Origin of the sequence: Kosakonia sp. YIM B13588, assembly GCF_042788165.1 — a bacterium.
In the GTDB taxonomy this organism is placed as follows: Bacteria; Pseudomonadota; Gammaproteobacteria; order Enterobacterales; family Enterobacteriaceae; genus Kosakonia; species Kosakonia sacchari.
In genome coordinates this window covers 1-49,830 of the sequence record NZ_JBHZPO010000020.1, presented here as the reverse complement: position 1 = coordinate 49,830, position 49,830 = coordinate 1, and the positions used below count along the sequence as shown (strand labels likewise).

The 49,830-nt window shown below is 53.8% G+C and carries 60 protein-coding genes, 1 other RNA gene and 1 other annotated feature; of the genes, 17 read left to right on the top strand and 44 right to left on the bottom strand.

Features of this window, described 5'->3' with window-relative positions:
* Nucleotides 1–562 precede the first annotated feature (562 nt).
* From ACFX4U_RS23150 to smpB, 5 genes are all read right to left on the bottom strand, one after another.
* Nucleotides 563–1,267: a DUF4145 domain-containing protein gene (locus ACFX4U_RS23150; protein ID WP_064600782.1), complete on the bottom strand. Its 705-nt coding sequence runs from the start codon at nucleotides 1,265–1,267 to the stop codon at nucleotides 563–565.
* 271 nt (nucleotides 1,268–1,538) lie between these two features.
* The gene (locus ACFX4U_RS23145; RefSeq protein ID WP_313509134.1) at nucleotides 1,539–2,300 is read right to left on the bottom strand and encodes a hypothetical protein; all 762 of its coding nucleotides are present in this window, start codon (nucleotides 2,298–2,300) and stop codon (nucleotides 1,539–1,541) included.
* A gap of 121 nt (nucleotides 2,301–2,421) precedes the next feature.
* Nucleotides 2,422–3,663: an integrase gene (locus ACFX4U_RS23140; protein ID WP_313509136.1), complete on the bottom strand. Its 1,242-nt coding sequence runs from the start codon at nucleotides 3,661–3,663 to the stop codon at nucleotides 2,422–2,424.
* Between the two features lie 204 nt (nucleotides 3,664–3,867).
* Nucleotides 3,868–4,231: a transfer-messenger RNA gene (gene ssrA / locus ACFX4U_RS23135) on the bottom strand.
* 417 nt (nucleotides 4,232–4,648) lie between these two features.
* A complete protein-coding gene (smpB, locus tag ACFX4U_RS23130) occupies nucleotides 4,649–5,131 on the bottom strand; it encodes an SsrA-binding protein SmpB (RefSeq protein ID WP_017459912.1) in 483 nt (160 codons plus the stop codon).
* Nucleotides 5,132–5,289: 158 nt separating this feature from the next.
* Between smpB and ACFX4U_RS23125 the strand changes: the two genes are divergently transcribed.
* Together ACFX4U_RS23125 and ACFX4U_RS23120 are read left to right on the top strand one after the other, a co-directional pair.
* Nucleotides 5,290–5,727, top strand: coding sequence for a type II toxin-antitoxin system RatA family toxin (locus ACFX4U_RS23125; RefSeq protein ID WP_025263873.1), 438 nt, complete (start codon nucleotides 5,290–5,292; stop codon nucleotides 5,725–5,727).
* Nucleotides 5,717–6,010 carry an RnfH family protein gene (locus tag ACFX4U_RS23120; RefSeq protein WP_305735256.1) on the top strand — a complete coding sequence of 98 codons (294 nt, stop codon included), beginning with the start codon at nucleotides 5,717–5,719 and terminating at the stop codon, nucleotides 6,008–6,010. The genes ACFX4U_RS23125 and ACFX4U_RS23120 overlap by 11 nt, the downstream gene beginning before the upstream one ends.
* A 130-nt stretch (nucleotides 6,011–6,140) precedes the next feature.
* Here the strand turns inward: ACFX4U_RS23120 and bamE are convergent, their stop codons facing one another.
* The 3 genes from bamE to nadK form a co-directional block, all read right to left on the bottom strand.
* Nucleotides 6,141–6,482, bottom strand: coding sequence for an outer membrane protein assembly factor BamE (gene bamE / locus ACFX4U_RS23115; protein ID WP_017459915.1), 342 nt, complete (start codon nucleotides 6,480–6,482; stop codon nucleotides 6,141–6,143).
* A 147-nt stretch (nucleotides 6,483–6,629) separates the two neighbouring features.
* A complete protein-coding gene (recN, locus tag ACFX4U_RS23110; protein WP_313508368.1) occupies nucleotides 6,630–8,291 on the bottom strand; it encodes a DNA repair protein RecN in 1,662 nt (553 codons plus the stop codon).
* Nucleotides 8,292–8,378: 87 nt separating this feature from the next.
* The gene (gene nadK, locus ACFX4U_RS23105) at nucleotides 8,379–9,257 is read right to left on the bottom strand and encodes an NAD(+) kinase (protein WP_017459917.1); all 879 of its coding nucleotides are present in this window, start codon (nucleotides 9,255–9,257) and stop codon (nucleotides 8,379–8,381) included.
* Between the two features lie 123 nt (nucleotides 9,258–9,380).
* Between nadK and grpE the strand changes: the two genes are divergently transcribed.
* Nucleotides 9,381–9,977: a nucleotide exchange factor GrpE gene (gene grpE / locus ACFX4U_RS23100; RefSeq protein WP_305735258.1), complete on the top strand. Its 597-nt coding sequence runs from the start codon at nucleotides 9,381–9,383 to the stop codon at nucleotides 9,975–9,977.
* Between the two features lie 46 nt (nucleotides 9,978–10,023).
* On the opposite strand, the gene ACFX4U_RS23095 is transcribed toward grpE, so the two are convergent.
* Both ACFX4U_RS23095 and ACFX4U_RS23090 read right to left on the bottom strand, forming a co-directional pair.
* Nucleotides 10,024–11,310: an HlyC/CorC family transporter gene (locus ACFX4U_RS23095; RefSeq protein WP_025263874.1), complete on the bottom strand. Its 1,287-nt coding sequence runs from the start codon at nucleotides 11,308–11,310 to the stop codon at nucleotides 10,024–10,026.
* Nucleotides 11,311–11,327: 17 nt separating this feature from the next.
* Nucleotides 11,328–12,116, bottom strand: coding sequence for an inner membrane protein YpjD (locus ACFX4U_RS23090; RefSeq protein ID WP_200553574.1), 789 nt, complete (start codon nucleotides 12,114–12,116; stop codon nucleotides 11,328–11,330).
* 166 nt (nucleotides 12,117–12,282) lie between these two features.
* Here ACFX4U_RS23090 and ffh point away from each other — a divergent pair, with 166 nt between their 5' ends.
* From ffh to rplS, 5 genes are all read left to right on the top strand, one after another.
* Entirely contained in the window at nucleotides 12,283–13,644 is a 1,362-nt protein-coding gene (ffh, locus tag ACFX4U_RS23085; protein ID WP_200553573.1) for a signal recognition particle protein, read from the top strand.
* 250 nt (nucleotides 13,645–13,894) lie between these two features.
* Nucleotides 13,895–14,143 (top strand): 30S ribosomal protein S16, encoded by a 249-nt coding sequence (gene rpsP / locus ACFX4U_RS23080; protein WP_007370708.1) that lies wholly within the window; start codon nucleotides 13,895–13,897, stop codon nucleotides 14,141–14,143.
* Between the two features lie 18 nt (nucleotides 14,144–14,161).
* On the top strand, nucleotides 14,162–14,710 hold the full coding sequence (gene rimM, locus ACFX4U_RS23075) for a ribosome maturation factor RimM (RefSeq protein WP_305735259.1): 549 nt from the start codon (nucleotides 14,162–14,164) through the stop codon (nucleotides 14,708–14,710).
* Between the two features lie 30 nt (nucleotides 14,711–14,740).
* Nucleotides 14,741–15,508: a tRNA (guanosine(37)-N1)-methyltransferase TrmD gene (gene trmD / locus ACFX4U_RS23070; RefSeq protein WP_017459925.1), complete on the top strand. Its 768-nt coding sequence runs from the start codon at nucleotides 14,741–14,743 to the stop codon at nucleotides 15,506–15,508.
* Between the two features lie 44 nt (nucleotides 15,509–15,552).
* The gene (rplS, locus tag ACFX4U_RS23065) at nucleotides 15,553–15,900 is read left to right on the top strand and encodes a 50S ribosomal protein L19 (RefSeq protein ID WP_004104634.1); all 348 of its coding nucleotides are present in this window, start codon (nucleotides 15,553–15,555) and stop codon (nucleotides 15,898–15,900) included.
* 431 nt (nucleotides 15,901–16,331) lie between these two features.
* Here rplS and ACFX4U_RS23060 read toward each other — a convergent pair whose 3' ends face one another.
* From ACFX4U_RS23060 to ACFX4U_RS22915, 30 genes are all read right to left on the bottom strand, one after another.
* On the bottom strand, nucleotides 16,332–16,526 hold the full coding sequence (locus ACFX4U_RS23060; protein ID WP_017459926.1) for an ogr/Delta-like zinc finger family protein: 195 nt from the start codon (nucleotides 16,524–16,526) through the stop codon (nucleotides 16,332–16,334).
* Between the two features lie 78 nt (nucleotides 16,527–16,604).
* Nucleotides 16,605–17,741, bottom strand: a complete 1,137-nt coding sequence (locus tag ACFX4U_RS23055) for a contractile injection system protein, VgrG/Pvc8 family (RefSeq protein ID WP_313508376.1) — start codon at nucleotides 17,739–17,741, stop codon at nucleotides 16,605–16,607.
* The gene (locus ACFX4U_RS23050; RefSeq protein ID WP_313508378.1) at nucleotides 17,741–18,199 is read right to left on the bottom strand and encodes a phage tail protein; all 459 of its coding nucleotides are present in this window, start codon (nucleotides 18,197–18,199) and stop codon (nucleotides 17,741–17,743) included. Before ACFX4U_RS23050 ends, ACFX4U_RS23055 begins: the two co-directional genes overlap by 1 nt.
* Nucleotides 18,200–18,213: 14 nt before the next feature.
* On the bottom strand, nucleotides 18,214–20,046 hold the full coding sequence (locus tag ACFX4U_RS23045; protein WP_313508379.1) for a phage tail tape measure protein: 1,833 nt from the start codon (nucleotides 20,044–20,046) through the stop codon (nucleotides 18,214–18,216).
* Nucleotides 20,039–20,158: a GpE family phage tail protein gene (locus ACFX4U_RS23040; protein ID WP_017459930.1), complete on the bottom strand. Its 120-nt coding sequence runs from the start codon at nucleotides 20,156–20,158 to the stop codon at nucleotides 20,039–20,041. The genes ACFX4U_RS23045 and ACFX4U_RS23040 overlap by 8 nt, the downstream gene beginning before the upstream one ends.
* Nucleotides 20,159–20,190: 32 nt before the next feature.
* Nucleotides 20,191–20,472, bottom strand: coding sequence for a phage tail assembly protein (locus tag ACFX4U_RS23035; RefSeq protein WP_020454794.1), 282 nt, complete (start codon nucleotides 20,470–20,472; stop codon nucleotides 20,191–20,193).
* A gap of 59 nt (nucleotides 20,473–20,531) precedes the next feature.
* Nucleotides 20,532–21,050, bottom strand: a complete 519-nt coding sequence (locus ACFX4U_RS23030; RefSeq protein WP_086873819.1) for a phage major tail tube protein — start codon at nucleotides 21,048–21,050, stop codon at nucleotides 20,532–20,534.
* Nucleotides 21,051–21,062: 12 nt separating this feature from the next.
* On the bottom strand, nucleotides 21,063–22,244 hold the full coding sequence (locus ACFX4U_RS23025; protein WP_313508383.1) for a phage tail sheath protein: 1,182 nt from the start codon (nucleotides 22,242–22,244) through the stop codon (nucleotides 21,063–21,065).
* A gap of 323 nt (nucleotides 22,245–22,567) precedes the next feature.
* A complete protein-coding gene (locus ACFX4U_RS23020; RefSeq protein ID WP_313508384.1) occupies nucleotides 22,568–23,008 on the bottom strand; it encodes a tail fiber assembly protein in 441 nt (146 codons plus the stop codon).
* Nucleotides 23,009–23,010: 2 nt separating this feature from the next.
* Nucleotides 23,011–24,039, bottom strand: a complete 1,029-nt coding sequence (locus ACFX4U_RS23015; protein WP_313508385.1) for a phage tail protein — start codon at nucleotides 24,037–24,039, stop codon at nucleotides 23,011–23,013.
* 129 nt (nucleotides 24,040–24,168) lie between these two features.
* Nucleotides 24,169–24,765: a tail fiber assembly protein gene (locus tag ACFX4U_RS23010; RefSeq protein WP_349350488.1), complete on the bottom strand. Its 597-nt coding sequence runs from the start codon at nucleotides 24,763–24,765 to the stop codon at nucleotides 24,169–24,171.
* Nucleotides 24,765–25,781, bottom strand: coding sequence for a phage tail protein (locus ACFX4U_RS23005; protein WP_313508389.1), 1,017 nt, complete (start codon nucleotides 25,779–25,781; stop codon nucleotides 24,765–24,767). The genes ACFX4U_RS23010 and ACFX4U_RS23005 overlap by 1 nt, the downstream gene beginning before the upstream one ends.
* 128 nt (nucleotides 25,782–25,909) lie before the next feature.
* Nucleotides 25,910–26,506, bottom strand: coding sequence for a tail fiber assembly protein (locus ACFX4U_RS23000; protein WP_349350489.1), 597 nt, complete (start codon nucleotides 26,504–26,506; stop codon nucleotides 25,910–25,912).
* Nucleotides 26,506–27,597, bottom strand: a complete 1,092-nt coding sequence (locus ACFX4U_RS22995) for a phage tail protein (protein ID WP_313508390.1) — start codon at nucleotides 27,595–27,597, stop codon at nucleotides 26,506–26,508. Before ACFX4U_RS22995 ends, ACFX4U_RS23000 begins: the two co-directional genes overlap by 1 nt.
* A 156-nt stretch (nucleotides 27,598–27,753) precedes the next feature.
* Nucleotides 27,754–28,362 carry a phage tail protein I gene (locus ACFX4U_RS22990; protein WP_313508391.1) on the bottom strand — a complete coding sequence of 203 codons (609 nt, stop codon included), beginning with the start codon at nucleotides 28,360–28,362 and terminating at the stop codon, nucleotides 27,754–27,756.
* Nucleotides 28,355–29,263, bottom strand: a complete 909-nt coding sequence (locus ACFX4U_RS22985; RefSeq protein WP_313508393.1) for a baseplate assembly protein — start codon at nucleotides 29,261–29,263, stop codon at nucleotides 28,355–28,357. Before ACFX4U_RS22985 ends, ACFX4U_RS22990 begins: the two co-directional genes overlap by 8 nt.
* 4 nt (nucleotides 29,264–29,267) lie before the next feature.
* Nucleotides 29,268–29,615 carry a GPW/gp25 family protein gene (locus ACFX4U_RS22980; protein WP_200553561.1) on the bottom strand — a complete coding sequence of 116 codons (348 nt, stop codon included), beginning with the start codon at nucleotides 29,613–29,615 and terminating at the stop codon, nucleotides 29,268–29,270.
* Entirely contained in the window at nucleotides 29,612–30,247 is a 636-nt protein-coding gene (locus tag ACFX4U_RS22975) for a phage baseplate assembly protein V (protein ID WP_313508396.1), read from the bottom strand. The genes ACFX4U_RS22980 and ACFX4U_RS22975 overlap by 4 nt, the downstream gene beginning before the upstream one ends.
* Before the next feature lie 77 nt (nucleotides 30,248–30,324).
* Complete coding sequence (locus ACFX4U_RS22970; protein WP_313508398.1) at nucleotides 30,325–30,792, bottom strand: phage tail protein; 468 nt, start codon at nucleotides 30,790–30,792, stop codon at nucleotides 30,325–30,327.
* Nucleotides 30,755–31,000 (bottom strand): Rz1-like lysis system protein LysC, encoded by a 246-nt coding sequence (gene lysC / locus ACFX4U_RS22965; protein ID WP_074460813.1) that lies wholly within the window; start codon nucleotides 30,998–31,000, stop codon nucleotides 30,755–30,757. Before lysC ends, ACFX4U_RS22970 begins: the two co-directional genes overlap by 38 nt.
* Nucleotides 30,900–31,313 (bottom strand): Rz-like lysis system protein LysB, encoded by a 414-nt coding sequence (lysB, locus tag ACFX4U_RS22960; RefSeq protein ID WP_313508401.1) that lies wholly within the window; start codon nucleotides 31,311–31,313, stop codon nucleotides 30,900–30,902. The genes lysC and lysB overlap by 101 nt, the downstream gene beginning before the upstream one ends.
* Nucleotides 31,310–31,819 (bottom strand): lysozyme, encoded by a 510-nt coding sequence (locus ACFX4U_RS22955; RefSeq protein WP_305735272.1) that lies wholly within the window; start codon nucleotides 31,817–31,819, stop codon nucleotides 31,310–31,312. The genes lysB and ACFX4U_RS22955 overlap by 4 nt, the downstream gene beginning before the upstream one ends.
* On the bottom strand, nucleotides 31,794–32,024 hold the full coding sequence (locus tag ACFX4U_RS22950) for an HP1 family phage holin (RefSeq protein WP_313508404.1): 231 nt from the start codon (nucleotides 32,022–32,024) through the stop codon (nucleotides 31,794–31,796). Before ACFX4U_RS22950 ends, ACFX4U_RS22955 begins: the two co-directional genes overlap by 26 nt.
* Nucleotides 32,015–32,218: a tail protein X gene (locus ACFX4U_RS22945; protein WP_020454780.1), complete on the bottom strand. Its 204-nt coding sequence runs from the start codon at nucleotides 32,216–32,218 to the stop codon at nucleotides 32,015–32,017. The genes ACFX4U_RS22950 and ACFX4U_RS22945 overlap by 10 nt, the downstream gene beginning before the upstream one ends.
* 209 nt (nucleotides 32,219–32,427) lie before the next feature.
* Nucleotides 32,428–32,613, bottom strand: a complete 186-nt coding sequence (locus ACFX4U_RS22940) for a hypothetical protein (protein WP_017459947.1) — start codon at nucleotides 32,611–32,613, stop codon at nucleotides 32,428–32,430.
* A gap of 74 nt (nucleotides 32,614–32,687) precedes the next feature.
* A complete protein-coding gene (locus tag ACFX4U_RS22935) occupies nucleotides 32,688–34,742 on the bottom strand; it encodes a replication endonuclease (protein ID WP_313508407.1) in 2,055 nt (684 codons plus the stop codon).
* Nucleotides 34,743–34,964 (bottom strand): TraR/DksA family transcriptional regulator, encoded by a 222-nt coding sequence (locus ACFX4U_RS22930; RefSeq protein WP_017459949.1) that lies wholly within the window; start codon nucleotides 34,962–34,964, stop codon nucleotides 34,743–34,745.
* The gene (locus tag ACFX4U_RS22925; RefSeq protein ID WP_313508409.1) at nucleotides 34,964–35,194 is read right to left on the bottom strand and encodes a DUF2732 family protein; all 231 of its coding nucleotides are present in this window, start codon (nucleotides 35,192–35,194) and stop codon (nucleotides 34,964–34,966) included. The genes ACFX4U_RS22930 and ACFX4U_RS22925 overlap by 1 nt, the downstream gene beginning before the upstream one ends.
* A gap of 64 nt (nucleotides 35,195–35,258) precedes the next feature.
* Entirely contained in the window at nucleotides 35,259–35,597 is a 339-nt protein-coding gene (locus tag ACFX4U_RS22920; protein WP_305735276.1) for a DUF5347 family protein, read from the bottom strand.
* Nucleotides 35,598–35,635: 38 nt separating this feature from the next.
* Nucleotides 35,636–35,818, bottom strand: a complete 183-nt coding sequence (locus ACFX4U_RS22915; protein WP_313508412.1) for a hypothetical protein — start codon at nucleotides 35,816–35,818, stop codon at nucleotides 35,636–35,638.
* 309 nt (nucleotides 35,819–36,127) lie between these two features.
* Between ACFX4U_RS22915 and ACFX4U_RS22910 the strand changes: the two genes are divergently transcribed.
* The 6 genes from ACFX4U_RS22910 (at nucleotide 36,128) to ACFX4U_RS22885 (ending at nucleotide 42,338) form a co-directional block, all read left to right on the top strand.
* Nucleotides 36,128–36,979: a phage repressor protein CI gene (locus tag ACFX4U_RS22910; RefSeq protein ID WP_313508414.1), complete on the top strand. Its 852-nt coding sequence runs from the start codon at nucleotides 36,128–36,130 to the stop codon at nucleotides 36,977–36,979.
* A gap of 90 nt (nucleotides 36,980–37,069) precedes the next feature.
* The gene (locus ACFX4U_RS22905) at nucleotides 37,070–37,588 is read left to right on the top strand and encodes a DUF2946 domain-containing protein (RefSeq protein WP_380218704.1); all 519 of its coding nucleotides are present in this window, start codon (nucleotides 37,070–37,072) and stop codon (nucleotides 37,586–37,588) included.
* A gap of 62 nt (nucleotides 37,589–37,650) precedes the next feature.
* Nucleotides 37,651–39,012: a PepSY-associated TM helix domain-containing protein gene (locus ACFX4U_RS22900; protein ID WP_313508418.1), complete on the top strand. Its 1,362-nt coding sequence runs from the start codon at nucleotides 37,651–37,653 to the stop codon at nucleotides 39,010–39,012.
* 183 nt (nucleotides 39,013–39,195) lie between these two features.
* Nucleotides 39,196–40,266: a 3-deoxy-7-phosphoheptulonate synthase AroF gene (aroF, locus tag ACFX4U_RS22895; protein WP_313508420.1), complete on the top strand. Its 1,071-nt coding sequence runs from the start codon at nucleotides 39,196–39,198 to the stop codon at nucleotides 40,264–40,266.
* A 9-nt stretch (nucleotides 40,267–40,275) separates the two neighbouring features.
* Nucleotides 40,276–41,397: a bifunctional chorismate mutase/prephenate dehydrogenase gene (tyrA, locus tag ACFX4U_RS22890; RefSeq protein ID WP_313508422.1), complete on the top strand. Its 1,122-nt coding sequence runs from the start codon at nucleotides 40,276–40,278 to the stop codon at nucleotides 41,395–41,397.
* A 68-nt stretch (nucleotides 41,398–41,465) separates the two neighbouring features.
* Nucleotides 41,466–42,338: an SMP-30/gluconolactonase/LRE family protein gene (locus tag ACFX4U_RS22885; RefSeq protein WP_313508424.1), complete on the top strand. Its 873-nt coding sequence runs from the start codon at nucleotides 41,466–41,468 to the stop codon at nucleotides 42,336–42,338.
* On the opposite strand, the gene pheA is transcribed toward ACFX4U_RS22885, so the two are convergent.
* The 4 genes from pheA to bamD all read right to left on the bottom strand — a co-directional run bounded on the left by pheA (nucleotide 42,335) and on the right by bamD (nucleotide 45,104).
* Nucleotides 42,335–43,495, bottom strand: coding sequence for a bifunctional chorismate mutase/prephenate dehydratase (pheA, locus tag ACFX4U_RS22880; protein WP_305735283.1), 1,161 nt, complete (start codon nucleotides 43,493–43,495; stop codon nucleotides 42,335–42,337). The genes ACFX4U_RS22885 and pheA overlap by 4 nt on opposite strands.
* Nucleotides 43,496–43,525: 30 nt before the next feature.
* Nucleotides 43,526–43,651, bottom strand: a sequence feature (Phe leader region).
* The gene (gene pheL, locus ACFX4U_RS22875; RefSeq protein WP_189660115.1) at nucleotides 43,600–43,650 is read right to left on the bottom strand and encodes a pheA operon leader peptide PheL; all 51 of its coding nucleotides are present in this window, start codon (nucleotides 43,648–43,650) and stop codon (nucleotides 43,600–43,602) included. (Overlaps the previous feature by 51 nt.)
* 101 nt (nucleotides 43,652–43,752) lie before the next feature.
* A complete protein-coding gene (gene raiA, locus ACFX4U_RS22870; protein ID WP_017459960.1) occupies nucleotides 43,753–44,091 on the bottom strand; it encodes a ribosome-associated translation inhibitor RaiA in 339 nt (112 codons plus the stop codon).
* 275 nt (nucleotides 44,092–44,366) lie between these two features.
* Complete coding sequence (gene bamD / locus ACFX4U_RS22865) at nucleotides 44,367–45,104, bottom strand: outer membrane protein assembly factor BamD (RefSeq protein WP_097401783.1); 738 nt, start codon at nucleotides 45,102–45,104, stop codon at nucleotides 44,367–44,369.
* Between the two features lie 131 nt (nucleotides 45,105–45,235).
* Between bamD and rluD the strand changes: the two genes are divergently transcribed.
* The 3 genes from rluD (at nucleotide 45,236) to clpB (ending at nucleotide 49,647) form a co-directional block, all read left to right on the top strand.
* Nucleotides 45,236–46,216, top strand: a complete 981-nt coding sequence (gene rluD / locus ACFX4U_RS22860) for a 23S rRNA pseudouridine(1911/1915/1917) synthase RluD (RefSeq protein WP_017459962.1) — start codon at nucleotides 45,236–45,238, stop codon at nucleotides 46,214–46,216.
* A complete protein-coding gene (gene yfiH, locus ACFX4U_RS22855; RefSeq protein ID WP_313508429.1) occupies nucleotides 46,213–46,944 on the top strand; it encodes a purine nucleoside phosphorylase YfiH in 732 nt (243 codons plus the stop codon). Before rluD ends, yfiH begins: the two co-directional genes overlap by 4 nt.
* A gap of 129 nt (nucleotides 46,945–47,073) precedes the next feature.
* On the top strand, nucleotides 47,074–49,647 hold the full coding sequence (gene clpB / locus ACFX4U_RS22850; protein ID WP_313508431.1) for an ATP-dependent chaperone ClpB: 2,574 nt from the start codon (nucleotides 47,074–47,076) through the stop codon (nucleotides 49,645–49,647).
* Nucleotides 49,648–49,830 lie beyond the last annotated feature (183 nt).

The window sequence follows — 49,830 nt, the reverse complement described above, 5'->3', positions numbered from 1 at the left end:
CAGACTCAGATGCAGCTTTAAGCTCGGTCATTATCGTTTACTACCTGCTCCATGCGGGAAATACATTCCACTTTGATGCTTGTCACTTGCCAGTGCAACTTTTGTGTTTGGCATAACTGGCATGAATAATATCATTTCAGACTGTAGTTAATTACGTTAGGTATGCATGAAAGGGGCCAGGGTAACATTCAATCTGTACGTTTTGATATAGGAGCCAGACCTCGACTACCTCTAACCGAACATTGAAGTCGTAGTCTCAGTATTATCGGGAAACCCCCCCTGGAAGAAGGACTGCCATGGTCGTGCTGCTTTTTAATCAGCTTGCCTATATTTAACATGAATTGCCTGTTCAGCAATGCGTCCGACAAACTCTGATCGCTTACTTTCTGGATCGCTGTTTACGGTGCGGATGAAAGTGCGTGTGCTACTTCCGCTCTTGTCACAATGCTGCCCCATTGCAAGGTTTAAAGGGCAGCGAAGAGCGGAAGTTGACACTTTTGCGACCACAGTAGTGATTATTAAAACACTTACTATTCATTCTTACTGTTTGATGACTGAAAAGTCAGGCTTCTTTGTTTCTTCTCCCTTGACGCCTTGCCTTGGCTTCAGCAAGGCGTTGAGGTTCAGTGTATAGCCGTTCCAGAAACAAGTATGTGAACTCCTCAAGATCTTCTGCTGTTGCCCTATCTAGAATCCCTTCATGAGCACCATCATTCCCATCATCTTTGACACACTCAGCTAGTTCTCTAAGAGTTTCCGGAATAAGTTTATTATCAAATAACCACTCCATTCTCAGTCCCAAGCTCCTCTTAATTTTTGCTGCTGGGCCACCATCGCCATCAGGGACAAGTCCTTTTGTTGCATAATCAAGACAAAGCCTAAACATTGTTCCAGCCGCATTATTGCAACCAATTGCGAGGCATTTTGCCCCTTCTTCATAAGCATCATTGATTTCTTGCGGTAAAAAATCAGGTGGTTCACCGACGCTCAAATCTGCTGGCGAAATCGGTCTTAATATCTTGGCTACATCTTTCAACCCGAACATGGCCACGCCCCAACTGATTCTATGAAGCTCTTGATGTTTGTCTATGCTGATCCCAAGGAAAATCGTTGTTTTATGACATTCTCGACACACGCAAAAAAATTCATATGCGGGAACTTCCGGCTTTGGAAACTCTTTATAATTACCAAAATGATTAGCACCGTGGACATCAAAAGTTATATTTTGACTAGCGCACCTTGGACAGTTATCTACATATATTGCCATCTGTATGTATTCCTCACTCCAGTAAAAAAATGCCACTCTTAGTATTCGAACAACGTTATTTAGCTCTATTATGAAGCTTCAAATACTGTTTGACTCAGCTTGAGTGTGCTCATACCCCTGCCCAGATTGTGTGCACATATTCATCTCAGCAACAACAGCTCCTGGCACTAAGTAGTCACTCGAGTCCAACACCTCCCAAATTAAATCGAACTATAACTCTTAGCTTCCCTCAGTTCCCGGCCGCCCCATATTCGACTCATCATCATTGCCATTAGTATTGACCAAGTTGACTTGGTTCTATTAACGCTGACGGTCTTTTAGACAGCATTTCGATTAAGGGGGCATACTTTTCTTTTATTAATGGGAGCGATGCCTGACTTGCCATTTTTTTTAATTTTTTTACCAACAGCACTCTTTCTTCGTCTGTGACACACATCTTATAAGGATCCAACACAATGTAGCCGTCAACATCCTTTCTGAAATTGTCAATTAAATGCTCCACAACTCCGCTTGAATAGTTACTAGCCAAATTAGCTAGTAGCTTATTTAATTTTGACGAAGCAACAACCCTTGAAACTCTTGCTATTTCTGATTCAAGGCGATAAGCATTTATAAATGCCGGGCCCACCAGTTCGTTTTTGTCCCAATAAATCTCACCAAAATCAATAGCTCCTCGCAGGGTGTAGCCTAGTTCTATTGCTGTGCGCCAAACTTCTCGTACATTTACCAGCAGTACCTCCAAACCTAAAACCATATCACCAATTATCAGCTCTTTCTCGAGTCCAAAAGCTATCGTGATGCTATCTGAGACAGTATTAACACGGCACACGTAATTACGGACAGACTGGCTAACTCCTGACTCGACTTCATCGTCGTGCAGCACAGGCAGTGCTGATTTTATAGCTAAGAGCTTATCCAATGGATTAGACTCAGTTGCGTTCCAGTTTGATAAAATATCTTGAGAGAACCCAAGTATATCGAGAAAGCAGACGTAACCAATTCCTTTGAAAAGCTTTACATTACCAAGCTGCATTTTTTTTCCTTAAATATGATTTTTGATCAAGGGAAGGGCTTTAGCCCATCTCCGATATGGGGCTGAAATTTAAAGCCTCATTCAGCAAAGTACTAAAGTAGGAACTGTCATTAGTTATCCGTCACACAGCTAAACGCATTCCTTTCGTACCTCCCTCAATCATACTCCCGCGATCAGCAGCCATAACGAAGTCAGCCCACCACTGCATCATTGGGCGACGTTGTTCGAGATAGTCACTGCGGTTATAAGCACGACGCACCTCATTCTTATCCACATGGGCTAATGCAGCTTCAATAACATCAGGCGGAAAAGCCTGTTCATTAAGGGCTGTACTTGCGATAGAACGCAAACCATGTGAAACGAGCACTCCACCAAAACCTGCACGTTTTAGTGAGGCGTTAACAGTCTGACTATTCATTGGCTGGTTGGGCTTGATACGGCTGGGAAAGATAAATTCCCGGTTCCCGCTTAACGGCTTCATCATCTCCAGCACAGCTATTGCTTCATCTGACAATGGAACAGTATGGTCGCGGTTCATTTTCATGCGTGCTGCAGGAATCTTCCATTCTCGCGCTTCAATGTCTACCTCTTCCCAGCGAGCTTCAGCCGCTTCGGCAGGGCGGGTAATAGTAAGAAGTTGCCACATGAACAGGCAGCGTGTAGAGAGGCTAATGCTGGCTGTTCGCATTGTCTGCATCAGTTGAGGTAGCTGATCCGGTCGAATGCTGGGCATGTTCTTTTTCTGAGGCTTCTCGAAGGCTTTACCGATATTCACGCTGGGAACCGCATCAATCAGACCTGTGTTCTGGGCATATATCATGACCTCATTGATACGTTGGCAAAGGCGACGAACGGTTTCCAGCGCTCCTCTGGCCTGAACCGGTTGCACGGCCTGAACCAGTGTGTGAGCTTTAATATCTGTAACGCTAACGTCGCCAATCGCAGGAAAGACATCTCTTTCAAGAGAGCGCCAGATATCTTCCGCATAGTCTTCTGTCACACTAGCTTTCTTCACATTCCACCAACGTTCAGCTACGAGCTGGAAAGTATTGGTTTTGGCTTCCAGCGAACTGCGAAGTTGTTCTTGCTGATGTTCCTGTGGATCGATTTGTTTCGCCAGGAGAGAGCGAGACTCTGCCCGGTAGTTTCTGGCATCGGCAAGCGTAACTGACGGGTAAGGGCCTATGCTCTTTTTCGCACGTTTCTTGGTGACAGGGCGAATGTAGCGAAACTGCCAGATTTTACTCCCGCTGGATTTGATCAGTAGCTCAAGGCCATCGCCATCATAGAGCACATAGTCCGCTTCCTTTGGTTTGGCAGATTCGATTTCTTTAACTGAGAGAGGTTTGGTTTGTCTTGCCATTGCCGGGTTTCCATAGTTTTAGGCACCTCAAAAACAATAAAGCTTTATAAGGTGCCTAACAAGGTGCCTAAAAGGTTCGGATTTAATTAGTTCTCTTCGGACTTCGCGGGACAAATTGAGGGCACAAAAAAGCCCGCAGGGCTTGCGCCATGCGGGCTCTTAGGACTTCATCGGATGACTCTGGTAATCACCGATGGAGAATTTTGGTGGAGCTGGCGGGAGTTGAACCCGCGTCCGAAATTCCTACATCCTCGGTACTACATGCTTAGTCCAGTCTTTAATTTCGCTTGCCGGCTGCGGACGGACACGCCACTAACAAACTAGCCTGATTAGTTTTAACGCTTCAACCCCAGGCAGGGCATCCACGCGATCTCTTTTGGGTTTGACCTCTCTTGATCCCCGTCCTAAGAGCGGAGGCTAGGGAGAGAGGGCTCTAAGCAGGTTATTAAGCTGCTAAAGCGTAGTTTTCGTCGTTTGCGACTATTTTTTTGCGGCTTTTTACGAGGCCAACCGCCCCTCGGCATGCACCTTGGGTTTCGCGAATCCCGTCGAATCCAGAATCAGCCCCAAAAGTGTGACGGTGAGTATAACAGATTTATGACGCGGCATTCCAGTCCATATCACAATGACTTTTGAGGAGGGAAATGTGGTTAGTATTTGTCCGCAGCTATCGAATACGATCACGCCGTATTTGGTGTTGCTTTATGCAAACAAAGCGTTCACACCAGACGGCTAACTTACTAGAGCGTATGGAATTGATCCGATCGTCTGTGGTTGATTGCTCTATGGTGGTGATTTACTCGCGCACAAGGAGCGCTTAGCTGGGCAACCGCACTGGAAAATCTTTCCTGGTTTGCGGGGATGATTGCTAATGTGGAGATCAAAATCGGTACTGGATTATCTATAAAAATAATGCATAAGCTGAATGAGACGTTGAGAAGTGTTCGAGGCCCTCTCCCGGCGTGAGAGGGCGAAGCGGGCGTGACTAACGCCCGGCGTTTTTCATAATGCGTGCTTTATCCAACTGCCATTCGCGCTCTTTCAGATCGGTGCGCTTGTCGTGCTGTTTCTTACCTTTCGCCACGCCAATTTTCACTTTGCACCAGGCGTTTTTCCAGTACAGCGACAGCGCCACCACGGTATAGCCTTCGCGGTTGATGCGGCCGTAAAGTGAATCGAGTTCGCGCTGGTTAAGCAGCAGTTTGCGTGTGCGAGTCGGATCGCACACGTAGTGGCTGGAGGCTACAGTCAGCGGCGTAAAGTTTGCGCCAAACAGAAAGGCTTCGCCATCTTTCAGAATAACGTAGCTGTCGCCAATGTTTGCTTTACCGGCGCGTAAGGATTTTACTTCCCAGCCTTGCAGTGCCAGCCCGGCCTCAAATTCCTCTTCGATAAAGTATTCATGGCGGGCGCGCTTATTCAGCGCAATGGTGGCTGAACCTGGTTTGTATGCTTTTTTCTTCGTCATAGTGTCGTGAAGCCATCCGGTAATCTGATATCTGAAACTGACCTCATTGCGTCCTGTGAGGTTTAGCCGGTTATCTTAGCATGAGTTAGGGCATTGCGTTTTCCTTTCAACCTGGGGAAATGGTATTATTTGACGATTGTGTGAACGCGGAAAACGATATGCCTCAGATTAGCCGTACTGCGCTGGTGCCTTACAGCGCGGAACAAATGTACAAGTTAGTGAATGATGTAAAATCTTACCCGCAGTTTTTACCTGGCTGTACTGGCAGCCGGGTGCTGGAATCCGGGCCGACGCAAATGACTGCGGCGGTGGATGTTTCCAAAGCCGGGATCAGCAAAACGTTTACCACGCGTAATACGCTGGACACTAATCAAAGCATTTTGATGCATCTGGTCGATGGTCCTTTCAAGTCGCTGATTGGCGGCTGGAAATTTACCCCGTTGAGCGCCGAGGCTTGCCGGATTGAGTTCCAGCTTGATTTTGAATTTACCAATAAGCTGATTGAGCTGGCGTTTGGCCGCATCTTTAAAGAGCTGGCGGCAAACATGGTGCAGGCGTTTACGCACCGGGCAAAAGAGGTTTACCGTGCCGGGTAATATTGCGGTTGAAGTGGCTTACGCACTGCCGGAGAAACAGTATCTTCAGCGGGTGACGCTCGAAGAGGGCGCAACCGTTGAGCAGGCGATACTTGCTTCCGGTTTGCTCGAGCTGCGTGATGATATTGATCTGAAGGTGAATAAGGTCGGTATTTACAGCCGCCCGGTGAAATTGCACGATGCTGTGCACAATGGCGATCGTGTAGAGATTTACCGCCCGTTGATTGCCGATCCGAAAGAGTTGCGCCGCCAGCGCGCTGAGAAGTCAGCCAGGAAAGCGTAAGCTGATAGCAGAGGGTTTTGTTCCCTGCGCCGGTGGAAACGAAAAAACCGAACACGACGGGAAAAGAGCCAACATAAGTGGCTTAAACAAAAAAGGTGCTCATTGAGCACCTTTTTGCATTTCTGCAACCTTAGCCTTTGGTTAGCGCAGGTTTATTATCCATATTGGTCAATACGCCGTTGCTGCTGAAAGTCAGCGTCAGGGTTTGCTGCGAAACATCCTCATGGCCCGGCTGCTGGCGGAACACGTAGAACCAGGTGTTACTGCCAAACGGATCGGTCATCATCGGCGTACCCAGTGCATAAGCAACCTGCTGTTGCGTCATACCTACGCGGATTTTAGAAACATCGTTTGGCGTCAGGTAGTTCCCCTGATTGATATCAGGACGGTAAACCACGCGTTCTACGGTAGAGCAACCTGCGGTCAACATCAGAAGAACCGCTGCGGCAGCAGTCAGCATTTTACAGCGCATAGTGATTTGATTCCTTTTCGGCCCGAACAATACGTGGCTCATATGTAATATGCCGATGATAATAGACCTTTCGCCAGTTTAAAACCTTTGCCGGCGGGTCTGTTGTCGATTTTGTCGAGAACTCAGACTGTCATATTACAAAAAAGTTTACGCTGCCAGCAGCTCTTTGGCGTTCGCCAGTGCGTTGCGGGTCACTTCACTACCGCCAAGCAGGCGTGCCAGCTCCTGCAAACGGGCGCGTTTATCCAGCGGCTGCATATGCGTTTCGGTCATTGCACCATCCGTTTCTTTGCTGACAAAGAAGTGATGATGGCCACAACCGGCAACCTGCGGCAGGTGTGTTACGCACATTACCTGCGTGGATTCGCCCAACTGGCGCAGCAGCTTGCCTACAACAACGGCCGTCGGGCCGCTGATGCCAACGTCGACTTCATCGAAAATCAGCGCCGGGGTTTCCATCTTCCGTGCGGTGATCACCTGGATAGCCAGCGCAATACGCGACAGTTCACCACCGGAGGCGACTTTGGCGATTGATTGCAACGGCTGGCCGGGATTGGTGGTCACACGAAATTCAATGCGATCGGCACCTTCAGCTGTCAGCGAGTGGGCATCAAACGCAACATCAATGGTAAACACGCCATGCGGCATGGAGAGCGCATGCATGCTTTCGGTAATTAATTCGCCAAGTTCCTGCGCATATTTCACGCGCTGATCATGCAACTGCTGGGCGGTCGCCAGCGCGAGCTGATGGTGCTGCGTGACAGCCAGCGCCAGGGTTTCCTGGGAATCAGCCTGATCGTCGAGCAGTTGCTGCTCATCAAGCAGCGACTGGTGGAATTGAGGCAACTCTTCCGGGCTGATGTGATGTTTGCGCGCCAGCGAAATCTGCCGTGAGATACGCTGTTCCAGCTCGTACAGGCGGTTCGGATCGAGATCTAAGCGGTCGCAGTAATGGCGAAGCTCATCGCTGGCTTCGCTAATCTGAATGGCAGCTTCTTCGAGCATATCCAGCACGCCAGAGAGACGAGTGTCCATATCTGCCAGTTCGCCAAGCAACTGACGGGCGGTATAGAGCTGACTTTGCAGATTGGCCTCTTCCCCGTCTGCCAGCACGTTCAGCGCATGCTGGCTGGTAGATAGCAGCTGCCCGCTGTTGGCGAGGCGTTTGTACTCTTCATCAATCTGCTCGAATTCGCCTGGCTGCGGGTTAAATTCATTCAGCTCTTTCAATTGATAGTGCAAAAGCTCTGCGCGGGCGGCGCGCTCCTGGCTTTGCTGTTGATGCTGAGCCAGCTCGCGGCAGCTTTGATGCCAGGCACGGTAGTGTTCGGTCATTTGCAGAGTGAGCGCATACTCACCGGCGTAGCCGTCGAGCAGGTTTTTCTGCTGCTCGGGCTTAATGAGGAGCTGATGCGCGTGCTGACCGTGGATCTGAATGAGCAACTGGCCCAGTTCACGTAGCTGGGAAAGCGGTACCGCCGTGCCGTTGATAAAACCACGGGAACGCCCGTCACTGCTGATCACACGGCGAAGTAAACACTCACGTCCATCTTCGAGCTGGTTCTCTTCGAGCCAGCGTTGGGCGGCGGGAGTATCTTTTAGTGCGAAGCGGGCGCACAGGTCGGCGCGCGGCGCGCCTGCGCGTACCATGTCGGCTTCCGCACGTCCGCCGAGGCATAGCCCGAGCGCATCAATGGCAATCGATTTACCCGCCCCGGTTTCGCCGGTAATAGCTGTCATCCCGCTGTGAAAATCAATCTCGAGCTCACGAACGATAGCAAAATTACTGATGGTCAGTTGTGCCAACATGGTTGCTTTCCTGTATGAAAAACCATAACTGTGTTTACGTACAGTATAAACTGGTTTTATATACAGTAAAGCGTTGTGCGATGATTTTTAGAACAATTTTTTTGACCAGCCGAGTTTAGAGCTTAACGTATTGAAATAGCTGTAATCTTTTGGGTGAATAAGGTTGAGGTGATAGTCGCAACGGCGGATTAACACATCTTCGCCTTCCTGAATCGGCAGGGCGATTTGACTATCGCAGCTCACTTCCAGATCGCTTCGGCGATGAGAAAAACGCAGGCGAATGGTGCTGCTGCTGTTTATTACCAGCGGGCGCGCAGACAACGTGTGCGGGAACATCGGTACCAGCGTGATAGCATCCAGCGATGGCGTCAGAATTGGCCCACCGGCGGAGAGTGAATAGGCGGTGGAACCGGTAGGTGTCGAGATAATCAGCCCGTCGGAACGCTGGGAAAAGGCAAAAACTTCGTCGATATAGACTTCAAATTCTATCATATGGGCAACTTTGCCCGGGTGCAGCACCACTTCGTTGATCGCGGTACTGATGCGCTTCTGGCACTCTTGCTGGCAGACCTGCACTTCCAGCAGAAAACGTTTTTCAGCGATATAATGACCTTCCAGCACGTCGGCGAGCTGCTGCTGCGCGTTGTCGGGATCGAGATCGGTGAGGAAGCCGAGGTTGCCGCGGTTAATCCCAATAACCTTGATATCATAGCGCGCCAGCGTGCGCGCCGCGCCCAGCATATTGCCGTCGCCGCCGACAACCACCGCGAGATCGGCTTGTTGACCGATTTCTGCCAGCGTACCGGTTTTCACATGATTGAGCTGCAATTCCTGGGCAATCTGTTGTTCGACAATGACGTCATAACCTTTGGCGCTTAACCAGCGATATAACATTTCATGTGTGGTCAGTGCGGTAGGGTGCCGTGGATGCCCGACAATACCAATACACTTGAAATGATGGGTCATTTTCTGGAGGTCCTTGTGGCGAATGAAATGATGACAATCTGTCACGTTCCCTTGAATCCCGGAAACGGATCCCCATAATAATGCAGGTTAGCGAGATGAATGCAAAAAAACGCGGAGAAATTCATGAGTAGTAAAGAACAGAAAACGCCTGACGGGCAAGCCCCGGAAGAAATTATCATGGAACAGCACGACGAAGTTGAGGCAGTTGTTGAGTCTGACGATTCTGCTGGGCAGGTGGATCCGCGCGATGAGAAAATTGCGAACCTTGAAGCGCAGTTAGCTGAAGCGGAAAACCGCGAGCGCGAAACTGTTTTACGCGTTAAAGCGGAAATGGAAAACCTGCGTCGCCGTACCGAACAGGATATCGAGAAAGCGCATAAATTCGCGCTGGAGAAGTTCATCAATGAACTGCTGCCGGTTATCGATAGCCTGGATCGTGCACTGGAAGTGGCGGACAAAGACAACGCCGAGATGGCACCGATGGTTGAAGGCATTGAACTGACGCTGAAAAACATGCTGGATGTGGTGAAGAAATTCGGCGTGGAAGTGATTGCTGAAACCGACGTTCCGCTGGATCCAAACGTGCATCAGGCGATTGCCATGGTGGAATCTGAAGAGATTGCCGCCGGTAAGGTGCTGGGCGTGATGCAAAAAGGTTACACCTTAAATGGCCGCACCATTCGCGCTGCGATGGTGACCGTTGCTAAAGCGAAGGCGTAACCCTTTCAGATAAAGCCCTCTCCGCCCGGAGAGGGCTTTTTTTCGCTTATTCAGCGACGCTTTCCCGCAGCGCTTTCACCGGGATCACCTGAACCTGCTTAATCATATTGTCCTGCACGTCAAGAATATCGATGTCGTACTGCTCGATACGAACACGTGTACCCACCGCCGGGATCTCTTCCAGCGCCTCCAGCAGCATGCCGTTAATGGTGCGGGCTTCATCTTCCGGTAAGCGCCAGTTAAAGGCTTTATTCAGTTCGCGTACGTTGGCGCTGCCGTCGATGATCACCGAACCGTCATTTTGCGGCGTGGCTTCATCTGCCAGCGCAGGCGACATGGAGGTGGTAAAGTCACCGACTATCTCTTCCAGAATATCCTCGACCGTCACCAGCCCCTGAATATCGCCATACTCATCGACCACCAGGCCGACTTTCTTTTTATTGCGCTGGAATTTCACCAGTTGCACGCTCAGCGGCGTGCCTTCCGGGACATAGTAGATTTCATCGGCGGCGCGCAGCATCACCTCTTTGGTGAACTCGTTTTTTTCCGTCATCAACCGGTAGGCTTCGCGCACGCGCAGCATGCTGATGGCGTCGTCCAGCGAATCACGGTAGAGCACAATGCGGCCATGCGGCGAGTGCGTGAGCTGGCGAACAATGGCTTTCCAGTCGTCGTTGATATCAATGCCGACAATTTCGTTGCGCGGCACCATGATGTCGTTAACGCTGACTTTTTCCAGATCGAGAATCGACAGCAACATGTCCTGGTTGCGGCGGGAAATTTGCGAGCGCGATTCGTTCACAATAGTGCGCAGCTCATCTTTGCTGAGCGCGCCGCTGACCACCACATCCGCTTTAATACCCACCATGCGCATCAGCACGCGCGTCACGCCGTTAAGCAACCACACCAGCGGCATCATGATGACTTGCAGCGGCGCGAGCAGGAAACTGCTGGGGAAGGCCACTTTTTCCGGGTAGAGCGCGGCGATGGTTTTTGGCAGGACTTCGGCGAATACTAGCACCACAAAGGTCAGCACGCCGGTGGCGATAGCGACGCCAGCATTGCCGTACAGGCGCATGCCAACAATGGTGCCAATTGCCGACGCCAGAATATTGACGAGGTTGTTACCAATCAGCACCAGGCTTATCAGTCGATCGGGTTTACGCAGCAGCTTTTCTACGCGTTTTGCCGCGCGGTTACCCTGCTTGGCTAAGTGGCGCAAGCGGTAGCGGTTGAGTGTCATCATTCCGGTTTCGGAACCGGAAAAATAGGCCGAAACCACGACCATGATGATTAGCGTAATAATCAGCGTCGTGGTGGAGATGTGTTCCAGGGGGAACTCCTTTGTGTTTAGCTCGCGAACTGCTGCAGAATGCGGCTGCCAAAATAGGCCAGCGTTAAAATTCCCGCACCTGCAACGTTGAACCAGACGACCCTGCGGCCGCGCCAGCCCTCGTGGTAATGGCCCCACAGCAGAACAATGTAGACAAACCAGGCGATGATTGAGAGCACCGCTTTGTCGATATTTTCCATGCTGAACAGGTTCTGCATAAAGAACAGGCCAGTGCATAGCGTCAGCGTCAGCAGCACAACGCCAACCTGAGTGATATGGAACATTTTGCGCTCAATCACCATCAGTGGCGGCATTTCGTTGCTGAACGCCAGCCGTTTATTCTTCAGTTGATAGTCAATCCAGGCCAGTTGCAGCGCGTACATTGCCGCAATGATCAGTGTGGCATAGGCAAAGAGCGACAGCCCAATATGCACCATCATGCCGGGCGTGGCTTCCAGATGCGTGATGTACTCATTGGGCACAAAAACGGCGAAAGCGAGGTTGATTAACGCGAAGGTATAGACAATTGGCAGCAGCAGCCAGCCGCGGTTTTTCGACGCCACAATGGTCATTACCGTACAGATCATCAGACTGACCAGCGAACCGACGTTCAGCAGACTCAGGTTCTGCCCGCCATCACCCGGGAACAGGCGTTCTTTTAAGCCGAAACCGTGGCAAATAAGTGCGATTACCGCCGAAAGGATGGCCATTCTGCGCCAGCCGCTGTTTTTTTGCAGCAGGCTGGGAACGATCAGCGCAATGCTGATTGAGTAGGCGACAAGAGCGATCAGGGCAAAAACGGGCATAGGATGTCGGCAGTTGACTGAAGAAGAAAGGAAAGCAGTATAACGTTACGTGACGTTGGCTCCAACAGTTGCATCACATACAGGAGCAATGTCTTCATGTTATACTCCGGGAAATTTCTGTTATGCGTCGCGCTGGCGGCCATCGTATCACCTCAGGCGAGAGACAATGTTTGATAATTTAACCGATCGTTTGTCGCGCACCCTGCGCAATATCAGTGGCCGTGGACGCCTCACTGAAGACAACATCAAAGATACCCTGCGCGAAGTGCGTATGGCGCTGCTGGAAGCGGACGTTGCGCTGCCGGTGGTGCGTGATTTTATCAACCGCGTAAAAGAGAAGGCGGTTGGTCATGAAGTGAACAAGAGCCTGACGCCAGGCCAGGAGTTCGTCAAAATCGTGCGCAACGAACTGGTTGCGGCGATGGGCGAAGAGAACCAGAGCCTGAACCTCGCCGCGCAGCCGCCGGCGGTAGTGCTGATGGCGGGTCTGCAAGGTGCGGGTAAAACCACCAGCGTCGGTAAGCTCGGTAAGTTCCTGCGCGAAAAGCACAAGAAAAAAGTGATGGTCGTTTCTGCCGACGTTTACCGTCCGGCGGCGATCAAACAGCTGGAGACGCTGGCGCAGCAGGTTGAAGTCGATTTCTTCCCTTCTGACGTCGCGCAAAAGCCGGTCGACATTGTTAACGCCGCGCTGAAAGAAGCGAAGCTGAAATTCTACGATGTGCTGCTGGTGGATACCGCCGGTCGTCTGCATGTCGACGAAGCAATGATGGATGAGATCAAACAGGTTCACGCGGCTATAAAGCCGGTAGAAACCCTGTTTGTCGTCGACGCCATGACCGGTCAGGATGCCGCGAATACCGCCAAAGCGTTTAATGAAGCGCTGCCGCTGACCGGCGTGGTGCTGACCAAAGTGGACGGTGATGCGCGCGGTGGCGCGGCGCTCTCCATTCGCCATATCACCGGCAAGCCGATTAAATTCCTCGGTGTCGGCGAGAAAACCGAAGCGCTGGAGCCGTTCCACCCGGATCGTATCGCCTCGCGCATTCTCGGCATGGGCGATGTGTTGTCGCTTATCGAAGATATCGAAAGCAAAGTTGACCGCGCGCAGGCTGAAAAGCTGGCGAATAAGCTGAAGAAGGGCGACGGATTCGATCTGACCGACTTCCTTGAACAATTGCGCCAGATGAAAAACATGGGCGGCATGGCAAGCCTGATGGGCAAGCTGCCGGGCATGGGGCAAATCCCGGACAACGTTAAAGCGCAAATGGACGACAAAGTGCTGGTGCGTATGGAAGCGATCATTAATTCCATGACGCTGAAAGAACGCGCCAATCCGGACATCATCAAAGGTTCGCGTAAACGCCGTATCGCCGCCGGCTGCGGCATGCAGGTGCAGGATGTGAACCGTCTGCTCAAACAATTCGACGACATGCAGCGCATGATGAAGAAAATGAAGAAGGGCGGGATGGCGAAGATGATGCGGGGCATGAAAGGGATGATGCCGCCTGGTTTCCCGGGTAGATAATATCGGCCTGGCTTATTGGCCATTTTGACGCCGGGGTGTGCTCGAAATGCTCACGTACTCCGTGTACGCTCCGCTTTTTGCGCGCACGCCGACGCCAAACTGGCTGCAACGCCAACGGCCTCACTCCTCACAGTTTCGTAACTGTCGATTGCTTTTTAGCAAAAAATGAGTAAAATTTTCGGGCTTTTAATATGACACCGGGCTCCGTTCCTCGATGGGGCCTGGTGTTTTATTCACACAAGAGGATGTTATGGTAACTATTCGTTTAGCTCGTCACGGCGCTAAAAAGCGTCCGTTCTACCAGGTTGTTGTTACTGACAGCCGCAATGCACGCAACGGTCGCTTCATTGAGCGCGTTGGTTTCTTCAACCCGATCGCTTCCGAGAAAGAAGAAGGCACCCGCCTGGATCTGGATCGTATTCAGCACTGGGTTGGCCAGGGCGCTACCGTTTCCGATCGCGTTTCCGCGCTGATCAAAGAAGCACAGAAAGCAGCTTAATCTGTCACGGTGGTCATGATGAGCAAGCAACAAGCCGCACCGGTCCCTGTTGAGCCAATTATCGTCGGCAAGCTGGGGTCTTCTTACGGAATTCGTGGTTGGCTCAGAGTGTTTTCCTCCACCGAAGACGCCGAAAGCATTTTTGACTATCAGCCCTGGTTTATCCAGAAGGCGGGTCAGTGGCAGAGCATTGAGCTGGAAAGCTGGCGCTACCACAATCAGGACATCGTCATCAAACTGAAAGGTGTTGATGACAGAGATACCGCGAATCTTCTGACCAATTGTGAAATTGTCGTTGATTCCGCGCAGTTGCCGGAACTGGAAGAGGGTGACTACTACTGGAAAGACCTGATGGGCTGCCAGGTAGTGACTACTGAAGGTTACAGCCTCGGTAAAGTCGTCGATATGATGGAAACCGGGTCGAATGACGTTCTCGTCATCAAGGCAAACCTGAAAGATGCATTTGGTATCAAGGAGCGGTTGGTTCCGTTCCTCGATGGGCAGGTTATCAAGAAAGTCGATCTCACTACTCAAACCATTGAAGTAGATTGGGATCCTGGTTTTTGAACCTCCGGATATACGGTAAAAGACGGCGCTATGTGGATTGGCATAATTAGCCTGTTTCCTGAAATGTTCCGCGCGATTACCGACTACGGGGTAACTGGCCGGGCAGTAAAAAATGGCCTGCTGAGCATCCAGAGCTGGAGTCCGCGTGATTTCGCTCACGACCGGCACCGTACCGTGGACGACCGTCCTTACGGCGGCGGACCGGGGATGTTAATGATGGTGAACCCGTTACGGGACGCCATTCATGCAGCAAAAGCCGCGGCGGGCGAAGGCGCCAAAGTGATTTATCTGTCGCCTCAGGGGCGCAAGCTTGATCAAGCGGGCGTCAGCGAACTGGCAACGAATCAGAAACTGATTCTGGTGTGCGGTCGCTACGAAGGGATAGATGAGCGCGTAATCCAAACCGAGATTGACGAAGAATGGTCTATCGGCGATTACGTTCTCAGCGGTGGTGAGTTACCAGCGATGACGCTGATTGACTCGGTTTCCCGGTTTATTCCGGGGGTACTGGGCCATGAAGCTTCGGCAACGGAAGATTCTTTTGCCGATGGGTTGCTGGACTGCCCACACTATACCCGACCTGAAGTGTTAGAAGGGATGGAAGTACCGGCGGTATTACTGTCGGGGAACCATGCCGAGATACGTCGCTGGCGTTTGAAGCAGTCGCTGGGCCGAACCTGGCTTAGAAGACCTGAACTTCTGGAAAACCTGGCTCTGACTGAAGAGCAAGCAAGGTTGCTGGCGGAGTTCCAACGTGAACACGCGCAACAGCAACAGAAACATGATGGGTTGGTTTAAGAAACCACCCGAATATCAGTTTACCCAGGATAAGAGATTAAATTATGAGCAACATTATTAAGCAACTTGAACAAGAGCAGATGAAGCAGGACGTACCTTCCTTCCGTCCGGGTGACACCGTGGAAGTGAAAGTATGGGTTGTTGAAGGTTCCAAAAAACGTCTGCAGGCATTCGAGGGCGTGGTTATCGCTATTCGTAACCGCGGTCTGCACTCTGCATTCACTGTTCGTAAAATTTCCAACGGCGAAGGCGTTGAGCGTGTCTTCCAGACTCACTCTCCGGTAGTTGACAGCATCTCTGTCAAACGTCGTGGTGCCGTTCGTAAAGCTAAACTGTACTACCTGCGTGAGCGTACTGGTAAGTCTGCTCGTATCAAAGAGCGTCTTAACTAAGATAGCGCACACGCTACATCCAAAGCGTGTTATGAAACAAGGGGTTGGCGTAATGCCAACCCCTTTTTTTATGCCTGCCTGAAAACCACCTCTTGCGGCGGTGATAAGCATCAGGTTTTGCCTTATTGCTTTGAGATTTAAATCGTTCACAACAGGCAGCGATCTTTATTAAGCCTTTGATTGCGAATTTAAAACTGCGTCCTGTAGATACGCACGACAACACATTCTGGTTTCGCATCATTGTCTTTGAATTTACTCCTCGCCGAACTGGCAGACACCTGGTTTTACTTCAGGCCGACGTCCGGGCGCTTTCTGTATCAGCGGTTGTTATGCTCTGTTACCTGACATTGCCCACGTAATTTTTTCATTGCCCGCTATCGATACAGAAATAAAAAACCTGCTGGCGCAGGCTTTTGAGTATCTTCGCCGGATTATTTCCCGGCATGCGACGCGCTCACTTGCAGTGCCGGCGGGCGGACAATATAACGCGCCAGCGACTCATGGGTGACGAACGTACAACCACAGTGAATATTCTGGCACTGATGGTAGCGCTCTTTGGTTTCAGAACTGAGATAGCGGCTGGAGCGCGCGTGCGCCGCTTGTTGGCATACCGGGCAATGCATCATGGTGGTTTCTCCCTCGTGTATATGCCAGCTATATTATCCCTTTAACTTGCAAATGCAAGCTAAAGAATGCATTTGACGCTATTCCTGTGCTTCATATTCAACGCCGTCAACCCGAACCTCCAGCTCCAGTTTGCTAATAAAACCATTGCTATCAATGCCATGTGTCACTTTTTTGATTACCCATGGCGTGTTGTTGATCGCATCTTTAAAACCTGAAACATACACAGGGCTTTCTGCGGAGATATCGGTGCGCCCCTGAGCAAGAGTGAGCGTAAATTTCGCCGCGTTGCGCTGGATGTCTTGCCACTGCGCCTCTGCAGCCCGCATGGCTTCATCTTTAGAAGCGTACGTCGTCGGTAGGGTATAGATATTATCTTTTGAGCCAGCGGTGTAATCCGTCGCTTCAGGCTTTGCATTGCTGGTTGTGGCGGCTTTGCGCGTCAGTTTTATCTGCTTCGTCTGTGCATTTGGCGTTCTGGTATCTTGCCAGTGGGCAACCACACCGCTGTAAGCTACGCGATCGGCAAGGGTAAACTCGTGCGAGTCGCCATCGCTGCGGGTGATTGTTACAGAAGGAACAACCTTGCCGCCCCGAACGCACATGCCCGGAACAAGGAAAATCAGCGTACCTGATTTCACGGCGATTTCGGCACCGTTGCGAGTTGCCAGCCGGGTTAGAAAGCCAATGTCGGACTCATTAGACTGGTCGATATGGGCGATTTTTATATTTGCCAGCGCTGGCGCGATACTGGCGCTCAGCGAATTACGCCAGGCGATATCTTTGACAACTTCGCCAAGCGTTGTGTCATGCCATGACCACTCTTTTGGGCTATTCATATTGCCGCGAAAATCGACGCTGCGGCCGGTAACAACCACCTGGTCCGGCGTACCTCGGTGCGTCACCTGATCGATGGTAAACGTGCCCATATTGGTGAGCAGTTCTCCTAGCCGACCAATGGCGACACTTACCTCATTACCGCGCTGCGGCATCTGGATTTTCCCGTCGGCATCATCCAGCGTTAGCGTTAGTGTATCGGCCTCAAACCCTCGATTATCGGTGACAGTCAACGCTATCAGGCGAGGCGCGATATCGTAGGTAATGTCTTTTGCTTCCTGTTTTTGCGCTTGCTGCGGATCGTGCTGTTTCTGCTTTAGCTTCAGCGTAAACAGGGGGACACTCGTTCGCCCCAAATCCTGGGTGAGTACGTCAATCATCACAAGTTCCCCAGCATATTCGTCGCGCTCCTGAGCAGTTGTTCCCCCTGCTCCTGAAGGTCGCCCGCCAGGGCGACCAGAGATTCATCAACACGCGTGAGTTTCAGGGTGAAATTGATTTTGCGCGGTGAACCGTCGCTGTAAAACTCAGAACCTTTTTCGATGACGCTGCTTATGACATACATGCCATAAATCATTCCAGTTCCGTCAATAAGCGGCCACGAACGACCTTGATCGGCCATCAGCCGGACCGCCGCGAGCGACAGCACACCGCCAGTCAGTTCCGGGTAGAGCGCGCCAGTGATATCAATGGTTTCTTCCCCAGGACCGAGGTACTGGAACGCCGCGCGCTTACCTACGCGCGCGTTGTTCTTCCAGTTAAACGCTGAGGTACGATCCATATTCTGGAACGGCAGCGTCTGCCGCATGAAAACAAAAAGCCCCAATGCCAGCATCATAATGCGAACTCTCCTTACGGGTTGAATTGGGATAAGGCGTTGTTGCGCCGGTTGTCGGCATCCTGGCGGAACAGATCCTGCAAATAACGTTCGTTGTTGCTGCCCGGCGTGACATCACCCTGCAGCGTGACGTTATATTCCGTACGGCTTTGGTCGAGGTAAGAGCCGCCTGTTGACGGGCGCGCCACCTGGTAAGCGTTATACCCCGGCTGCGAACTGGTGGGCTGGATATAGCTGGAGACCCCTCCTGTGGCGGGTTGCTCGATCGACGGTTTGAGCACCAGTGCGGGTTTTTTATCGATAATGCCCAGCGTCTCCAGCAACCCCGTCGCGCTCTCGCTCAGTGAACGGAAGAGGTTCAGTGGCCAGGTGAATGCATTAACAAGCATTTTACCGACACTCTGCCCGAGGTTGCCGAATTGTGTGAGCGTCTCCTCGCTGGCCTTGATTGGCGTCAGCAGCGCGATGAAAGTGTCTTTCACCTTTTGCAGCGCACTGCCAATGGCATCGAAAACCGGCTGTAATGGCGCAAACATTTCGGCAATCGGGGCAAATGCCGCGACGATCCCCTCAATCACGCCGCTAAAAAAGGCGCTAATGGGCTCCCAGTATTTATAAATCAGCGCGGCGCCAGCGGCGATGGCGGCTACCACGGCAACAATTGGCCAGGTAAGTCCGCCGATAACTGCCATGATCCCGCCACAAACCGTGGTAAACACGCTGCCAAAAGTCGTGGCAATGGTGATAAGCGTGCTGATCCCTGTAAAGACCGGCGCAATCACGCTTGCGACAGTGCCGATTGCCCCGGCGACGCCGACGATCACCGTCGCTATCAGACCAAAGCTCTGCACCAGCCCTTGATTGTTTTGCACCCATTGCTGGAGCTGCCCGAGATAACCGGTCGCGGTCTGAACCAGCATGCGCAGCGACGACTCCTGAGTGGCGAAAATATTCACGCTCAGGGATTGATAAGCCGCCTGTAGCGCCGCTAAATCCGTGCCAAGGTTGCCGACATTATTCTGTATCGCAGCCGCCGGAGCAGGAGCGCCGGTACTATTGTTTCGGACGGCGACAGTCGGTGCGAGGCTCCCCGCGCTCTGCTGCTGGCTTGCGGTCGCGGTTCCCGGCGCTGCGGTGTGAGTTTGCAGAGTTGCAACAGCGCTGCCCGGTGTTGCAGGTGGCACGGCTGAATGCGTTTGCAGCGACGCGTCATATCCCGGCTGCAGTAATTTTTTGCCAAGATTAAATCCGGTGGTCGCTATCGACATCCCGGTCTTGCCGACGGCGGATACTTTCCCCGCCACGCCCAGAATCGATTGCTGGCTCTCTTTGATTTTCACCTGCCGCTGCTGGCGGTTCTCCTGCTTTAGTGCTTGCTGTTGGCTCGACAGCTGTTCGGTAGCGTTGCTGATGTTCTGCTGCAGGCGTTGTTTCGCTGTTGCAGGCGCACGGGTACTGATCCCCGCTTGTTGCAATGTTTGCCGTTGGTTTTTCACCGACTGGCGTAAACTGTCGTGCTGCTGTTTCAGCGCGCTCACGTTGGCGCGCGCCTTATCCAGCGCGGTTATCTGCGCTTCACTGGGGTTATCGATTTTTTTCAGTTCGAAGGCCAGCGCCTGCGTGCTCGCTTTGGCGATCTTTAGCTGCTGGCTAACGCCGTTAAGCGCGCTTTGTGTGCGGGTAAATCCGTCAATCTGCGCAGCCTGGCTATACAGGCCGCGCAGGTTTTTTTCCGTCTCTTTGATACCGTCAGCCAGCGATACATTTGCCGTCTGCAGGGTTTGAAAGGGCCGCTTCGCCTGATCAACAGCAGCGAGCAGGGCCTCGATATTTACGCTGTTACTCATATGTGTTTCCGCTTCGCTGCAGCGCTTTTTCGCGCCAGGTGATGAGTTCGCTCAGACTCAGGGGATAGAGTTCTGATGGCGGCCAGTGGAAGATCACCGCGATATCCGCCATCAGATCGTCAACCGACAGCCTGGCCGGAAAATTTACTGTCCCGAAGCTGGTGACAAAAAACCGACCACCTTGCCCGCCAGCGCCACCATATCGGCCAGATCCAGCGCACCCACTTCCTGCTCGGTAAGTGAAGGGGAGGTGATGCGCGGCAGCACTTTAATCAGCGCGTCCACTTCAGCGTTTGCCACCGCGGCCAGGCTCAGGCCGCGCAGCGTACCGGCATTCGGTTTCATCAGCGTAAGGGAGTTGATCAACTGCTCGCCGCGTTTAATCGGGGTTTGCAGGGTAATGACGTTATCAGTTTCGTGGCTCATACGATCCTCGTTGCTTTTACGGGGGAAAACCCGGCCAGCCAGGCTGACCGGGTGGGGCATTACAGGCCGATATTGCGGCGGTGCTGTTCGAGACGGTCGACGCCGTTCACTTTTTCAACCATGTTGACGGTGTCGATCTCCACCAGCTCCTTGCCATCAATGGTCAGTTTGAAGTAGGTGCAAATCACGGAGATTTTGGATTCCGTATCTTCACCTGGCTTGTTTTCGCCAGTGTCGATCTCTTTCTGGCGACCACGCATCACCACTTCCACTGCCACTGTTTCCCCGGTGTCATCGCGCTGGTAAGAACCGGCAAAACGGATCGGCACCGCGTCGGCGCTGGTGGCGCCATACAGTTCCCAGATAGCTTCATCCGGGAAGCCGCCCAACGACCACTCCATTGACATCGCCTCTTCATCAAGACCCATATCAATTGGCGCGACGCCATTCATGCCTGCACCGCGGTAGTTTTCCAGCTTGCGGGTCAGCTTTGGCAGCGTGATGGATTTGGCGACACCCTGGTAGCTGTAGCCATTGAGGAACACGTTCATATATTTCAGTTTTCGTGGCATTGCCATTTATCAGGCTCCTTAATTGCTGTTAACCGAGGAGACCAGGTTCGCCAGGTACTTATCGGTGATGCGCTGGCGTAAGGTCAGGTTTTCCAGTGGCGGGACCGGCGTATAGTCGTAATCGATATACAGTTTCCCGGCTTTCAGGGTTTCGGCGTCGTTCGCGGATTCATCGAACCAGCAGGTCGCATCGACGATGTAACCGTTACTTTTCAGCTCGCGGAATTTCGCGTTAATGCCATCGATGATGTCGCGGATAAGCGTCGCGGTAATCGGTTTGTCCACCGCCCACATATGCGCATCGGCCATGGTGTCGGCAATAACCTGCGCAGTACGGGTATAGTTTTCAAACAGGAACAGCGGATCATCCGAGCAGGTGCGGTTGCCCCATAAACGGAAGCCATCTTTACGAATCAGCGTGGTGACGCCGGCCTGGTTGAGCAGATCCGCATCGGTGCCGGATTCCTGCAAATCCCAGAACACCGGGGTGCTGATGCCGGTCACGCCATTAACGCCAACGTTAGACAGGGTTTTGTGCCAGCCAACAGACTGGTCGATATAAGCGCGCAGGCCGAGCGCTCGCGCGGTGGCATACGCCGTGGCGCTGGCGTTGGCGACGGTATCCCAGGCGAGGAAGTCCGGCCAAATCACCATCAGCTCGCGCTGGCTGAAGTTCTCGCGGTACTTAATGGCTTCCGAAATGGTTTTGCAGCCCCACGCGCTGACGTAACCGAAAGCACGCAGCTTCTGGCAGACGGGTGCCAGCGCTGTTGCGACTTCCTGGGTGTCGTAACCCGGCACGCCAAGAATACGCGGTTTCACGCCAGTCACCGCTTCAGCGGTCAGCAGCGCTTTCAGGCCGGTGTATTTCCCGTTGGCATCGGTAGTGCCGATGATGTTGGAAATCGTCTGCGCCTGGGCATCGTCGCCGCTACCTTCCGCGACACGTACTACAACGATCACCGGTTTCGCCTGATCGGCAATCGCCTGTAAGGACGATGCCAGCGTACCTTTGGTGCCCGCTTTGGCGATGGCGCTTTGCACGTTGGTGATAAGCACCGGTTCATTCAGTGGAAAGGTTGCCGCATCGGCGTCGCTGGCCGTACAAACCATGCCGACGATGGCGGTTGAGACAGTGGAAATGACGCGTGTGCCGTCGTTAATTTCAACGACCTGAACGCCATGATGGTAGTCACTCATCCGTTTAACTCCGTGGTGTTGGGGTGAGAGCTATTTTCCCGAACGCAGCGCTAACGCGCTATTTGTCGGGGTTGGCGTGGGGATGAAACAACACGGTAGACAAAAAAAAACGGGCCGGAGCCCGTTGGATGTTATTTGTTATTGCAGTTTTTCCGGCCAGGGGATATTCGTTATTGGGGCAGAAGGTGGGGGTATCCTGCATATCCTATTCACGACCGAATATTTTCTTGCATGTATACACCCCGATAACAATCACCCCGTAACTGCCTGGATAAAATGCATCAAAGCGGTGAAGGGCGTTGTAACCTCCACTGCGTCTGATATCAACTGGCCTGAGCGCCTGGCAGGACAGGCCATTCAATATCGGGCACTTTTGATGTGTCTATTCTCATCAATAACACCCGATATTCTTTCAATGCGGTCAATGTATCGGTTTCCTCTGTGGTAGCCATTCCGAGATCGACGGCATCCTGGAGGATGCTGATTTTGCTTGACGCTTTCTGTATGAGTGATGACTGTTGGGAATTTGCCTGCTCAATAATTTGTTCCCGAGTCGGGGCTGGTTCATCTACCCACGCAGGTCTGCCGCCTGCCACACCCATTAATTTCCCGGGAGGTGGAGTTTGTTTCCAGTAGATAGTAATTTCTTGATCGGTTGCAATAAATGCATCAGCAGGCCAGTCTTCATCGCTGTAGGTTCCGTCATTTTTCCATGTAATTGGAATAAATGACTTTAGTGAGGGTGAAAAATAAGCTTTAGTCATAATTAATATCCTATTGCGAAAACGAAAGCCGTGTAACCCGCGCCGCCATTACCGCTAATGCGCAACATAAAATTACTCAGCGATTTTGGTGTTGGATCAGATATGTTGTTAAACGATATCGTCGGATAATCACTACCACTCGTCCCCATCCGGTGGAAGGCTCCCCATACTCCCAGACGGGCATTAGGAAAAGGTGTTGGATATGTCCATGGGGTATCACCAAAATTGCCAGATATAACCGTTCCCCACTGAATAATTAATCCACCTGGTACATCAGGGATGCGGATAAAATCATTGGCTGAATATGAGCGCTTGCTGAAAAGGCTCATTACTGTTGCAACACTCGGCAAAAGATTTGTGGCGGTTCCTGCCACCATTTGGGCATTTGTTGCTACTCCCTGTTTTGCTGCCTCTCCCAAACCAAGATTTTTGAGAGCCTCAGCAACAAGCCCCGCCGATTGCAGTTCTTTTAAGGCGTTGCTAGTCAGCAGATATTGAACGTGAGGGTTCGCTGATGAAAGGTGTTGTTTCATCAGCTCGTCGGAATAGGCTTTTACCTCAATAACCTTATCATCGACATATTTGCGTGTCGCCAGCACCACCGATGGGTCGATTTTCAGCGTGACGGCGGCGGTGGACGAGGCAATCAGCGACATGCGAATGGTTTGCGTACGCCCGCTTCCCTCTTGTAAAAGCGGTTTATAGGTTTCCGGGCAGTTTGCGATGGCAATCAGCGTGCCTTCGTCATCAAAAAGCCCTAACTCGCGGATCCAGAAACCCCCTTCATTTTCCGGGATCACCTGCTGGGCAATTATCTGGTTGGGGTTGTCGGCATCGACAGTGAGCGTATTCACTGCGCCGATACGCTTCTGGTTCAGCAGCTGGGTCTGGGTGGCGTCTGGCACTGGCAGCGCGCCATTGCCATCCCCGACGGCCATTTGCGTGATATGGATTTGCGTGCCACGGGCGGTGGCTGCTGCCAGTTTCGCCGCGCCCTGGTTGGTCAGAATGGCGTAATATTTCGCGGTCATGCGTTCACTCTCAGTTATCGGAAAGGTAGGCACTATTTTCCGGTGAGCGCACAAGCAGAGCTATTGCGTGTGGTTGGCTTGCGGGCAGTACAACCGGGCAACAAAAAATGAGCCGTAGCCCGTCTGGTGTTATTGCGGCTGTTGCGGCCAGTTGATATCCGGTGCCGTTGCGGTATCCACCGCCTGGAGCAGCTTGATGTACTGCAACCAGGCAATCAGCCGGGCTTTATCGTCATCGCTGATGACGCCGAGCTGCAACTCGGTCTGCCACAGGCTGATGGTGTTTTTGGCTTCGTTGAGCAGTTGCGTTTTTTTCTGTTCCGCCCCGGTGACAAGCGCTGACTGCTGTGCGGCGCTATCGGTTACCCATTTGCTGCCGTCCCATTGATCGTAAGCGGTCGCTGGTGCAAGCGGCGTAACGTCTGCCGGGTAATCACCCAGTTTATCCAGTTGCGTCTGCTTGCCGCTGGCGATGTTATAAACCGTTTCGCTGCGATGATCTGCAACGTATTCCCAGCCGCTAAAATCTGCCTTACGGCAAACCGCAAAACCACTTTTCACCGCGAGCGGCGCATCAATGGCGGCGTTTGCCGGAATGCCAACGCCGACAGCCAGGTACTCCGCCGAGGTCGAACGATATTCGCGCGTATCGGCAGTGAAGTTATAGACGGTTTGCTCCCCGGCAACGGTGGCCATCAGGTTCTGATTCAGTGTCGCTTGCGTCATTATGCAGCCCTCACTATGTAGTTAAATGCGATGTTGCGCGGACGTGTTTCAGTAGCGAATGCACCGATGGTACCAGCGGTAGAATTAAGCGTTGCCCATACTCCGCTTGACGTGCCGTTGCCGACAGCAGCATCGCCATTTGTCGCAGAGTAATTGGTGGAATCAATTGGCCCCCAGACTGTGCCTGCGCTCGCACCTTGCGTCGCAATAGTGTGAGTGTGTTGTTGCGTAGCGAAACTCTGTAAATTCAGAAGTGTCCGTCCAGGATCAACACCTCGCCCATCATCCCAGCCGCGAATAAACTCACCACGCAAATCAGGTACATATCCAGACGGAAATACTGTGGCGAGCCCCGGGTATTTCGCCTTATCAAACTCGGCACCATTACATTTGAGCCACCCTGTCGGCGGCGTCGCTGAAGGAAAAGGTAGCGGTACGCCGACAGGCGTAAACTTTGCAATATCGGCGATTTGCAGGTATTGCGGGTGTGGATCAGTAGCGGCAAGATGTGCGGTCAGTAAGTGATCGGCATACGCTTTTACCTCAATCACTTTATCGTCGACATATTTACGCGTCGCGAGCACCACCGACGGGTCGATTTTCAGCGTCACCGCCGCCGTTGACGAAACAATCAGCGTCATGCGAATGGTTTGCGTGCGGCCGCTGCCTTCCTGTAACAACGGCTTGTACGTTTCCGGGCAGTTGGCAATGGCAATCAGCACCCCATCGTCATCAAAAAGCCCCATTTCGCGGATCCAGTAGCCCCCTTCATTTTCCGGAATCACCTGTTCGGCAATGATCTGATTTGCGTTGGCCGCATCGACAGTGAGGGTGTTCACCGCACCGATGCGCTTCTGGTTGAGCAGTTGGGTTTGTGTGGCGTCGGGCGTTGGCAGGCTGCCATTACCGTCGCCGACGGCCATTTGTGTGATATGGATTTGTGTGCCAAGCGCGGTGGCTGCTGCCAGCTTCGCCGCGCCCTGGTTGGTCAGAATGGCGTAATATTTCGCGGTCATGCGTTCACTCTCAGTTACGGAAACGTGGGCACTATTTTCCGGTGAGCGCATAAACAGAGCTATTGCATGTGGTTGGTTTGAAGGCAGGACAACTGCAAATGAAAAAACGGGCCGGAGCCCGTCTGGTGTTATTGCGGCTGTTGCGGCCAGTTGATATCCGGTGCCGTTGCGGTATCCACCGCCTGGAGCAGCTTGATGTATTGCAACCAGGCAATCAGCCGGGCTTTGTCGTCATCGCTGATAATGCCGAGCTGCAACTCAGTCTGCCACAGGCTGATGGTGTTTTTGGCTTCGTTGAGCAGTTGCGTTTTTTTCTGTTCCGCCCCGGTGACAAGCGCTGACTGCTGTGCGGCGCTATCGGTTACCCATTTGCTGCCGTCCCATTTATCATAAGCGGTCGCTGGCGCAAGGGGTGTAACGTCTGCCGGGTAATCACCCAGTTTATCCAGTTGCTTCTGCTTGCCGCTGGCGATCTCATAAACCGTTTCGCCGCGGTGATCGGCAACGTATTCCCAGCCGCTCAAATCTGCCTTACGGCAAACCGCAAAACCACTTTTCACCGCGAGCGGCGCATCAATGGCAGCGTTTGCGGGAATGCCAACGCCGATTGCCAGATATTCCACCGAGGTCGAACGATATTCGCGCGTATCGGCTGCGAAGTTATAGACGGTTTGCTCCCCGGCAACGGTGGCCATCAGGTTCTGATTCAGTGTCGCTTGCGTCATTATGCAGCCCTCACAATGTAGTTAAATGCGATGTTATGCGGGCGAGTTTCCGCGCCACCGGTATTTTCCATCCAGATATAGGTCCATGCCCGCTTGCCAATACTGACGGTAGTATCTGCGTTTTCACTGTTTTCATCTGTGTAAGCAATAATTCTTACGGTCGGCGTAGCGTATTCGTTAATAAACCGGTGGTTATGCGCTCTCAATTCATCGGACTGCGCCGAAAGCAGCACTCGTCCGGCATCCAGCCCGCGCTCATCATCCCAGCCGCGAATAAACTCGCCGCGCAGATCGGGAAGAACACCGGATGGGTACGCCAGCGCCAGTTTGGGATATTTGGCTTTATCAAACGCCGCGCCATTACATGTAAACCACCCTAATGGCGGCGTCGCCTGAGGCCAGGCAACAACACTTCCTACGGGCAGGATGTAGTTGTCATCATTCAGTACATCATGAACAAACTTTGTGTTGGCGATTTGCTGGCCATAGTTGCCGATATGCGTATCCGGAGCGGTAGGCACACCGCTAAATACCGGGCTGGCAAGTGGCGCATATTGCGGATGCGGATTGGCAGCGGCGACATGCTGTTTCAGCAGATTGTCCGAATAGGCCTTTACTTCGATAATTTTATCATCGACGTATTTACGCGTGGCCAGCACCACCGATGGGTCAATTTTCAGCGTCACGGCGGCGGTCGATGAAACAATCAGCGCCATGCGAATCGTCTGCGTGCGGCCGCTGCCTTCCTGCAACAACGGCTTGTAGGTTTCCGGGCAGTTGGCAATGGCAATCAGCACGCCGTCATCATCGTAAAGGCCAATTTCGCGGATCCAGAAGCCGCCTTCGTTTTCCGGGATCACCTGTTCGGCAATGATCTGATTGGTGTTATTCGGATCAACAGAGAGGCGGTTTAGCGGAGCAATACGCTTCTGGTTAATCAGCTGAGTTTGCGCCGCATCGGGCGTAGGCAGTACGCCGTTGGCGTCGCCGAGCGCCATCTGCGTAAGGTTTAGCTTTGTGCCAAGCGACGCGGCGTTCGCCAGCTTCGCGGCCCCCTGATTGGTCAGAATGGCAAAGAATTTTGCAGTCATGCGTTAACTCTCAGGTTGTTGGGTGATGAATCAGTACAGAAGACATTTTCCGTTCAGCGACAGGCGAACGCTATCAGGCGGGGTTGGCTGCCCGCTGGCACAACGAGGCGGGTAATAAAAAACGGGCCGTGGCCCGTTTGGTGTGATGTTGCGTGGTTAAGTGATGATGACATCATCAATCAGATGAACCGCTGAAGCCGGGTAATACTCACCGCCGACTATGATCTCTTCCGGCATGTAAGGGTAAACGGTCAGTTCTTCGCCCAGGTAGCAACCGGCGCCGACATAAAACTCGCCGCTGCTGCTCAGGCTGATGTTTAACCCGGTCAGGTGGCGGCTCGCCGGTTTGGCATCATTAATCAACCGCTCAAGTTCGAGGTACATCTCCTCGGTAATGCCGTTTTCCTGCACGCCAATCACCAGTTTAAAGGTGCCCGGTTCGGCGTTGTCCTCCCACCATTCGCGCAGCTCAATCAGAAAACCGAGCGGCTCAACCACCCGGCGCAGCGCACTGCGTGTGCCTTTGTGTTGATGAACGAAGAATGAAGCGGCAATCACTTTGCGTTTGGTCGCTTCCGGCCAGTTAAAATCCCAGCGGTCGACGGAGAGCGCCCATGCCAGGTAAGGCAGCAGCTCCGCCGGACATGTTTGTGGATCCCACAACGTGCGCAGCGGCACCGGCACGCGCTCAATATCTGCCGCCGCTTTTGCCGCTGCCACCTCAAGAATGGATGAGCCAACAGGCAACAGACGGTCGTCACTCATCGGTGCCTCCGGCGTTAATGCTCCAGGCGGTGCAGTAAGAGGCCTGATTTTTCGCCAGCACCAGATCGCTTTGCGGCGCGCTCAGCTCCACCCGCTGTACGCCTTCAACGTGCAGCGCGGCATAAATCGCCGACTGGCGGATATCGCGCCCTAAACGCCGTTGCGCGTTGATATAGGCTTTTAACTGCTGTTCAGCGGCCTGGCGAATCGGTTCCGATTCCGGGCCCGGGTAGAAGTAGAGCGTAGCGTTAATCTGGTAGGGCACGATCTCCGCGCTTTGCACCGTCACGCGGTCGCCCACCGGGCGCACATCTTCGGCGTTCAGGGCTTTATCCACGATGGCGATCAGTTCATCGCTGGCGCGGCCGTCGCCCTCGCGGGAGAGTACGGAAATGGTGATGTACGCCGGGTTCGGGCTGATGACCGAAATATCGGCAACCCGCCCGTCGGCGCTACGACCATGGTATTCGTACGCGCCTTCCGGCCCGGCGACGCTTAGCCCTTCAAACGCCTGCTGTGCGCGCAGACGCAGATCTTTATCAGATTCCATTACCGCCGGTGTTGGCGGAATGGTGCTCTCGTCGGCAGGCGAAACCACCAGCCGCGCGGTATTGCTGTTAGCGGCCATCACATCCAGATCCTTCCCGGCGGCGTAGGCCAGCATCACCGCGCGAGCCGCTTCGTTAACGCGGCTGCGCCACATCACTTCACGGTAGGCGTTCTCTTGCAGAAATTTGGTCAGCGGTTCGGACTCCAGCGCCAGTGTGCGCGCCAGCGCTTCTTGTTCATCAGTGGGAAATAGGGAAATCAGCGTCGCTTTGCGGTCATTGAGGATAGCCTCATAATCAAGCTCCTCGACCACATCCGGCGCCGGCAGTTGGCTCAGATCGATAATCGGCATGGTTTTAACTCACTGGAAGGGTTAACGAAAGGGATTCGCCGGTGCTGGCGAGTTGCGCGGTCAGGTTGACCAGCAATTTGCCGTCGAACTGGCGCTCGGTGGTGACCGCGCTTACGGTAATGCGCGGTTCCCATTTCAACAGCGCCATGTAACAGGCGGCCTGGATTTGCAGCGTCAGCGCCGGGGTTTGCGGCTGATCGATCATCTCAAACAGCAACGAGCCGTAATCGCGGCGCATCACTCTGGAGCCCATCGGCGTGCGCAAAATATCGCTGATGCTCTGGCGAATATGCTCGGTGTCGGTGAGACGCTTGCCGGTGGTGCGGTTTAACCCGCTGTAACGAACTGTCATAAAGGCGCTCCTGTTGTGCCGCCGCTGTCGCCGGGGTGTTTATGGGTATGCAACACTTTGCCGTTGGAGGTGAGCGATCCGCCGCTGTGCTCAATGTTGCCGCTCATCGTGCCGCCTTTTTGTACCTCCAGCGTGCCGGTAATGAGCTTGTTGGTGCAGACCACTTCCGGCGTATCCAGCGTGATGCGGGTAGTGGCGGTCACCCGCACGTCCGGCACGGTGGCGGTTAGGGATTGCGACGCGCTGATGGTGGCGGTTTTAATGCCGCTCACCGTTAACGCGCTGGTTTTCGGTTCATATTCCACGACTGCGCCATCGGGAAAGGCGACATGCAAGGCGTCGGCGGATGCCGAAGGGGCCGGATTGTCATCGGAAAAAATTCCCGGCAGCACGAACGCGGTGTCAAGCTCGCCGCCGACCGCCAGCAGCAACACCTGTTCGCCGATGGAAGGGGCCCACCAGCTACGTGAATGCCCGGCGTGGTGGGTTAACCACTGCAACCATTGTGTTACGAGGCCGCCGGTCTGCACCCGGCAGCGCCCGCTGTTCAGATCGATGTCGACGATGACCCCGGTGCGGATCATATTGCGCAGCAAACGGGACAGTTCCTGAAGCGAGAGTTGTCTGTTCATAACGAAAATCATCCTATGCGTGACGGGCGTTGAAAAACGGACAAGGCTGTCCGGTTTTTGGCACAACGCCGGGCGATTCAGGCCGGCCAGCGGCTCACCAGTTCACCGTTGATATAAAGCTCGGTCGGACGGGTCACGAACGCGGGCGGCAGCGGTTCCGGTAGCGTTTCGGCATGCAGCGCGCCGTCGATTTCCGTGACTTTGGTGCGCTCGGTCAGCTGCAGCACCATCGTCAGATCCTGAGTGTTGTCGGTGTTTGCCACCAGCGACCAGCTGAAGCTGCCTTTGCGACCGGCTTCGGTAGTGAGGATGTCGGGCTGGTTAGCGCGCAGCCACGCCATTACCGGTACGAACAGCGCATCGATATCACCGGCAAAACCGCTGACGGTGACATTGAGGCTGAACTGTTTTTCAAAAGAGAGTGAGCTGGCGAGAGTGGCGGTGTTACTGCCTTTGTCCACCCACAGGCGCAGCATCGAGGGGTTATCGCGCAGCACCGGAACAGCGTCAGTCAGCGCGGTGCGCAACGTATTGGGTTTTAGCATTGATCTCATCCTGGCAATGTTTAAGGGTTTCGACCTGGAGCGCACACTGTTCCAGTGCAAGCTCCAGTCGGCGGATATCGGCGCTCAAATCGCCGTTAGTTTGCGGGTTACTTCCCGGCATCGGGCACAGGCTGACCAGCGGGCAACTGTTGTAAACAGTGACCGGCGGAAGGGCAGGCGGGGCGCTGGTGCACCCGGCGCACAGCATCAGGTAACTCAGCGCTGTACCAGCGGCGAAACGCGTCATTTTCATTGAGTAACCTCGTAATCGATTGTTCGCGCCGCACCGCCTGCGTGCTGGCGGCATCCAGTTGCAGGCGCAGCGCCACCTGCGCCTGCTGGTTTTTGTCCGCCAGCGCTGTTGCGGCGTTCAGTTGCGCTTTCAACTGCGTGATGGCGCCGTTTTGCTCACGTGTAAGCTGGCGGGATTGTGCCAGCGAGGCGCTCAGCGAATGGTTTTGCTGCACCAGCCACAGCAGGCCGAGCGAGGCGATCAACAGAGCGATCAGACGAGCATTCATTGCGCCCCCTGCAGGCACCAGCCACGTTCGCGCTGACGGCGGTTTTCCAGCCCCTGGTTACGTATACCGTCGATAAACACCCAGCGCGGCAGCTGATCGCAGGCCTGGCGCCACTGCTTTTGGTTAAGGAAATAAACCAGCGTCGAGCGGCAAGCCGCGCCGCTGCCAACGTTAAAGGCGAAGCTGACCACCGCGTCATACACCTGCGGCGGCATTGCCACCGGTGCACACTGCGACAGTCGGCGTTCAACCTGCAATACGTCGGCGACAAGGTTGCTCGCCGCCTCTTTCTCACTGATATCGCGCGTTGGCATGACGCCTGCGGTGTGACCGATGCCGGATGTCCAGACCCCGGCGCTGCACTGGTAAGGACGCAGGCGACAACCTTCAAGATCGGCAATCAGCGCCAGCCCCTGCGGCGAGGTTTTCAGTAAGCGGAAATCCGGCAGCAGCACCGCCAGCGCCAGCACCGCCGCCGCGCTACAGCGTTTTACGGGTAATCCCATTCATCACCTCCTGGGTTGACGCGCAGGACTGGAGGAACAGATAGCTTTTGCGGCGGTAGTACCAGTTCACCGCCACGGTGATGGCAACACCCAGCGCGCCAAAATAGGCGGCGAAGTCTTGCGGGGTCATGGCGCCAAAAAAGGTCAGCGCCACGCTTATCCAGTACGCCAGCGATGAGGTGACTTTTTCGATAGTCAGCCCCATAGATTCACCGTCTCTTTAATGGTTTGCGTCTGTACTTCCGGCAGGTTGACCGTGGTGCCATAAGGCAAAATAACGCCCAGATCGGCGAGCCCCGGGTTGGCGGCGAGCACCGTTTCGACCACGGATGCGGTGCGCCCGTAATAACGCAGGCAAAGCAGGTCGAGGGTATCGCCTTGTTGTGTTTTCACATTCATCGTTCGCGTCTCTTTCCATCAGGAAGGTTTTTCCCCATGGTTAAGTTTCCTGACCGCAGGCGATGGACGCTATCTTTCGGGGCTGGTTAAGCGCTGGCACAACAGGTGCGCACAGGGAAAAAGCACAGCACGAATGCACCAGGCAGCAGTGCCGCTGGCGCATCGAGGGAAGGGCAGCGTTAACTGCCGGGAAGGGACGTGGCGGGGCGCTATTCGGCCTTGTAGAAAATGTTTTCATCCTCGTCGGTGGCGTTTTCGCTGTTGGCCAGGTCCGCAATCAGACTCAGCGCCAGTTTCAGATCGGACGGTTTGCAGTTAGCCAGCAGAGACACCTCGGCAATGAATTGCACGCATGCCCACTTGTGCTGAGTCTGATTTAGTCGCTCAGAGACCATGAATCCCTCTCATGAATTTCTTGTACTGTATGTTTATACAGTATCATAGGCCGATTATTAATGGGAAGCGATAATTATTTGTTCCCATCACTATGTTGCTGATAAAGAAAACCATTATGGCTTTCTGGACGCGCTGCAAAGCCGGTGTTTCCAGCTATTTCCCTGCTATTTCTGCCAGTACAGCGTGCGCTTTTTGGCACCCGTTTGCGCGCCTGCAGAATATCGCTGCGCAGCCAGGCGGTAAGTTGCCGACGCTGGCGGCGGTTTAACCGCTGACCGGGCTTGAGGGGCGTACAGTTATTGACAGAACTCCAAGAAAAGGCGGTCTCCGGCACGTTTTCCTGCGTGCGCTTTGGCACGATCTTCCACTTTTTCAGCCGTGTCAGTAGCGGCGACCCGCTCCCGACTACGCTGTCATACACGCCGCGTACGCGCAGCGTCTCTTCGCCATACTGATTAATATCGCCGTCCGTCTCATAAAGGGTGCGCACCTGCACTTCATCGCGTTTGACGAACGGCCCGCCTTGCGCGTTGACATAACCTGCCCAGTCGCCGCTATCGGCGGCTTCATGCACCTGCGCAAATTCCACGCTCAACCCGCGCGCGGCATCGTTATCGACCAGTTTGCGTAGCTCACGGTAAACGGTGACCGGCGCGCCGCCAATAAACTGAAACTGGCGGATGCGCCAGCGCGCGGCCCATGCACAGACCGCGCAGGCGCTCTCTTTGAGCAATGCGCCGCTCTCGATGTCGGTTTCGCCATCCAGCGCATAGCCGTCGATATTTTTGGCAATATATTTCGCCAGATAACCCGTCGCGCTGCCTTTTAACGCATCAATGGTTTCGACGTGAAAACGTGCCCGTTGCGCTTTCGCACTGGCCAGCTCGTGGCTATCTTGCTGGCAGGCGAAATCGCGCAGGATCTTGCGCACACGGGCAACCTCTTGCGGCTGCATAAACAGCATCAGATGCCAGTGCGGTGTGCCGTCGTGATGCGGCTCTGCCACGCGAATACCGAAAACGCGCAAGCCGTTGCGGTGTAGCTTCGCGCGGATACGTGCCCACAGCCCGGTGAAATACACCTGCGTCTGTGCCGGGCTGGCGCCGTTCCATTTCCGGTTGCGGTAGCCCGCGCGCGTTGTCGCGTGCCAGGCCGAGGGAGCGGTTACGGTGTAAAACTCGCCTGTATAGCCAAGGTTCTGGCAGATGGTTTCGAAACCGCGAAGGCGCGTCATCAGTTCACAGCGGCGGATCGCCGGGTTGGCTACCGAACCGTCGTGTTTATCAACAAGGCTAATGCGGTTTCCCTCTTCATCTTCCAGTTCCATGCTTTTAAGAAACTCGCGGTTGCGCCGTTTTTGCTCGCGCCAGGCGGTTACGCACTGCGCGCTGGCGTAGGGGTGCTTTTTCTTGCTGACATTGCCAAGTGCGATATGCAAATGCTCGCGCCACTGTGCAGCGGCTTTGCGCAGATGCCCGCGCCACCACTGCTCGCTGAACAGGCGCATGATCGCCGGGGCGAGATCTTCCGCGCTGACGACTTTTTGCGTCACCCGCTGCCAGTGCGGGGGAGTAACGTTAAATTGCAAGGCGATGGTGCCTGCGTGCAGATACCAGCGATGCAGCGTTTTCAGCTCCGTTGCGCTTGCGTCGTCGTGCTCTGCCAGTTCGCCGCGAATAAAGTTGGCGATGTCCGCCGCCAGCCTGTCGACAGTGGATTTGTTCATATCCGGCAGCTGGTTGTAGCGGGTCAACAGCGAGACTACGCGGTGTGCCAGTCCCTGCTGAATAACGGTGTCGAAATGACCATTGAACACCGCTTTTGAAACCCGCGGTTGAATATGGCTCAGTTGATAGCGCTGCGCCACTGCGTTGAGCCTTGGCAACGTACGGCGATAAAAATGCAGCAGAAAAGCCTCAGCTTGTGCTATCCCGTGCTCTTTTTCTATCGTATCCGCAGCACGGGTGAGCGAAACGCGTACGCACTCCGGCTGGAGCGCCAGTGCCTGACGCGCCTGCGACACCGCCGCAATATGGCAATTGCGGCGATGCAGCTCAGCGTGAGTGAGCAAGGGGCTGGAGATAGCTGAACGTGGTGCATTCCACGGATAAGCCCAGGTGACGGACAATTAGCGTCTCCTGTAGTGCTTGTCTTTCAGTTCGGCAATCTGCTGACAACTAACGCAGCAGGTGACGCCGGGCAGCGCCATGCGCCGCGCTTGCGGGATAGGCGCATCGCAGCTTTCACAGGTGAGCCTTGAGGGCGCCAGCAGGCGATTGCGCGCATGCTGAATATGCCGTTCGCGCTCTTCCATCTCACGTTGCTGGGCGAGATCCATTTCGTCGGCCATTAGTGCAGCTCCTGCGCCTGGTTGTCGATGTGGCTGGCTTCCTGGCGCAACAATTCAGCGGCATCGTGCCATTCAAGGCGTTGCGAGCTGATAAATGCGGCCAGTGCGTCCAGACGGGCAGAGATAACGCCGGCGCAGCGCAGGCGTTCATTGTTGCGCGCTTGTGCCAGTTGAAGCGCGAGCGCTTCCGGGCTGTGGTTCGGTGCGTTGAGCGGTTGTTTTCTCATCATGTTGCTCCTGAATTTGGGCAAGGGGATGCCCGACGGGTTGACGTCATGGTTGTGGATTGAGGGTTTACAGCGGCATGGTGAGCCGTTTCGGAAACTGGCTGACTACCGCGCGGAAATGGTTCATGGCGGCGATCACCGCCCGTTTCTCATCAAGCGTTAATGCATTCGGGTTGAGCGCCTGGCGCGCGGCGGGCACTCTGGCAAGAAAGAAAATGGCCGCCAGCGCCCGGTTGTTCTCGTCTGCGTGTTCGTCACGCGGGTCACGCAGATCGTCGATAAAGCGTGCTACGTCGCTCCAGTTATCGCCCCATAAGCGACCGCGAAGCTCAGCGATATGGTTCAGCCCGCTTAGCCGCTCTGACGTATTAAGCGGAACATGCACAACAGGGGATGTGATAGCCATAAGCTCTCCTGTGATAGTGTTGGCTTGCAAAAGCAAATTCAGTGTGACGCCATGCCGAACGAGCGTTTAACGCCGTGACGGCACTTTTCCTGTTGCGTAAAGGCAAAATGCCAGGCGCTGGCGTTCACCTGCGCGTCGTGCCATGTTGCGGTGTCGTCGACGTCAGACTTGTGGCGGCTAAGTCGACGCAGCAATATCTGTTCGCGTATTGTCGACCCCACTGACATTCGCTCTGGCTATGGATTGTCGTAAATACTTTCTGGTTTATTGGCGCAGGCATTGTTAGGTGAATTGATGCGTAGCGTGCCGGAAACGGGGCTGTCATCTCTGTGCTCGCCCTGTTATTACGGTCACGTTGGGATCGCATTTGAGTACCGGATAGCGGATGCGGCGGCGTTGATTTTGCATCTGACATATCGCATTATCTCCTGTTGTTTAAAATGTACTGCGCAGCTGTGCTTTTTGGTCGATGCATAGCAATATAAATCGCAAATGCGATTGTGTAAATCACTTTTTCGATGTTGGTATCCATGAGTGAAAACAAGATGAGTGTTCAGGATGTGATTGAGCGCATTGCCGCGTCCTATTCCGTCTCCAGCCAGAAAGCCCTCGCTGAGGCGTTGGATGTGCCGGCGAACAATATCAGCAGCTGGATCCAGCGCGATAGCGTGTCGTATAAAGCGGTGGTCAAATGCGCACTCGACACCGGCGCGGATCTGCACTGGCTGGTGACAGGTGAATTTGCAAATGCGAAATCGACGGATAAGCCGGTACCGAAGGGCAAAGCGCTGTACGACGAAATTTTGTCGACCGGTGGGCGTCCGGTGCTGCGCCGTATCCTTGATGCCTACGGGTTCGAAATGCAAAAAGAGCTGGGGGATTTACTCGATATCTCTTCCGGCACCATCAGCACCTGGGTGCGACGCGAGTTTTTCCCTGGCGATGTGGTGGTGACTTGCGCGCTGGATACCGGCGTCTCTTTAGGCTGGCTGGCGACTGGCAAAGGCGAAATGTATCCCGCTGTGGCTGCGGGCGCAGCGCAAAATGACGCGGCGCTGAGCATTCCGAAATTTCGCCATGAGTCTGGCGAGCTGAAAGAGGCGGGTGTCTGGTCGCTGGATCGCAGTCTCGCGCCAGCGTCTACCGACGGTTTGAATTTTATTGAAGGGTTGAACGCGGGCTGGCTGGTGGATACCCGTGCGCAAAAAATTGGCAACGGCCGCTGGTTTATCAGCATTGACGATACGCTGGATGTGTTTGATGTGGTGCGTCTGCCGGGCGGTAAAGTGCGTCTCACCAACGGTGCAGTGGATTTTGAGTGTGCGGTAGCGGAGATCGTGCCGTATGGCGTGGTGGTCTTTACGCTCGAGAAACATGTCTGAGCCGCTGGCGCTGAGTCAGCAGAAAAACGACAAGTAAATTAACTTTCTGGTGATGTTTAATTTACAATGCCGCTTCGACCGGGAGGGGAAGTGGTGAGGAACGTTTTTCATCAATACGCAACACAACGCGCAGCCGCAGGGCTGGCGCTGTTTGCGATCTTGCTGATCCTCGTCGCGCCGCTGATTTCTGTTTCGCTGCAGCAAGACCCGATGAGCGCAATGCCCGGCATGCACCATGAGATGAGCATGCCGATGCATGCGCATCACGATGACACATCGCCGCCGACCGAGATGAGCATGCTGATGCATGCACATCACGATGGCACATCGCCGCCGGACGAAATGAGCATGCCGATGCATGCACATCACGATGTCGCAACGCAGCCGATGTCACATCCGCAAAGTATGCCGCTTGATCACGCCGAGGCCTGTGGCTACTGCGTATTGCTGGCACATGTTCCCGGTCTTATCTTCCTCGTTATTTTGCTGCTGCTCGGCCGTGTGCTGCGCATCCGTCTGGCCGCTGCCCGTCAGCCTGTTCAGCACTGGCACTTCTTTCCCTGGCTTTGCCCTGACACCCGCGCCCCGCCGCGCGTCTGCTTTTCCTGATCCTAAAAAATGTCCGTTCGCCTGTGCGAAACGGCAACCTTTTGCTATTTCTGAGGAAAAGTATGACAACCTGCACTCCCCGTGCGGCGTGGCTCAACGTGCTACGACGCCTGCATTTTTATATTGGCCTGTTTGTCGGCCCGTTTATTTTTGTCGCAGCTCTGAGCGGCACGTTATACGTGGCGACGCCACAGCTGGAAAACTGGCTCTATCACGATGCGCTTTACGGCGTGGAAGGGGGAACGCGACAACCGCTCGCCGAACAGATTGCCGTTGCTGAACAGGTGACCGGCGGTCATTTGCGTCTGCATGCGGTGCGCCCTGGCCTTACCGGGAGTGACACCACCCGCGTGATGTTTGCTGACCCGCAACTGGGGGCATCGGAGAACCGCGCGATATTTATCGACCCGGTGACGCTGCAAGTGAAAGGGGATATGACGGTCTACGGCACCAGCGGAATTTTGCCACTGCGCCAGTGGATTGACTATTTCCACCGCTCGCTGCTACTGGGCGATGTGGGCCGTCTGTACAGCGAACTGGCGGCGTCCTGGATGTGGGTTGCCGCGCTTGGCGGTATTGCGCTGTGGTTTTTTACCCGCCCGAAACGGCGTATCAATAACACTGTTCAGAATCATCGTCGCCTGCATGTCTCTTTAGGCTGGCTCTTGCTTATCGGGATGCTGCTGTTTTCCGCTACCGGGTTGACCTGGTCACAATGGGCGGGCGGCAATGTTGACAGCCTGCGTGCGGCGTTTGGCTGGATGACGCCGCAGGTCAATACGCAACTGCACGGTGTGCAAGAGATGACCGATCCGCATGCGGAACATCATATGATGCACGAGGGTATGAACATGCCGGATATGCAGCTGGATCGGGTGCAGTTCGACGACGCGTTACACAGTGCGCGGCAGGCCGGGATCGCCGCCAGCAAGCTGGAGATCCGCCCGCCACGCAGTGCGGATAAAGCCTGGACGGTGACGGAAATCGATCGCGGCTGGCCCACGCGTGTGGATGCGGTGGCGATTGATGGCAGCACGATGATGGTGGTGGATCGCACAAGGTTCACGGACTTTCCGCTGATGGCGAAGCTGACGCGCTGGGGCGTTGATTTTCATATGGGCATTCTATTTGGTCTGGCGAACCAGTTGCTGCTGATTGCCTTTGGCAGCGCGCTGTGCGTGATGATTGTGATTGGCTATCGGCTGTGGTGGATCCGCCGTCCGGCCAGTGCAAGCGCTAACCCGGCAAGTACGCTGCTGCATTGCTGGCTGAGTTTACCGCTGTCAGGACGGATAATTAGCGCGTTACTGGCGCTGTTGCTGGGGCTGGCGCTGCCTGTAATGGGAGCCAGTTTACTGCTGTTTATCCTGATTGATGCTCTGCGCTGGAAACAACATGCCAGACGCTCTGTCGTAACGTTGTAGCTGTAAAACGCTGCTGGGTGTAAAAATATAGTTACACTCAGCGCTGATTAAATGGCAATTAATTTGCAGTTGTAAAGTAATCGTTACGTTATGTGGATTGAAATCTTTACCAGCTATGGTATCGTTACGTCATCCTCACTTGAGGAACAACTATCGCAAACGAGCCATACAGGATTTTCGATCATGCAAAAAGACGCGCTGAACAACGTACATATTACCGATGAACAGGTGCTGATCACCCCGGATCAGTTAAAAGCGGCCTTCCCGTTGACTACCGAGCAGGAAGCGCAAATCGCCCAGTCCCGCCAGACTATTTCCAACATCATTGCCGGGCGCGATCCGCGTCTGCTGGTGGTCTGCGGTCCCTGCTCGATTCACGATCCTGAAGCCGCGATTGAATATGCCCGTCGATTTAAAGCCCTTGCCGCAGAGGTCAGCGATAGCCTCTATCTGGTGATGCGCGTCTATTTTGAAAAACCCCGTACCACCGTTGGCTGGAAGGGGCTGATTAACGATCCGCACATGGATGGCTCGTTTGATGTGGAAGCTGGCCTGAAGATTGCGCGTCGTCTGCTGGTTGAGCTGGTCAGCATGGGGCTGCCGCTGGCGACCGAAGCGCTGGATCCGAATAGCCCGCAGTTCCTTGGCGACCTGTTTAGCTGGTCGGCAATTGGTGCGCGGACCACAGAATCACAGACGCACCGCGAAATGGCTTCGGGTTTATCAATGCCGGTTGGTTTTAAAAACGGTACCGACGGCAGCCTGGCGACCGCTATCAATGCGATGCGCGCCGCTGCCATGCCGCACCGCTTTGTGGGCATCAACCAGGCCGGCCAGGTTTGCCTGCTGCAAACCCAGGGCAACCCGGATGGGCATGTGATCCTGCGCGGCGGTAAAGCGCCGAATTACAGCCCGGCGGATGTCGCGCAGTGTGAAAAAGAGATGGAACAGGCGGGACTGAAACCGTCGCTGATGGTAGATTGCAGCCATGGTAATTCCAATAAAGATTACCGTCGCCAGCCTGCCGTTGCTGAATCGGTGGTGGCGCAGATCAAAGATGGCAACCGTTCGATTACCGGTCTGATGATTGAAAGCAACATTCACGAAGGCAATCAATCTTCTGAGCAGCCGCGCAGCGAGATGAAGTACGGCGTTTCCGTGACCGATGCGTGCATCAGTTGGGAAGCGACCGAAGCGCTGCTGCGTGAAATCAATAACGATCTGCGTAACAGCCTGGCGGCGCGTTTTGCTTAAGAGGGTGTTATGGTTGCTGAACTGACCGCGCTGCGCGATCAAATTGATGAGGTTGATAAGGCGCTGCTGGACTTGCTGGCGCGCCGGCTGGAACTGGTGGCGGAAGTTGGCGAAGTCAAAAGTAAATATGGCTTGCCAATTTATGTACCGGAGCGCGAAGCGACGATGCTGGCATCGCGTCGCAAAGAAGCCGAATTACTGGGTGTGCCGCCGGATCTGATTGAAGATGTGCTGCGCCGCGTCATGCGCGAATCCTACTCCAGTGAAAATGACAAAGGGTTTAAAACCCTTTGTCCGGAACTGCGTCCGGTGGTGATCGTTGGCGGCGGCGGGCAGATGGGGCAACTGTTTGCCAAAATGCTCACGCTTTCTGGCTACCAGGTGCGCATTCTTGAGAAAGAAGACTGGGCGCAGGCTGATACGCTGCTGGCTGATGCGGGTATGGTGATCGTTAGCGTGCCTATTCACGTTACCGAGCAGGTGATCGCCAAACTGCCGACCTTGCCGGAGGACTGCATTCTGGTCGATCTGGCGTCGGTAAAAAGCGGCCCGTTACAGGCGATGTTGAGCGCGCACAAAGGGCCAGTGCTCGGCTTGCACCCGATGTTTGGCCCGGACAGCGGCAGCCTGGCCAAGCAGGTGGTGGTCTGGTGTGATGGTCGACAGCCGGAAGCGTACCAGTGGTTTCTGGAACAGATTCAGGTATGGGGCGCGCGTTTGCACCGCATTAGCGCAGTGGAACACGATCAGAACATGGCCTTTATCCAGGCGCTGCGCCACTTCGCGACCTTCGCGTATGGTTTGCATCTGGCGGAAGAGAATGTTCAGCTCGAACAGTTGCTGGCGCTTTCATCACCGATTTATCGCCTGGAACTGGCGATGGTCGGGCGCTTGTTTGCGCAGGATCCGCAGTTGTACGCCGACATTATTATGTCGTCGTCCAGTAACCTGGCGCTGATCAAACGTTACTACCAGCGTTTTGGCGAAGCGATTGGCCTGCTGGAGCAGGGCGATAAGCAGGCGTTTATCGACAGCTTCCGCAAAGTTGAACACTGGTTTGGTGATTATGCGCAACGTTTCCAGAGCGAAAGCCGGGTGTTGTTACGTCAGGCCAACGACAGCCGCCCGTAAATAAAAAAGCCGTTTATACTGAAAAGCCAGTGGTGACCCACTGGCTTTTTTCATTTAAGGGATGCGCAATGGCTGAGCTGCACACGCTGTTTGATTACACCGGGCATTTGCCGGAATGCCCCACCTGGAGTGACGCGGAGCAGGCGCTCTACTGGGCGGATATTATTGAAGGCGAGATCCACCGTTATCACTTATCGTCTGGCGAACATACGGTGCTGTCGTTTGCCGAAGAAGTGGGCTGCTTTGCGCTGCGTGAGAAAGGTGGCTTTATCGTGGCGATGCGTAATGCCATCTGGCTGACGGATGTGCGTGGTTTGCTGCGACAAAAAATATGCGATAACCCTTCAAACCCGCAACTGGCGCGTTTTAACGATGGCGGCACCGATCATCTTGGCCGTTTTTATGCGGGCACCTTCTGGGGGCCGGGCGATTATAACGGCGCGCTGCTGTTGCGCATTAATCATGACCTCACGCCCAAAGTGTTGCAGTGCGACATTCACGGTGCCAATGGTCTTGCCTTCAGCCACGATAAACAGTGGATGTACACTTCGGATACGCCGAACGCGGTGATTTACCGCACGCCGCTTGATGAGCGGGGCGAGCCTGGCAAACGCGAGGTTTTCCGCCGCTTTAACGCCGGGGAAGGCATTCCGGACGGTGCGGCGATGGATGTTGAAGGTTGTTACTGGAGCGCGATGTTTGACGGCTGGCGCATCGCGCGTTTTTCGCCACAGGGTGAACAACTCGAAGAGTACCGTTTGCCGGTACGCTGCCCGACGATGGTCTGTTTTGGCGGCCCTGAGATGAAAACGCTGTTTATCACCACCACCCGGGAAAATATGACGGCGGACGAAGTGGCGCAATATCCGCTGTCGGGGGCGATCTTCACCCTGCCCGTGGCGGTGGCAGGGATGAAGAAACCGCTGTTTAAAGAGGTTTAAGCCGGGTCGACCGGCACTACATTTTCGCTGGGGTAGCAACCGAGGACTTTCAGCGAACGTGCGGTGTCGGTGAGTTCACGCAGTGCCTTTTGCATCTGCACGGATTGCAGGTTGGCCTGCACATCGATGTAGAACATTTCTTCCCACGGGTTGCCATTAATCGGGCGTGATTCCAGTTTAGTCATGATCAAATTGTGGTTACGCAGCACCAACAGGGCTTCAACCAGCGAACCTGCTTGCTGGCCGGTTGCCATCAGCAGCGTGGTTTTTGCCGGCACCTGATCGGAAACATCAATGGCTTTACGCGCCAGCACCACAAAGCGTGTGATGTTCTGTGTCTGATTCGCCAGATTACGTTGCAGCACCTGCAAGCCATACAGCGCGCCACCGGCTTCGCTGCCCAGCGCGGCAACCTGCGGCGAATTTGCCTGCGCGACCTTTTCCATTGCGGCGGAGGTGCTTTCGCAATACTCAATTTTCCACTGCGGATAGCGGTTAATGAACTGACTGCACTGCTGGAAAGGCTGCGGGTGGCTGTAAACCGTGGTGATGTGTTCTAAATCGGTGGAGCCGGAAACCAGGATGCAGTGATCGATTGGCACCGTCAGTTCACCAACGATAGACAAACTGGTGTGCTGGAGCAGGTCGTAAACGTCGTTAATCGCGCCGGAGCTGGTATTCTCCAGCGGCACCACCGCGTAATCGGCCTGACCCGTTTCTACCTGGCTGAAGATATCGTGAAATTTCAGGCAACCGCTTTCAATGAACTGTTCAAAATGGCGCGCCGCGTACTGGCGGGCGGCCAGATGCGAGTATGATCCTTTTGGCCCCAAAAAGGCGATGCGGGCAGAGTGCGGGTTGATTTTATTCAGATGTTGCTGGAGCAGGGCTTGCTGAGTGAGAACGGAATCTTCGATGATCAACTGAAACAGGCGGGTGATGTAGTGGGCGTCCAGATGATGCGCTTTGCCGAGTTCTATTAGATGTTCGAGTAAATCACGTTCGCGATCGATATCGCGTACCGGGCGGTGCGAATCCAGCTTGGCTTTGCCGACTTCAACAGAGAGCTGGCGGCGTTCAGCCAGCAGCGTCAGCAACTGCTCATCCAGTGCGCTGATCTTTACGCGTAAATCCAGTAAGGGGTTTTCAGCCGTCATGTTGTTGCCTTTCGTCTTTAATTGTTATCAATAAAAAAGGCCTCCCGGTGTGGGAGGCCTTATTGTTCGTCTTCGCATTCTTTATCACAAAACGAATCGCCTCCCTAATTGGGGAAGGTAAAAAAGAATGCGAAGAAGAACGGAACAAGTTTCATGGAGTTTTCCTTTGTGCGACCGAAGTACAGTACCCGTACTGTTTTCGCTCTGTCAATAAAAAACGCGCCCGTGGGCGCGTTGGGATGGGCTCAATGTAGAGACTACTCTTCTTCTTCCTCAACGAAGCTTGTGTCTTTCACCGATGTTGCGGCGCGACGTGCTTCACCTTTGTGTTGCACTTTATTCAGCTGCCGTTCCAGCTTGTTAATCAAATCGTTGATGGCGGTGTACATATCTTCATGTTTCGCGCTGGCAACCAGTTGTCCGTTTGGTGTGCTGATGGTTGCATCGGCGATAAAGCCCTGTGGCTCTTTTGACAGGATGATATGCGGATTAATCAGTTGAGTTTGCCATTTATCCAGTTTGGCGAGACGGTCTGTGACATGCTGGCGGATTGCCGGAGTAATTTCCATTTGTTTACTGGTAATGTTCATTGTCATAAATTTTACCTCTTGTCTTTCCGTCTTGGTGATTTCAGCATACCGTCCACAATGTCAAAATGTGTGATTCAAATCACATTATTTTGTCACTTTTTGTCAATGAAAGGGTTTTGTGAGGCAGGGCAGGAAGAGGGCAAATTTACCTTGTCGAAGCCACAATTAGCAGTCATAGTTGATAGGATGGATTGCGGCTAAACCGCTTTAGTGATAGATAAAATGAATAAAAAAACGGCAGCCCGAAGGCTGCCGTTTGGCATTTAAGGTGATCAGGTCAATCAGGTTCGATTGCTGTTCGCTGCGATAATTTTCGCCACTTTATCCGCCTGCGCGTTGAGCTGCAGCTCACGATAGGCTTTTTCCATCAGCGGCAGCGCGTCATGGGTCGCTTTTGTATCCGGGAAGTCACGCAGCATACCTTCTACGCGGTTGGTTACGGCAACCCACGCACCGCGATCGGTGTAATATTCCGCGACCGACAGTTCATATTTCGACAGACGATCTTTCAGGAACACCAGGCGCTTGGTGGCGTCGGTGACATACTGGCTGTTCGGGTAGCCGCGCACCAGTTTGGAGAAGTCTTTGAATGCGTCGCGGGCATGTGCCGGATCGCGATCGCTACGGTCTACGCCGAAGAACCCTTGCAGAGCACTGTCATCCAGCGCCATGTTGGTCAGCCCGCGCATATACATTACATAATCAATGTTCGGGTGGGTTGGGTTCAGACGAATAAAACGGTCAATTGCGGCTTGCGCCAGCGGCAGATCGGCATTTTTGTAGTACGCGTAAATCAGATCCAACTGCACTTGTTGTGAGTAAGGACCAAACGGATAACGATTATCCAGTGCTTCCAGTTGCGTTATTGCCGCCTTCCAGTTACCGTCTTGCAGCTTTTGCTGAGCTGTCGCGTAGATTTCGTTTGGCGGATTATCAGGTACTTCTTCCTTTGAACCGGAGCAACCTGCCAAAGCCAGACTCAACGTGGCGGCTGCCACCAGATATTTCAAGCGCGTCATGACGTTTAGACTTTCCTCAGAATGTTTATGCGGGAGATTCTTTATTCCTGCTCCCGACTAAGACCAGCTACAATAGCACACTATATTAAACGGCGAAGCCGTAAAACCCAACGTTAACGAAGAAGCTGTATATGGCACAACTGGTACAACTCACCGCAACGGTATCCGAAAATCAACTCGGTCAACGCTTAGATCAGGCTTTGGCCGAATTGTTCCCGGATTATTCACGTTCGCGTATAAAAGAATGGATTCTCGATCAGCGTGTGCTGGTCAACGGCGTTGTCAGCGACAAGCCGAAAGAGAAAGTGTTGGGTGGCGAACTCATTGCTATCAATGCGGAAATTGAAGAAGAAGCGCGTTTTGAACCGCAGGATATTCCACTTAACATCGTCTATGAAGACGATGACATTATCGTCATTAACAAACCGCGTGATTTGGTTGTACACCCGGGCGCGGGTAACCCAGATGGCACTGTTCTTAACGCTCTGCTGCATTATTATCCGCCCATTGTGGATGTTCCGCGCGCAGGCATCGTTCACCGCCTGGATAAAGACACCACCGGTTTGATGGTGGTGGCGAAAACCGTACCCGCTCAGACGCGGCTGGTGGAGTCGCTGCAACTGCGTGAAATCACACGTGAATACGAAGCGGTAGCGATTGGGCATATGACTTCTGGCGGCACGGTGGAAGAACCGATCAGCCGCCATCCGACCAAGCGTACGCATATGTCTGTGCACCCGATGGGCAAACCGGCGGTGACTCATTACCGCATTATGGAGCATTTCCGTGTGCATACGCGCTTGCGTTTGCGCCTGGAAACAGGCCGTACGCACCAGATTCGCGTGCATATGGCGCATATCACTCACCCGCTGGTGGGCGATCAGCTCTATGGTGGCCGCCCGCGTCCGCCGAAAGGCGCATCGGACGAATTTATCGATGCACTGCGCAAGTTTGACCGTCAGGCTCTGCACGCCACCATGCTGCGCCTTTACCACCCTATCAGCGGTATCGAAATGGAATGGCATGCGCCGATTCCGCAAGATATGGTTGATTTGATTGATGCGATGCGCGCTGATTTTGAAACCCATAAGGACGATGTTGCCTGGTTATGACCAAACTGATCCTCCCGGACTGGCCGCTACCAAACGGTGTAGCGGCCTGTAGTTCGACGCGCGTCGGCGGTGTAAGCCTGCCGCCTTACGATTCGCTGAACCTTGGCGCGCACTGCGGAGACAATGCCGAGCATGTGGAGGAGAATCGCGCGCGCGTATTCGCGGCAGGCGGTTTGCCTTCGAAGCCTGTGTGGCTTGAGCAGGTTCATGGCACTGACGTGCTCGCACTCAGCGGTGGCCCTTATGTGTCGAAACGGGCGGATGCGTCATACAGCAACACACCCGGTACGGTCTGTGCGGTGATGACCGCCGACTGTTTACCGGTCTTGTTTTGTAACCAGTCTGGCACCGAAGTTGCTGCTGCTCACGCCGGCTGGCGGGGTTTATGCGCAGGCGTGCTGGAACAGACGGTTGCGTGTTTCGCCGATAAGCCGGGAAATCTGCTGGCATGGTTGGGTCCGGCAATTGGGCCGCAAGCGTTTGAAGTCGGTGCAGAAGTTCGCGAAGCGTTTCTGGCGCGCGATCCGCTGGCCGACAGCGCTTTTCTTCCTCACGGTAAAAAATATTTTGCTGATATCTATCAGCTCGCTCGCCAGCGTCTGGCGAGCTTAGGCGTCCATCATGTGTTCGGTGGCGATCGCTGTACTTTCAGCGATAAGGATAATTTTTTCTCATACCGCCGGGACAAGACGACCGGGCGTATGGCAAGTTTCATTTGGCTGATATAACCTAAAGAATCAAGACGATCCAGTACGCGTAGGTTTTCTTTCGCATAATTCAGGTCATTCACCTTGAATAATTGAGGGATGACCTCATTTAATCTCCAGTAGCAATTTTGACCTGTTATGGGAGGAGTTATGCGTCTGGATCGTCTTACTAATAAATTCCAGCTTGCTCTCGCCGATGCCCAGTCGCTCGCACTCGGGCACGACAATCAATTTATCGAACCTCTTCATTTAATGAGCGCCTTACTTAATCAGGAAGGCGGTTCGATTCATCCTTTATTAACCTCTGCTGGCGTGAACGCCGGTCAGTTACGCACAGCCATTGAACAAGCGCTGAGCCGCTTGCCGCAGGTGGAAGGCACCGGTGGCGACGTACAGCCTTCTCAGGACCTGGTGCGTGTACTGAATCTTTGCGACAAGCTGGCGCAAAAGCGAGGTGACAACTTTATCTCGTCGGAACTTTTCGTTCTGGCGGCGCTTGAATCACGCGGTACGCTGACGGATTTGCTTAAATCTGCTGGTGCGACAACCGCCAATGTGACCCAGGCGATTGAACAAATGCGTGGGGGAGAGAACGTGAACGACCAGGGGGCCGAAGATCAACGTCAGGCCTTGAAAAAATTTACCGTCGATCTGACTGAGCGCGCCGAACAAGGCAAGCTCGATCCGGTGATCGGTCGTGACGAAGAGATTCGTCGTACGATCCAGGTACTGCAACGGCGTACCAAAAATAACCCGGTGCTGATTGGTGAACCGGGCGTCGGTAAAACCGCGATTGTCGAAGGGCTGGCGCAGCGTATTGTCAACGGCGAAGTGCCGGAAGGGCTGAAAGGCCGCCGTGTACTGGCGCTGGATATGGGCGCGCTGGTTGCTGGCGCAAAATATCGCGGTGAGTTTGAAGAACGTTTAAAAGGTGTGCTGAACGATCTGTCGAAACAGGAAGGCAACGTCATTCTTTTTATCGACGAGTTGCATACGATGGTCGGTGCCGGTAAAGCCGATGGTGCAATGGATGCGGGCAACATGCTGAAACCTGCGTTAGCGCGCGGTGAGTTGCACTGTGTGGGCGCCACCACGCTGGATGAGTATCGCCAGTATATAGAGAAAGATGCGGCTCTCGAACGTCGTTTCCAGAAAGTGCTGGTGGCCGAGCCGACAGTGGAAGATACCATTGCGATTCTGCGTGGGCTGAAAGAACGTTACGAACTGCATCACCATGTGCAAATTACCGACCCGGCAATTGTTGCTGCGGCCACGCTGTCGCATCGCTACATTGCAGATCGTCAGTTGCCGGATAAAGCCATTGACTTAATTGATGAAGCTGCATCCAGCATTCGTATGCAGATTGACTCGAAACCGGAAGAACTCGACCGGCTCGATCGCCGTATTATTCAGCTCAAACTGGAACAGCGGGCGCTGATGAAAGAGTCCGATGAAGCCAGTATCAAGCGGCTCGAAATGCTTAATGAAGAGCTGGAAGATAAAGAACGCCAGTACTCATCGTTAGAAGAGGAGTGGAAAGCGGAAAAAGCCTCTCTTTCCGGAACCCAAACCATTAAGTCGGAACTGGAACAGACCAAAATCGCCATGGAGCAAGCGCGCCGTAATGGTGATTTGGGGCGCATGTCGGAACTTCAGTACGGGAAAATCCCGGAACTTGAAAAACAGCTGGCTGCCGCAACTCAGGCCGAAGGCAAAACCATGCGTCTGCTACGTAACCGCGTGACCGATGCGGAAATTGCAGAGGTGTTGGCGCGCTGGACGGGCATCCCGGTAGCGAGAATGATGGAAGGCGAGCGCGAAAAATTACTGCGCATGGAGCATGACCTCCATCATCGGGTAATCGGCCAGGATGAAGCTGTCGAAGCCGTTTCTAACGCTATTCGCCGTAGCCGTGCTGGGTTATCGGACCCGAATCGTCCGATCGGTTCGTTCCTCTTCCTCGGTCCTACCGGGGTGGGTAAAACCGAACTGTGTAAGTCTCTTGCGAACTTTATGTTCGATAGCGACGATGCGATGGTGCGTATCGACATGTCGGAATTTATGGAGAAACATTCCGTTTCGCGTCTTGTCGGTGCGCCTCCGGGATACGTTGGTTATGAAGAGGGCGGTTATCTGACGGAAGCGGTTCGCCGTCGCCCTTATTCCGTTATTCTGCTGGATGAAGTAGAGAAAGCGCATCCAGATGTGTTCAACATTCTGTTGCAGGTGCTGGATGATGGTCGTCTGACCGACGGACAAGGCAGAACGGTAGATTTCCGTAATACGGTCGTCATTATGACTTCCAACCTGGGTTCTGATTTGATCCAGGAGCGTTTTGGCGATCTGGATTACGGCCACATGAAAGAGCTGGTGTTGGGTGTAGTTAGCCAGAATTTCCGGCCGGAATTCATCAACCGTATTGATGAAGTGGTGGTGTTCCATCCGTTGGGTGAAAAACACATTGCTTCTATTGCGCAGATCCAGCTGCAGCGTCTGTATAAACGTCTGGAAGAGCGTGGCTATGCGGTTACCATTTCCGACGACGCGCTGAAACTGCTCAGCGCAAACGGGTACGATCCGGTGTATGGCGCGCGTCCACTGAAACGCGCTATTCAACAGCAGATTGAAAACCCGCTGGCACAGCAGATTCTTTCTGGCGAGCTGATTCCGGGCAAACCGGTGCAGCTCGTGGTGAAAGATGAGCGAATAGTGGCAGTGCAGTAAGTCACAAAAGAATAAAACGAGCCCTTTCGGGCTCGTTTTTGTTTGAAAACCAGGCAAAAATCAAACTTCTCAACCTAATTCGACTGAAAAGTGAGCGAACGATGACTTTTTTGAAATTAGGGGTTGTCAGCGGGAATTAACTCCCTATAATGCGCCTCCACTGACACGGCACAACGGCAAACA

Excerpts from the sequence above, each read along its gene's own strand:
- aroF (WP_313508420.1), top strand. The coding sequence starts at position 39,196 with ATGCAAAAAGACGCGCTGAACAACGTACATATTACCGATGAACAGGTG.
- grpE (WP_305735258.1), top strand. The coding sequence starts at position 9,381 with ATGAGTAGTAAAGAACAGAAAACGCCTGACGGGCAAGCCCCGGAAGAA.
- lysC (WP_074460813.1), bottom strand. The coding sequence starts at position 31,000 with ATGCTGTGCGCCGGGTGCACCAGCGCCCCGCCTGCCCTTCCGCCGGTC.
- ACFX4U_RS22980 (WP_200553561.1), bottom strand. The coding sequence starts at position 29,615 with ATGACAGTTCGTTACAGCGGGTTAAACCGCACCACCGGCAAGCGTCTC.
- ACFX4U_RS23150 (WP_064600782.1), bottom strand. The coding sequence starts at position 1,267 with ATGGCAATATATGTAGATAACTGTCCAAGGTGCGCTAGTCAAAATATA.
- recN (WP_313508368.1), bottom strand. The coding sequence starts at position 8,291 with ATGTTGGCACAACTGACCATCAGTAATTTTGCTATCGTTCGTGAGCTC.
- ACFX4U_RS22990 (WP_313508391.1), bottom strand. The coding sequence starts at position 28,362 with ATGAGTGACGACCGTCTGTTGCCTGTTGGCTCATCCATTCTTGAGGTG.
- ACFX4U_RS22920 (WP_305735276.1), bottom strand. The coding sequence starts at position 35,597 with ATGGCTATCACATCCCCTGTTGTGCATGTTCCGCTTAATACGTCAGAG.
- ACFX4U_RS22925 (WP_313508409.1), bottom strand. The coding sequence starts at position 35,194 with ATGATGAGAAAACAACCGCTCAACGCACCGAACCACAGCCCGGAAGCG.
- rpsP (WP_007370708.1), top strand. The coding sequence starts at position 13,895 with ATGGTAACTATTCGTTTAGCTCGTCACGGCGCTAAAAAGCGTCCGTTC.
- ACFX4U_RS23090 (WP_200553574.1), bottom strand. The coding sequence starts at position 12,116 with ATGCCCGTTTTTGCCCTGATCGCTCTTGTCGCCTACTCAATCAGCATT.
- ACFX4U_RS22940 (WP_017459947.1), bottom strand. The coding sequence starts at position 32,613 with ATGGTCTCTGAGCGACTAAATCAGACTCAGCACAAGTGGGCATGCGTG.
- ACFX4U_RS23140 (WP_313509136.1), bottom strand. The coding sequence starts at position 3,663 with ATGGCAAGACAAACCAAACCTCTCTCAGTTAAAGAAATCGAATCTGCC.
- rluD (WP_017459962.1), top strand. The coding sequence starts at position 45,236 with ATGGCACAACTGGTACAACTCACCGCAACGGTATCCGAAAATCAACTC.
- ACFX4U_RS23020 (WP_313508384.1), bottom strand. The coding sequence starts at position 23,008 with ATGACTAAAGCTTATTTTTCACCCTCACTAAAGTCATTTATTCCAATT.
- ACFX4U_RS23035 (WP_020454794.1), bottom strand. The coding sequence starts at position 20,472 with ATGAGCCACGAAACTGATAACGTCATTACCCTGCAAACCCCGATTAAA.
- ACFX4U_RS22975 (WP_313508396.1), bottom strand. The coding sequence starts at position 30,247 with ATGAACAGACAACTCTCGCTTCAGGAACTGTCCCGTTTGCTGCGCAAT.
- ACFX4U_RS23005 (WP_313508389.1), bottom strand. The coding sequence starts at position 25,781 with ATGACCGCGAAATATTACGCCATTCTGACCAACCAGGGCGCGGCGAAG.
- rplS (WP_004104634.1), top strand. The coding sequence starts at position 15,553 with ATGAGCAACATTATTAAGCAACTTGAACAAGAGCAGATGAAGCAGGAC.
- ACFX4U_RS22945 (WP_020454780.1), bottom strand. The coding sequence starts at position 32,218 with ATGAATGTGAAAACACAACAAGGCGATACCCTCGACCTGCTTTGCCTG.
- ACFX4U_RS23025 (WP_313508383.1), bottom strand. The coding sequence starts at position 22,244 with ATGAGTGACTACCATCATGGCGTTCAGGTCGTTGAAATTAACGACGGC.
- raiA (WP_017459960.1), bottom strand. The coding sequence starts at position 44,091 with ATGACAATGAACATTACCAGTAAACAAATGGAAATTACTCCGGCAATC.
- ACFX4U_RS23145 (WP_313509134.1), bottom strand. The coding sequence starts at position 2,300 with ATGCAGCTTGGTAATGTAAAGCTTTTCAAAGGAATTGGTTACGTCTGC.
- ACFX4U_RS22970 (WP_313508398.1), bottom strand. The coding sequence starts at position 30,792 with ATGCTAAAACCCAATACGTTGCGCACCGCGCTGACTGACGCTGTTCCG.
- ACFX4U_RS23060 (WP_017459926.1), bottom strand. The coding sequence starts at position 16,526 with ATGATGCATTGCCCGGTATGCCAACAAGCGGCGCACGCGCGCTCCAGC.
- clpB (WP_313508431.1), top strand. The coding sequence starts at position 47,074 with ATGCGTCTGGATCGTCTTACTAATAAATTCCAGCTTGCTCTCGCCGAT.
- ACFX4U_RS22985 (WP_313508393.1), bottom strand. The coding sequence starts at position 29,263 with ATGCCGATTATCGATCTGAGCCAACTGCCGGCGCCGGATGTGGTCGAG.
- bamD (WP_097401783.1), bottom strand. The coding sequence starts at position 45,104 with ATGACGCGCTTGAAATATCTGGTGGCAGCCGCCACGTTGAGTCTGGCT.
- ACFX4U_RS23055 (WP_313508376.1), bottom strand. The coding sequence starts at position 17,741 with ATGATTGACGTACTCACCCAGGATTTGGGGCGAACGAGTGTCCCCCTG.
- ACFX4U_RS23015 (WP_313508385.1), bottom strand. The coding sequence starts at position 24,039 with ATGACCGCGAAATATTACGCCATTCTGACCAACCAGGGCGCGGCGAAA.
- ACFX4U_RS22930 (WP_017459949.1), bottom strand. The coding sequence starts at position 34,964 with ATGGCCGACGAAATGGATCTCGCCCAGCAACGTGAGATGGAAGAGCGC.
- trmD (WP_017459925.1), top strand. The coding sequence starts at position 14,741 with ATGTGGATTGGCATAATTAGCCTGTTTCCTGAAATGTTCCGCGCGATT.
- smpB (WP_017459912.1), bottom strand. The coding sequence starts at position 5,131 with ATGACGAAGAAAAAAGCATACAAACCAGGTTCAGCCACCATTGCGCTG.
- ACFX4U_RS23010 (WP_349350488.1), bottom strand. The coding sequence starts at position 24,765 with ATGACGCAAGCGACACTGAATCAGAACCTGATGGCCACCGTTGCCGGG.
- bamE (WP_017459915.1), bottom strand. The coding sequence starts at position 6,482 with ATGCGCTGTAAAATGCTGACTGCTGCCGCAGCGGTTCTTCTGATGTTG.
- ACFX4U_RS23125 (WP_025263873.1), top strand. The coding sequence starts at position 5,290 with ATGCCTCAGATTAGCCGTACTGCGCTGGTGCCTTACAGCGCGGAACAA.
- ACFX4U_RS22910 (WP_313508414.1), top strand. The coding sequence starts at position 36,128 with ATGAGTGAAAACAAGATGAGTGTTCAGGATGTGATTGAGCGCATTGCC.
- pheA (WP_305735283.1), bottom strand. The coding sequence starts at position 43,495 with ATGACGGCTGAAAACCCCTTACTGGATTTACGCGTAAAGATCAGCGCA.
- ACFX4U_RS23040 (WP_017459930.1), bottom strand. The coding sequence starts at position 20,158 with ATGGCGGATATCGCGGTGATCTTCCACTGGCCGCCATCAGAACTCTAT.
- ACFX4U_RS22955 (WP_305735272.1), bottom strand. The coding sequence starts at position 31,819 with ATGGGATTACCCGTAAAACGCTGTAGCGCGGCGGCGGTGCTGGCGCTG.
- rimM (WP_305735259.1), top strand. The coding sequence starts at position 14,162 with ATGAGCAAGCAACAAGCCGCACCGGTCCCTGTTGAGCCAATTATCGTC.
- ACFX4U_RS23030 (WP_086873819.1), bottom strand. The coding sequence starts at position 21,050 with ATGGCAATGCCACGAAAACTGAAATATATGAACGTGTTCCTCAATGGC.
- ACFX4U_RS23045 (WP_313508379.1), bottom strand. The coding sequence starts at position 20,046 with ATGAGTAACAGCGTAAATATCGAGGCCCTGCTCGCTGCTGTTGATCAG.
- lysB (WP_313508401.1), bottom strand. The coding sequence starts at position 31,313 with ATGAATGCTCGTCTGATCGCTCTGTTGATCGCCTCGCTCGGCCTGCTG.
- tyrA (WP_313508422.1), top strand. The coding sequence starts at position 40,276 with ATGGTTGCTGAACTGACCGCGCTGCGCGATCAAATTGATGAGGTTGAT.
- yfiH (WP_313508429.1), top strand. The coding sequence starts at position 46,213 with ATGACCAAACTGATCCTCCCGGACTGGCCGCTACCAAACGGTGTAGCG.
- ACFX4U_RS23000 (WP_349350489.1), bottom strand. The coding sequence starts at position 26,506 with ATGACGCAAGCGACACTGAATCAGAACCTGATGGCCACCGTTGCCGGG.
- ACFX4U_RS22900 (WP_313508418.1), top strand. The coding sequence starts at position 37,651 with ATGACAACCTGCACTCCCCGTGCGGCGTGGCTCAACGTGCTACGACGC.
- ACFX4U_RS22995 (WP_313508390.1), bottom strand. The coding sequence starts at position 27,597 with ATGACTGCAAAATTCTTTGCCATTCTGACCAATCAGGGGGCCGCGAAG.
- ffh (WP_200553573.1), top strand. The coding sequence starts at position 12,283 with ATGTTTGATAATTTAACCGATCGTTTGTCGCGCACCCTGCGCAATATC.
- nadK (WP_017459917.1), bottom strand. The coding sequence starts at position 9,257 with ATGACCCATCATTTCAAGTGTATTGGTATTGTCGGGCATCCACGGCAC.
- ACFX4U_RS22885 (WP_313508424.1), top strand. The coding sequence starts at position 41,466 with ATGGCTGAGCTGCACACGCTGTTTGATTACACCGGGCATTTGCCGGAA.
- ACFX4U_RS23050 (WP_313508378.1), bottom strand. The coding sequence starts at position 18,199 with ATGATGCTGGCATTGGGGCTTTTTGTTTTCATGCGGCAGACGCTGCCG.
- ACFX4U_RS22950 (WP_313508404.1), bottom strand. The coding sequence starts at position 32,024 with ATGGGGCTGACTATCGAAAAAGTCACCTCATCGCTGGCGTACTGGATA.